52 protein-coding genes and 2 riboswitches (1 of these 54 running past the window's edge) are annotated in these 57,671 nt (G+C 32.0%); of the genes, 38 read left to right on the forward strand and 14 right to left on the reverse strand.

The genetic code is table 11. From position 1 onward, the window contains the following. The first annotated feature begins 104 nt into the window (after window positions 1-104). The 4 genes from P8V03_RS11120 (at window position 105) to P8V03_RS11135 (ending at window position 2,669) form a co-directional block, all read left to right on the forward strand. Window positions 105-473 (forward strand): GntR family transcriptional regulator, encoded by a 369-nt coding sequence (locus P8V03_RS11120; protein ID WP_261671809.1) that lies wholly within the window; start codon window positions 105-107, stop codon window positions 471-473. Then, complete coding sequence (locus P8V03_RS11125) at window positions 474-1,169, forward strand: ABC transporter ATP-binding protein (protein ID WP_318798163.1); 696 nt, start codon at window positions 474-476, stop codon at window positions 1,167-1,169. After that, window positions 1,169-1,939 carry a hypothetical protein gene (locus tag P8V03_RS11130; protein WP_318798165.1) on the forward strand — a complete coding sequence of 257 codons (771 nt, stop codon included), beginning with the start codon at window positions 1,169-1,171 and terminating at the stop codon, window positions 1,937-1,939. Before P8V03_RS11125 ends, P8V03_RS11130 begins: the two co-directional genes overlap by 1 nt. 274 nt (window positions 1,940-2,213) lie before the next feature. Beyond that, on the forward strand, window positions 2,214-2,669 hold the full coding sequence (locus tag P8V03_RS11135; protein ID WP_318798166.1) for a CBS domain-containing protein: 456 nt from the start codon (window positions 2,214-2,216) through the stop codon (window positions 2,667-2,669). Window positions 2,670-2,732: 63 nt separating this feature from the next. On the opposite strand, the gene P8V03_RS11140 is transcribed toward P8V03_RS11135, so the two are convergent. Then, on the reverse strand, window positions 2,733-4,166 hold the full coding sequence (locus tag P8V03_RS11140) for an NCS2 family permease (protein WP_318798167.1): 1,434 nt from the start codon (window positions 4,164-4,166) through the stop codon (window positions 2,733-2,735). A gap of 63 nt (window positions 4,167-4,229) precedes the next feature. Continuing rightward, window positions 4,230-4,329, reverse strand: a riboswitch (purine riboswitch). A gap of 232 nt (window positions 4,330-4,561) precedes the next feature. On the opposite strand from P8V03_RS11140, the gene P8V03_RS11145 reads away from it, so the two are divergent. Then, complete coding sequence (locus P8V03_RS11145) at window positions 4,562-5,413, forward strand: DegV family protein (protein ID WP_318798168.1); 852 nt, start codon at window positions 4,562-4,564, stop codon at window positions 5,411-5,413. Window positions 5,414-5,419: 6 nt separating this feature from the next. Continuing rightward, on the forward strand, window positions 5,420-5,869 hold the full coding sequence (locus tag P8V03_RS11150; RefSeq protein WP_261671803.1) for a PadR family transcriptional regulator: 450 nt from the start codon (window positions 5,420-5,422) through the stop codon (window positions 5,867-5,869). Between the two features lie 95 nt (window positions 5,870-5,964). On the opposite strand, the gene P8V03_RS11155 is transcribed toward P8V03_RS11150, so the two are convergent. Continuing rightward, entirely contained in the window at window positions 5,965-6,669 is a 705-nt protein-coding gene (locus P8V03_RS11155) for a TerC family protein (RefSeq protein ID WP_318798169.1), read from the reverse strand. A gap of 266 nt (window positions 6,670-6,935) precedes the next feature. Here P8V03_RS11155 and P8V03_RS11160 point away from each other — a divergent pair, with 266 nt between their 5' ends. Both P8V03_RS11160 and P8V03_RS11165 read left to right on the forward strand, forming a co-directional pair. Further along, complete coding sequence (locus P8V03_RS11160; RefSeq protein WP_261671801.1) at window positions 6,936-7,445, forward strand: DUF2179 domain-containing protein; 510 nt, start codon at window positions 6,936-6,938, stop codon at window positions 7,443-7,445. A gap of 153 nt (window positions 7,446-7,598) precedes the next feature. Then, window positions 7,599-7,964: a response regulator gene (locus P8V03_RS11165; protein WP_261671800.1), complete on the forward strand. Its 366-nt coding sequence runs from the start codon at window positions 7,599-7,601 to the stop codon at window positions 7,962-7,964. Between the two features lie 49 nt (window positions 7,965-8,013). Here P8V03_RS11165 and P8V03_RS11170 read toward each other — a convergent pair whose 3' ends face one another. Next, entirely contained in the window at window positions 8,014-8,694 is a 681-nt protein-coding gene (locus tag P8V03_RS11170; protein ID WP_318798170.1) for a 5-methyltetrahydrofolate--homocysteine methyltransferase, read from the reverse strand. Window positions 8,695-9,047: 353 nt separating this feature from the next. Between P8V03_RS11170 and P8V03_RS11175 the strand changes: the two genes are divergently transcribed. From P8V03_RS11175 to P8V03_RS11195, 5 genes are all read left to right on the forward strand, one after another. Further along, on the forward strand, window positions 9,048-9,623 hold the full coding sequence (locus tag P8V03_RS11175; RefSeq protein WP_261671798.1) for a ferritin family protein: 576 nt from the start codon (window positions 9,048-9,050) through the stop codon (window positions 9,621-9,623). A gap of 126 nt (window positions 9,624-9,749) precedes the next feature. Beyond that, complete coding sequence (locus P8V03_RS11180) at window positions 9,750-11,057, forward strand: PQQ-dependent sugar dehydrogenase family protein (protein WP_318798171.1); 1,308 nt, start codon at window positions 9,750-9,752, stop codon at window positions 11,055-11,057. Between the two features lie 34 nt (window positions 11,058-11,091). Continuing rightward, complete coding sequence (locus tag P8V03_RS11185) at window positions 11,092-11,808, forward strand: zinc dependent phospholipase C family protein (RefSeq protein WP_261671796.1); 717 nt, start codon at window positions 11,092-11,094, stop codon at window positions 11,806-11,808. Between the two features lie 91 nt (window positions 11,809-11,899). Continuing rightward, window positions 11,900-12,457: a methyltransferase domain-containing protein gene (locus P8V03_RS11190; protein ID WP_318798244.1), complete on the forward strand. Its 558-nt coding sequence runs from the start codon at window positions 11,900-11,902 to the stop codon at window positions 12,455-12,457. Next, window positions 12,432-14,171, forward strand: coding sequence for a B12-binding domain-containing radical SAM protein (locus P8V03_RS11195; protein WP_318798245.1), 1,740 nt, complete (start codon window positions 12,432-12,434; stop codon window positions 14,169-14,171). Before P8V03_RS11190 ends, P8V03_RS11195 begins: the two co-directional genes overlap by 26 nt. Before the next feature lie 350 nt (window positions 14,172-14,521). Further along, window positions 14,522-14,630, reverse strand: a riboswitch (glycine riboswitch). A gap of 263 nt (window positions 14,631-14,893) precedes the next feature. Here P8V03_RS11195 and P8V03_RS11200 read toward each other — a convergent pair. The 3 genes from P8V03_RS11200 to P8V03_RS11210 all read right to left on the reverse strand — a co-directional run bounded on the left by P8V03_RS11200 (window position 14,894) and on the right by P8V03_RS11210 (window position 17,324). Then, complete coding sequence (locus P8V03_RS11200; RefSeq protein ID WP_318798172.1) at window positions 14,894-15,775, reverse strand: Cof-type HAD-IIB family hydrolase; 882 nt, start codon at window positions 15,773-15,775, stop codon at window positions 14,894-14,896. Window positions 15,776-15,789: 14 nt separating this feature from the next. Then, window positions 15,790-16,548, reverse strand: a complete 759-nt coding sequence (locus P8V03_RS11205; RefSeq protein WP_318798173.1) for a DeoR/GlpR family DNA-binding transcription regulator — start codon at window positions 16,546-16,548, stop codon at window positions 15,790-15,792. 191 nt (window positions 16,549-16,739) lie between these two features. After that, window positions 16,740-17,324, reverse strand: coding sequence for a LysE family transporter (locus tag P8V03_RS11210; protein WP_318798174.1), 585 nt, complete (start codon window positions 17,322-17,324; stop codon window positions 16,740-16,742). Between the two features lie 118 nt (window positions 17,325-17,442). Between P8V03_RS11210 and P8V03_RS11215 the strand changes: the two genes are divergently transcribed. Next, window positions 17,443-17,997 carry a helix-turn-helix domain-containing protein gene (locus P8V03_RS11215; RefSeq protein WP_318798175.1) on the forward strand — a complete coding sequence of 185 codons (555 nt, stop codon included), beginning with the start codon at window positions 17,443-17,445 and terminating at the stop codon, window positions 17,995-17,997. A 157-nt stretch (window positions 17,998-18,154) separates the two neighbouring features. Here P8V03_RS11215 and P8V03_RS11220 read toward each other — a convergent pair whose 3' ends face one another. From P8V03_RS11220 to P8V03_RS11230, 3 genes are all read right to left on the reverse strand, one after another. Further along, window positions 18,155-20,059 carry an oxidoreductase gene (locus P8V03_RS11220; RefSeq protein ID WP_318798176.1) on the reverse strand — a complete coding sequence of 635 codons (1,905 nt, stop codon included), beginning with the start codon at window positions 20,057-20,059 and terminating at the stop codon, window positions 18,155-18,157. Window positions 20,060-20,299: 240 nt separating this feature from the next. After that, window positions 20,300-20,803: a MarR family winged helix-turn-helix transcriptional regulator gene (locus tag P8V03_RS11225; protein WP_318798177.1), complete on the reverse strand. Its 504-nt coding sequence runs from the start codon at window positions 20,801-20,803 to the stop codon at window positions 20,300-20,302. 134 nt (window positions 20,804-20,937) lie between these two features. Then, the gene (locus P8V03_RS11230) at window positions 20,938-23,019 is read right to left on the reverse strand and encodes a methyl-accepting chemotaxis protein (RefSeq protein ID WP_318798178.1); all 2,082 of its coding nucleotides are present in this window, start codon (window positions 23,017-23,019) and stop codon (window positions 20,938-20,940) included. Between the two features lie 182 nt (window positions 23,020-23,201). Here P8V03_RS11230 and P8V03_RS11235 point away from each other — a divergent pair, with 182 nt between their 5' ends. From P8V03_RS11235 to P8V03_RS11260, 6 genes are all read left to right on the forward strand, one after another. Beyond that, complete coding sequence (locus tag P8V03_RS11235) at window positions 23,202-24,230, forward strand: threonine aldolase family protein (RefSeq protein ID WP_318798179.1); 1,029 nt, start codon at window positions 23,202-23,204, stop codon at window positions 24,228-24,230. 261 nt (window positions 24,231-24,491) lie between these two features. After that, the gene (locus P8V03_RS11240) at window positions 24,492-25,928 is read left to right on the forward strand and encodes a sigma-54 interaction domain-containing protein (protein WP_318798180.1); all 1,437 of its coding nucleotides are present in this window, start codon (window positions 24,492-24,494) and stop codon (window positions 25,926-25,928) included. 61 nt (window positions 25,929-25,989) lie between these two features. After that, on the forward strand, window positions 25,990-26,484 hold the full coding sequence (locus tag P8V03_RS11245) for a DUF1097 domain-containing protein (RefSeq protein WP_318798181.1): 495 nt from the start codon (window positions 25,990-25,992) through the stop codon (window positions 26,482-26,484). A 279-nt stretch (window positions 26,485-26,763) separates the two neighbouring features. Next, the gene (locus P8V03_RS11250; RefSeq protein WP_318798182.1) at window positions 26,764-27,993 is read left to right on the forward strand and encodes a Zn-dependent hydrolase; all 1,230 of its coding nucleotides are present in this window, start codon (window positions 26,764-26,766) and stop codon (window positions 27,991-27,993) included. A gap of 255 nt (window positions 27,994-28,248) precedes the next feature. Then, a complete protein-coding gene (locus P8V03_RS11255; protein WP_318798183.1) occupies window positions 28,249-28,950 on the forward strand; it encodes a LysE family translocator in 702 nt (233 codons plus the stop codon). Window positions 28,951-29,081: 131 nt separating this feature from the next. Further along, window positions 29,082-30,317, forward strand: coding sequence for an SGNH/GDSL hydrolase family protein (locus P8V03_RS11260; RefSeq protein ID WP_318798184.1), 1,236 nt, complete (start codon window positions 29,082-29,084; stop codon window positions 30,315-30,317). A 74-nt stretch (window positions 30,318-30,391) separates the two neighbouring features. Here the strand turns inward: P8V03_RS11260 and P8V03_RS11265 are convergent, their stop codons facing one another. Then, window positions 30,392-30,955 (reverse strand): spore coat protein, encoded by a 564-nt coding sequence (locus P8V03_RS11265; RefSeq protein ID WP_261671779.1) that lies wholly within the window; start codon window positions 30,953-30,955, stop codon window positions 30,392-30,394. Window positions 30,956-31,274: 319 nt separating this feature from the next. Here P8V03_RS11265 and P8V03_RS11270 point away from each other — a divergent pair, with 319 nt between their 5' ends. The 10 genes from P8V03_RS11270 (at window position 31,275) to P8V03_RS11315 (ending at window position 40,967) form a co-directional block, all read left to right on the forward strand. After that, entirely contained in the window at window positions 31,275-31,544 is a 270-nt protein-coding gene (locus P8V03_RS11270) for a CD3324 family protein (protein WP_261671778.1), read from the forward strand. 60 nt (window positions 31,545-31,604) lie between these two features. Then, the gene (locus P8V03_RS11275; RefSeq protein WP_318798185.1) at window positions 31,605-32,033 is read left to right on the forward strand and encodes an N-acetyltransferase; all 429 of its coding nucleotides are present in this window, start codon (window positions 31,605-31,607) and stop codon (window positions 32,031-32,033) included. 120 nt (window positions 32,034-32,153) lie between these two features. Beyond that, window positions 32,154-32,702: a flavodoxin family protein gene (locus tag P8V03_RS11280; protein WP_261671776.1), complete on the forward strand. Its 549-nt coding sequence runs from the start codon at window positions 32,154-32,156 to the stop codon at window positions 32,700-32,702. Between the two features lie 22 nt (window positions 32,703-32,724). Next, on the forward strand, window positions 32,725-33,336 hold the full coding sequence (locus tag P8V03_RS11285; RefSeq protein WP_318798186.1) for a YitT family protein: 612 nt from the start codon (window positions 32,725-32,727) through the stop codon (window positions 33,334-33,336). A 70-nt stretch (window positions 33,337-33,406) separates the two neighbouring features. Then, window positions 33,407-34,312 (forward strand): amidohydrolase family protein, encoded by a 906-nt coding sequence (locus P8V03_RS11290; RefSeq protein ID WP_318798187.1) that lies wholly within the window; start codon window positions 33,407-33,409, stop codon window positions 34,310-34,312. Window positions 34,313-34,462: 150 nt separating this feature from the next. Then, window positions 34,463-35,485, forward strand: a complete 1,023-nt coding sequence (splB, locus tag P8V03_RS11295; RefSeq protein ID WP_318798188.1) for a spore photoproduct lyase — start codon at window positions 34,463-34,465, stop codon at window positions 35,483-35,485. 254 nt (window positions 35,486-35,739) lie between these two features. Then, on the forward strand, window positions 35,740-36,288 hold the full coding sequence (locus tag P8V03_RS11300; RefSeq protein ID WP_318798189.1) for a biotin transporter BioY: 549 nt from the start codon (window positions 35,740-35,742) through the stop codon (window positions 36,286-36,288). 314 nt (window positions 36,289-36,602) lie between these two features. After that, window positions 36,603-38,501 carry a 3'-5' exonuclease gene (locus P8V03_RS11305; protein WP_318798190.1) on the forward strand — a complete coding sequence of 633 codons (1,899 nt, stop codon included), beginning with the start codon at window positions 36,603-36,605 and terminating at the stop codon, window positions 38,499-38,501. A gap of 313 nt (window positions 38,502-38,814) precedes the next feature. After that, the gene (locus P8V03_RS11310) at window positions 38,815-40,290 is read left to right on the forward strand and encodes a protein adenylyltransferase SelO (protein ID WP_318798191.1); all 1,476 of its coding nucleotides are present in this window, start codon (window positions 38,815-38,817) and stop codon (window positions 40,288-40,290) included. 239 nt (window positions 40,291-40,529) lie between these two features. Next, complete coding sequence (locus P8V03_RS11315) at window positions 40,530-40,967, forward strand: GatB/YqeY domain-containing protein (RefSeq protein ID WP_261671769.1); 438 nt, start codon at window positions 40,530-40,532, stop codon at window positions 40,965-40,967. Window positions 40,968-41,021: 54 nt separating this feature from the next. Here the strand turns inward: P8V03_RS11315 and P8V03_RS11320 are convergent, their stop codons facing one another. The 3 genes from P8V03_RS11320 to P8V03_RS11330 all read right to left on the reverse strand — a co-directional run bounded on the left by P8V03_RS11320 (window position 41,022) and on the right by P8V03_RS11330 (window position 43,686). Next, on the reverse strand, window positions 41,022-41,441 hold the full coding sequence (locus P8V03_RS11320) for a bacteriohemerythrin (protein WP_261671768.1): 420 nt from the start codon (window positions 41,439-41,441) through the stop codon (window positions 41,022-41,024). Window positions 41,442-41,552: 111 nt separating this feature from the next. Continuing rightward, window positions 41,553-42,359 carry a hypothetical protein gene (locus tag P8V03_RS11325; RefSeq protein WP_318798192.1) on the reverse strand — a complete coding sequence of 269 codons (807 nt, stop codon included), beginning with the start codon at window positions 42,357-42,359 and terminating at the stop codon, window positions 41,553-41,555. A 91-nt stretch (window positions 42,360-42,450) separates the two neighbouring features. Beyond that, window positions 42,451-43,686, reverse strand: a complete 1,236-nt coding sequence (locus tag P8V03_RS11330; RefSeq protein ID WP_318798193.1) for an MFS transporter — start codon at window positions 43,684-43,686, stop codon at window positions 42,451-42,453. A 400-nt stretch (window positions 43,687-44,086) separates the two neighbouring features. Between P8V03_RS11330 and P8V03_RS11335 the strand changes: the two genes are divergently transcribed. From P8V03_RS11335 to P8V03_RS11370, 8 genes are all read left to right on the forward strand, one after another. Then, window positions 44,087-44,269: a hypothetical protein gene (locus P8V03_RS11335; RefSeq protein ID WP_318798194.1), complete on the forward strand. Its 183-nt coding sequence runs from the start codon at window positions 44,087-44,089 to the stop codon at window positions 44,267-44,269. Window positions 44,270-44,409: 140 nt separating this feature from the next. Next, the gene (locus tag P8V03_RS11340) at window positions 44,410-45,669 is read left to right on the forward strand and encodes a sensor histidine kinase (RefSeq protein WP_318798195.1); all 1,260 of its coding nucleotides are present in this window, start codon (window positions 44,410-44,412) and stop codon (window positions 45,667-45,669) included. A 5-nt stretch (window positions 45,670-45,674) separates the two neighbouring features. Next, window positions 45,675-46,505, forward strand: a complete 831-nt coding sequence (locus tag P8V03_RS11345) for a DNA-binding domain-containing protein (RefSeq protein ID WP_318798196.1) — start codon at window positions 45,675-45,677, stop codon at window positions 46,503-46,505. A 215-nt stretch (window positions 46,506-46,720) separates the two neighbouring features. After that, entirely contained in the window at window positions 46,721-48,151 is a 1,431-nt protein-coding gene (locus P8V03_RS11350) for an APC family permease (RefSeq protein WP_318798197.1), read from the forward strand. 323 nt (window positions 48,152-48,474) lie between these two features. Further along, a complete protein-coding gene (locus P8V03_RS11355) occupies window positions 48,475-50,310 on the forward strand; it encodes a MutS family DNA mismatch repair protein (protein WP_318798198.1) in 1,836 nt (611 codons plus the stop codon). 32 nt (window positions 50,311-50,342) lie between these two features. Further along, complete coding sequence (locus P8V03_RS11360; protein ID WP_318798199.1) at window positions 50,343-53,585, forward strand: DEAD/DEAH box helicase; 3,243 nt, start codon at window positions 50,343-50,345, stop codon at window positions 53,583-53,585. A gap of 176 nt (window positions 53,586-53,761) precedes the next feature. Continuing rightward, complete coding sequence (locus P8V03_RS11365) at window positions 53,762-56,368, forward strand: indoleacetate decarboxylase (RefSeq protein WP_318798200.1); 2,607 nt, start codon at window positions 53,762-53,764, stop codon at window positions 56,366-56,368. An 18-nt stretch (window positions 56,369-56,386) separates the two neighbouring features. Continuing rightward, window positions 56,387-57,313: an indoleacetate decarboxylase activase gene (locus tag P8V03_RS11370; RefSeq protein ID WP_318798201.1), complete on the forward strand. Its 927-nt coding sequence runs from the start codon at window positions 56,387-56,389 to the stop codon at window positions 57,311-57,313. A 103-nt stretch (window positions 57,314-57,416) separates the two neighbouring features. On the opposite strand, the gene P8V03_RS11375 is transcribed toward P8V03_RS11370, so the two are convergent. Continuing rightward, window positions 57,417-57,671: the 3' portion of a methyl-accepting chemotaxis protein gene (locus tag P8V03_RS11375; protein WP_318798246.1), read on the reverse strand. 576 nt of this gene lie beyond the right edge of the window; 255 of the gene's 831 nt are visible here — the last part of the coding sequence; the start codon falls outside the window, past its right edge — the gene reads right to left on this strand; its stop codon occupies window positions 57,417-57,419.

The following is a 57,671-nucleotide window of genomic DNA, read 5'->3' on the forward strand; positions in this document are numbered from 1 at the left end:
TTAAAATTTTCACAAATATATTGACAGTATCTATGTAGTGGTGTACTATGTAATTAGGTCACTAAAACAACAGATACCTATTGTAAGAACAAGGAGGTGGCATAGTGGGTGTAGATTTTAATACTAAAATACCTATATATATGCAGATAATGAATTTAATAAAAAGAGACATTGTTACTGGTAAGCTAAAACCCGGTGATAAGATACCTTCTGTTAGAGAAATGGCAACAGAGCTTCAGGTAAATCCAAATACACTGCAGAGAGCTTATCAAGAGTTAGAGAGGTTAGGCATAACCTATACACAAAGGGGAATGGGAACTTTTGTAAGGGAGGATATGAATATGATAGATGGGTTAAAAAAGGAAATGGCTAGGGAGATTATAAATAGTTTTATAGAAGGAATGAAGAATCTTGGGTTCAATAAAGAAGAGATTGTAAAAATTGTTGAAGACAAAGTTAAGGAGGAGTTTTAAATGGATACTGTGCTGAAAGCTTCCAATTTAGAAAAAGGATATTTTAATAAAAAAGCTTTAGCTGGGCTGGATTTAGAAGTGAAAAAGGGAAGAATTGTTGGGTTACTAGGACCTAATGGAAGTGGAAAAACAACCTTTTTAAAAATAGCTGCAGGGCTTTTAACTCAGAGTAACGGAGAAATGCTTATAGATGGTCACAAACCGGGGGTATATACAAAAGCTATAGTATCCTATTTACCAGATAAGGATTACTTATACAGGTGGATGAAGATAAAGGATGCTATAGAATTCTTTAAAGATTTCTATAGAGATTTTGATGAAAACAAAAGTAAAGAGCTTTTAGACTTTATGAATTTAGATATTAACAGTAAGGTTAATGCTCTTTCCAAGGGAATGGCAGAAAAGTTATATCTTACTTTAGTGCTTTCAAGAAAAGCAAAGTTATATATACTAGATGAACCTTTAGGAGGGGTAGATCCTACTACCAGAGAAAAGATATTAGATGCTATATTAAAGAACTATAGTGAAGATAGTTCCATGATTATTACAACTCACTTAGTCGCTGATGTTGAAAGATTATTTGATGACGTTGCTTTTATTTCTCAAGGTAAGATAGTGCTCAGCGGCAATGCTGAAGAATTGAGAAATGAAAGGGGAATGTCTATAGATGGAATATACAGGGAGGTTTTTAAGTAATGTTTAATCTGGTTAAATATGAGTTAAAGGGATATTATAAAGACTTTATTATTATATTAAGTGCAATAACCCTTGCTAATTTATTTCTTTTTACTGTAGCCCAGTGGCCGCCACAGGGTAAATTCTTTTTTTCAACATTGATAACTTTTGCTGCTATGATAGTAGTTTTTGTGTGGAATATAAAATTGTTTAGCAGAGATATGTATGAAGACAGTGGTTATTTACTATTTACTTTGCCTCAAAGTGGGTACTCTATACTAGGAGCAAAGCTTGTTACCACAATTATTCAAGTTGCAATAGTAGGTTTAGTAGCTGGGGTTTTTAATTTAATACATCTTAGAAATATTGTTAATTTTAAAGAACTTTTTAGTAGTCTACCCAACTTGATGAATAACGTAAATATAGGTTTCCTTATATTTTTAGCTATAATTAGTATACTAGAGTATGTTTATTTTCTATTAAGTATATATTTTTCAATATCTTTAAGCAAAGTTGCAATAAAAAATAAGAAAATGGGTAAATTAGGTGGGTTTGTAATATTCATAGTGCTGTCTTTAGTAGTAGGAAAAATAACTCAATTGTTAACTGTTACTTTCCCAGAAGTCTTTAATATAAATATACTTACAGCACAGGGAGAGCTTAACTTAGGGGTTGGACTGGGTATCATGGTGGTACCAGTAAATATAGCTGCTGCAGCTTTTAATATTTTATTCTTTATGGTTATGTATATAGCAACTGCTTTTATTTTAGAAAAGAAGGTAGACTTTTAGTAAGTCTAAAGTATGGAGGGACACATTTTAGCGGAAATGTCTAAAATGTGTCTTTTATTTTATAGGTTAGTTATAAATTATTATGTTTAGTAATTATTTTAGATTATATTTTATTGATTAAACTTTTTTATTGAAAAGTATTCACAATAAGTTGTATAATTAAAACATATAGTTATATAATAATAATTACTAATTAAGGGTATATAAATGAAGTTATTAAGTTTAAGAATAACAAAGTTAGCTGATTTAATTTATTTATGGTAGGAGGGTTATTATGAAAGCTCATGAAATTATGATTACGGAAGTATATAAAGTTACAGAGAAGGATACTGTCCGTTCTGTTATCAAGAAATTTATTGAATATCGTATCAGTGGTGTTCCTATAGTAAATGATAGAAATGAAATCGTAGCTTATGTAAGTGATGGAGATATCATGAGATATATTGGAAAACATGAAAATCTGGTCTTTGATTTTTTTTACTATGTTGCCGTTATTAGAGGTGATGATGAAGAATTTGAGGATAGGGTTAAAAAGATATTAGATTTAAATATTCTTGATATTGCTCAGAAGAAGGTTGTAAAGGTTTCTAGAAACGAGAAAATAGAAAATGTTGCCGCCATTTTAGCAAAAAAGAATATTAAAAAACTGCCTGTAGAACATGATGGAGTGTTAGTGGGAATCATTAGTCGAGGAGATGTTATTAGACATTGTTTCAAGTCTATAATTTAGGTTATAAAGTAAAAAAGAAGAGAACTTAGATAGGCGTTATCTAAGTTCTCTTCTTTTAATCTGCTATTGTGGCAATAATACAAATCTAATTATAAATAATGCTGCAAGTATATAAATAATAGGATGAACTTCCTTATGCTTTCCTGTGAAAACCTTCATTATAGGATAGAATATTATTCCTGCTGCTATACCATTTGCTATACTATAGCTAAAAGGCATAATTGCTATTGTAAAGAAAGCAGGTACTGCTTCTGTAAAATCATCGAAGTTGATATCTTTAACTGCTCCAAGCATTAGAACTCCCACAATTACTAAAGCAGGGGCAGTTGCTTCTGCAGGAACTATTCCAACAACTCCGCCTAAAAATAATGCTAATACAAATAAAATTCCAGTAACTAGTGAAGTAAGGCCCGTTCTTCCACCTTCGGCTATACCAGCAGTAGACTCAATATAAGTTGCAGTAGTTGTAGTACCGAATAAAGAACTTATGGTAGTAGCTAAAGCATCGGATAAAAGAGCTTTTTTCATGTTTTTTATCTTACCATCTGGCAAAATCATGTCCGCTTTTTGAGCCGTTCCAACCAAAGTTCCTATAGTATCAAATAAATCTACAAGACTAAAGGTTAAAACTACCATTACTATACTAGTCAAGGCTCCTATAAAACCGGCACCATTATGAGATAACAAACCATTAAAATCAAAGGCCATGAAAGTTGGTGCTATTGATGCTGGAGCACTTAATAATTTTAAACCGGAGATATTTGTTATACCCATAGGTATACCAATTAAAGTAGTTACACATATAGAGATAAGCATTGCACCTTTAACGGCTCTAGCCATTAAAATACCCATAATTATAATACCTATTAAGGTAAGTATAGTGTGTGGGTCTGAAAAGTTGCCAAAAGCAACTAGTGTAGATGGATTAGAAACTATAATACTTCCACTTTTTAGACCTATTAAAGCTATGAAAAGACCTATACCTCCAGTTATAGCAATTTTTAAGTTCTCTGGTAGGCTGTCCACTATTTTTTCACGGATAGAGGTAACTGTTATAAGTATAAATAAAATACCTGAAAGAAACACTGCTGCTAAAGCTTGTTGCCATGTGTAGCCTAAAGTTAAACATACGCTGTAGGAAAAGAAAGCTGTAAGGCCAATTCCTGGTGCAACTGCAAAAGGCAGGTTACCGTAGAGTGCCATAACTATAGTACCAATAGCTGAGGTTAGACACATACCTACATAAGCTGAAGCAATAACAGGATCATTTATAGCAGTAAGACTAGCAGCTGCATCTCCTTTTGCACCGAGAGCATTCATACCTGAAAATTTTAAAACATTTGGTATTACAAGAAGGGCATAAGCCATAGTTACGAAAGTAGTAAAACCTGCTAAAATCTCAGTCTTAACATTAGTTTTATTAGCTGACAATTGAAAAAATGACTCAAATATTGATTTTTTTTCTTTCTTAGTTTCTTTTGAAAATGATGTATCCATTTTTATCCTCCATAAAACAAAAAGTTCTGCCATCGAATTATGAGTAAACCCGATAACAGAATTATTTTATGCGGATTCACCCATAGTGAGAAATTTACGGCTTCTCGTAGAAACTTCTGAACCATATTATCAGAAATATATGGATGGCTTGTTTTAAATATATTAATAAGTATGTTATCATCGTGAATAATGAAAGTCAATAAACAATTAAAAAGATGTAATTGTGTGAAAATTGCACTTATTAAAGCTTCATATGATATAAAGGTATAACTAAGATGTTTTGATAGATAATTATCAATAGTGATAGGTATCAATGTTGATAATTAAACATATGGTGTTATAATTAATAGTAGAGTAAAAATTTTACTTTTAGGTTATTGTTAGGAGGAGTAGAAGTGAGTAAAATTGCTTTAATTACTGATACTACAAGTAATTTATCAAAGGAGAAAATAGAGAAGTATAATGTGAAGATACTTCCTTTTAGAATTATATATAAGGATAGAGAATATAGAGATCAAATTGATATTTCACCGGAAGAAGTATATGATAATTTAGAAAAAGAGATACCTACATCTTCAATGCCCTCTATGGAGGATATGGAAAGCTTGTATAATTCTTTAGAAGAGCAGGGATACACTCATGCTATAGCGGTGGTGCTGTCTACAGGTTTATCTGGAATATACAATGGTTTAAAGGTAGTAAGTGAAAATCATTCAAAGATAAAAACATTTATATTCGACTCTAAATCAATTGCTATTGGAGAAGGGGTAATAATAGAGGAATGTGCAAAGCTTATACAACAGGGGGAAAGTTTTGAGGAAATAGTTTCTAGGATTCCTTCTATTAGAGAAAGAATTAACTTATTTTTTGTAGTAGGTACATTGGAATACTTAAAAAGGGGCGGAAGAATAGGAAAAGTTTCAGGCACTATAGGAGAACTACTAAATATAAAGCCTATTGTTTCTGTTGATATTAAGGATGGAAAGTATTATACTTATGATAAGGTTAGGGGACGAAAACAATCCTTGAATAGAATCGTTGAGATTTGTAATGGAATTGCAGATAAAAAGAAATGTAGGCTTTATGCTATGCATGGTAATTCGCTGGAGGATTCTAAAAAAGTTTTCAAAGATATAGCTAATCACCCAAATGTTACAGAAGCTGAATTTATTGGGTGCATCAGCCCAGTAGCAGGGGTACATAGTGGCCCAGGTCTGGTAGGCGTGGTATTATTTGAGGAAGAATAGGGGTTTATGAGTAAGATAGATATGGGTAGGGATACAAGGGAAGAAGAAAAACGATTATACGAAGAATATAAAAGAAAATTAGCAGAATTAAAAAAGGTTCAGAAGGAAAAGGAGGCAGTAGGTCAGGTTTTTACTAAAGGACTGCTTCCTCTTTATGTATTATATATATTAAGCAATGGAGCTACAAATGGAAATGATATAGCCCATAAGATAGGTGAAAGAACTAAAGGAAGATGGATACCTAGTACAGGAGGAATATATCCACTTTTAAAAAAATTAGAAAAGGAAAAAATGGTTGTAGGTAAATGGGATGATTCTAGCAAAAAGATGCAGAAGATATATACCATTACAGAAATAGGACTTAAAGAATTAGAAGAAAGAAAAGAGCTTTTAAAAGGAAAGATACAAGAGGCGTTAGAGGTTTTTAAAATAGTATATAAGGACTTATATGATTAGGGAGTTGAATTTATAGAATTGGACTTCCTTTTTAGTTTAAGAAAATAAGCTCTACTTTTGCAATGGATTCAAGTAGAGCTTAAAGCTTGGTAGTTTTAAAGCTTTTGTTGCCTATAATCTTTAAAACTAATTTTTTTTGGTTTATTTATTATATAGATGCCATAAATAAGTGTAAGTAACGCAGCTGCATAAGGCACTACTAAGCTGAAAATGTGAGGAACATAGTTCGCTAGCAGCTTGTCTTCTAGTAGCATTTTAAAAGAAGTATGTGCAAGCACTGCACCACCTATATAGATTACTAGCGGATGCTTGTTCATTAGTTTTGCAACATACTGACTTCCGAAAAATATTATAGGAATGTTTAAAAGCAATCCAAATACAATAAGTCCAATGCTTCCCTGAGCGGCTCCAGCAATGGCTAACACATTGTCTAAGCTCATAGTTATGTCAGCTATTATAATACTCCAAACAGCTCCCATAAATTTATTTGACACCTTTACATGATGATCCTCTTCTGCCTTTTCCGGTCTAATAAAATTCCAAGTTATCTTTACTAAGAGTATACCGCCTACCAGCCTTATTGGCAGCCACTCAATCATTAAAATATATGTAATAAGGGATGCGAAAATAATTCTTAGTGACACCGCACCAAAGACCCCTATAGCAGAAGCTCGTTTAGCGTACTTTTCTGGAAGGTTTCTTGTAGCTAATGCAATTACACCTATGTTATCACCACTTAATACTATGTCTAAAAGGGTTATTTGAGCTGCACCTATTAAAAATGTTATAAAGTTATCCATATATCTACTCCTTTTTTTAGTGTTAGTAAAATTTAATGTCTCCATATTATTTTAACATAGAAAAAGAATAATTCAAAATAACTAAAAGGAAATGATTTTAAAATATATTAATGTAATTTTACTAGATTTATTAAATTATATTAATTTAACTTAATTTGTATAACTATGATTTTTAAGTAGACATAATTAAAATTTAATGGGAAATGTGTACATATGGTCAACCTATGTAATATAATATATAGGATATAGGGAATGGAGGAGAGAGGATGGGAACTTATTTATTTATTTTTTTTGCTAAAATTGTAGAAGTAGCTTTAATGACAGTTAGGACAGTAATGATAACAAGAGGTGAAAAACTATATGGCTCAATAATTGGGTTTATTGAAGTTTCTATATGGTTATACGTAGTTAGTAAAGTACTTGTAGGTATAGATCAAGACCCAATAAAGATGGTTGTCTACGCTTTTGGCTTTACCTGTGGAAATTATATTGGTTGTATTTTAGAGGAAAAGCTTGCTATAGGAGTTTTAACTATAAATGTTATAACTTCAGAACAGGATGGAGAAGAATTAGCTCAAATATTAAGAGAGCAGAAAATTGGTGTTACCATAATAGATGCTGAAGGATTAAAAGATGAGAAGAAAATTTTAGTTATACATGCAAAAAGAAAGAGAAGAAAAGAAATAATAGATTTAATACACAGTTCTGACATAAAGGCTGTAGTTTCTATAACAGATACTAAAACAGTATATGGGGGATATGGAATTAGAAAATAAATACCAGAAAATACTATTCCATATAGCTTTAAAGATTATTACTAAAATTTATAGGTGTTATTTGAAAAAATAATTAGAATAGTAGGTAGGTTTATATAGTATAATATTTATGTTATATAATTCAAATTATAACAAAGGAGAACTAGTTTAATTATGGGAGTACTAATAGTAGATGATTCTAAATTTATGAGAAATATCATAATAGAAATATTAGAAAAGAATAATATTAAGGTATCTGGAGAAGCCTCAAATGGAAGGGAAGCTGTAACAAAATACAAGGAACTAAAACCTACTGTAGTTACTATGGACTTAACTATGAGAGAAATGACAGGGTTGGAAGCCGTTAAGGAAATCATAAAGATAGATTCAAAGGCCTACGTAATTGTATGCTCAGCTATGGGGCAGCAGCAAATAATAAGAGAAGCTATAGAAGAAGGTGCCAAAGGATTTGTAATAAAGCCCTTTGATGAGGATGAGTTATTAAAGGAAATAAACAAAGCCTTCAAATTGAAAGGCTAGGAATAGCGTTGAAAAGGTATTATAAAGAAATTCTAGAATAGGCTGCATTTTATGCGCAGCCTATTTTTTTTATGCAAGAATCTTCATTGGACTCAGAAGTATTTCTCATGCTGCAGGTAGTATTGAAACAAGTATCGCAGCTATGATCTTTTTGTTGGTTTAAAATCAGACTTTCATCGGCGCCATATACATAAGACATGGACTTTGATGGAGACAATAAACAGCCATTAGAAATACTAAGATTAAGTACATTCTTACACTGTAACTTATTTACTATTTCCTTTTGATATTCAAGACCAATTTCCCCATCTCCAGGAGCTATTTTTCTAGTGAGACCTAGACCTATATCATGTGCTTTCTCACAAATTTCTCTAAAAAGTTGTGAGCTTACATCGAAAAGGTAAGAACTGGTCATAGAATCGAATAATATTGCTTCAAAAAACTTTCCTTGGTTAAAAAGGTCATCTATCTTTTCTGAGGAACTTTTTCCAAGAGTAACGGCACAATATAGTATAAATTTGCAGTTTTCTAACAAATCTAAATTTAAGTCTTCGGTTTTTTTATCTAATTTAAATATACCCATAGGTTTAGAATATTCTCTTACTAAAGGAAGTAGGTTATCGTACATTTCGCTTAGCGTCTTAAAGGGAGGTGTCTCGCAATAAGATTGTACTGAGGTAATGATCTTATTTTTATTTAATTCAAATTTAAAATCTGATACTATATTCATGAGCTAAACCTCCTGCTTTTAATAATCTTATAGGTATATTATATCGGAATAAAAATTAAAATGCAAGTAAAAGCTTATTGTTATTCATAATTTTATATTAAATATTGGATTGAAGGTCAATTTAAGTGCCAATTTGGTTTGTAATGGACTTAAACTTGCATCTGTTTAAGATTTAATTATATTTAGTATTGCGAAACATATTGGTTTTGGTTCATATTAATGTATAACCTATGTATATATATAATAGAATTTTCTGCTAATGTCCATTAGATAGAATAAATTTAAGTTGCTGTTTTAAGGAATGTTCATGTTATACTTAAGATAGTAGAACATTAATAGAAAGGAAGAGTGTTATGAATAAGTTGATATGTGTAGTATGTGGAATGGAGATAAACGATAAAAACTATGATTTTAACAAAGAGGGTTTTATAACCTCAAATCACATTGATAATATAGATACATGTCCATTCTGTGGTGCCAATAAGGAGTATTTAGTGCAAGGGGGAAAAGCTATTGAATTTGGAGATAGTGGAAAATTAGACAGCACTACATTAAAAATAATAGACCATGCGGTAAAGTTAGAAATTTTTAATGGAGACTTTTATAAAAAGGCATCAAAGATTGCAAAGGATGAAAAGGTAAAAAAAGTTTTTGAAGCTCTATCTAGAATAGAGTATATGCATGCTAGAATACATAAGAAGATAGGTGGATTTACAGAAGACCCTGTACTTAGGGAGATGGATTATTCCAAGTATAATTCTGATGAGATCTTATTAGAAATGGCTTGCAAGAGGGAAAAACATGCTGTTGAATATTATGAGAAGTATAGTAGTGTGGTAGAAGATAAAAATATAAAAAGTATATTTAAGGCACTATCTATGGTTGAGGAAGAGCATATTCAACTTACAGATAAAGGACAAACTCTATAGGATAAATAATAACTGAAAGCAAGCTTATTTATTAAAAAATATTAAATACAATGACTGCTATATACATATACAGTAGAATTTTAAAATATATATATTTTAAAGAAATATAATGAGGAGATTATAACTATGAAGAAATTTATAAAGATTCTACTGTTTTGTGTTTTTATATTTATAGCAGTCTTTTTAATTACCAGTCATTATACTAAGGATAAGGAAATTGGAAATATAGACATAAAAAACAATAGCTTAAACTATAGTGTAATATATAAGGGATTGATAGGTGCACAGGATTTTGCAATAGACAATGTTGGTAATCATTACATAGCTTATAAAAATAGAATTCAAATTATTGAAAGCGATGGAAAGAGTTATGATATATTAAAGGACCAAAACCTAGATATCTTCAGTATAGATTACTTTGATAGTAAACTTTACTATTCTTCTGGTACTAAGGTTTATTGTTATGATTTAAAGAGTAAGAAAAACGCTGTAATAATTAAGGACATGCCAAACTACGGTGATTACAAGAATAGTATGATAAAAATAAGGGGAGATTATCTCTATATAGCAATAGGTTCGGCAACTAACTCTGGGGTGGTAGGCGATGATAACAAATGGACTAAGGAGAACTTTTATGCTCATGATATAACTCCTAAAGATATAACTTTAAAAGGAATAAACTTTGGAGTGGATAAAACAGGAGCTTTTCAAAGCTATAGAACAAAAAGTATAAAGGGACAAATTATTCCTGAACACTTTCCAGGCAACTCATCTATTATTATTTATAATTTAAAAACCGGTAACAGTGAAACCTTCGCATGGGGTATAAGAAACATTACTGGAATGGACTTTAATAGTGAAAGTAAGTTAATATCCTCTGTAGGAGGAATGGAAAATAGAGGTATTAGGCCTATTATAGGAGATACAGACTATATATATGAAATAAAAAAAGGAGTCTGGTACGGATGGCCTGACTATAGCGGAGGGGACCCGGTAAATTCGCCTAAATTTAAAAGTAATAAAGGAATTTCTACCCAGTTTATATTAGAAAATCATCCAACTACAAATCCACCGGCACCATTATATCAACATAAGGCTGTTAGTAGTATAGAGGCTTTAGCGGTGGATAGCAGCAGTATTTTAGGTGAAAAAAATTGTATATATTTCTACGATAAATCAGATAATGTAGTATATGGATTTAGTGGAGCAGGAGCAGTTAAAGAGTATGTTAAGTTTAATAGCAATAGTTTAGTTTCTAATATTAAGTTTGGAAAAAGTTCATTATTAATACTAGATGGAAAGAATGGTTTATTATATAGCATAGAGAAGAATAATATAAGTAATAATCTGAGAATAGATAAGAATCTTTATTTTTATCTTCTTGCTACTACTATCTTTGCAATACTTGTTCTTCTAAAAATTCAGAAAGAATAGCCTAATATTTAAAGAAGAGGAGATAGATTAACAAATGAGAGGCAGATTAGAGAAAACCTATGGCAATACACTAAGAGGAATATTTACCGCAGTTAATCCTGTTAAAAAGAAAATTTTAAAAACACACTGTACTGTTCATAAATTCATAATGATACAGGCCATTGAAATACTAAAAAATGATGGGTATGAAAAAGAATATGATTTTTTCAGAAGGTATATAAGCGCTTTAAATGCTGGTGTAGCTTGGGCTGATCAAGATTTTAAAAGTTCAAATCATTTCTACCATATTACTAAAGGAAGAGGATTATACGGTTTTTCAGATGCCTTAACTGAATGTAAAACCTATTATAATAAATCTATGGAATATCTAAACAAGAAGGATATAGAAAAGGCTTTGTTTTATTTTGGATCAGCCTGTCACTTAGTACATGACGTAACAGTGCCACACCATGTAAACAATAAACTTCTAAAAAATCATAGAAAATTTGAACTGTGGATTATAGGAAGGCTTATGACTGACTACTCCTTTGAAGCCAAAAGTGGAACAGTATTATATGATACTTTAGAAGACTATATAAAGAATAATTCTATAATGGCAAACAGCACCTATATAAAGTATTTAAATATACCTTCTAGAGATGAAAGGTATGGCAAGGTAGCAAGAACTATCTTAAAGGAAGCTCAACGTACTACCGCAGGTTTGATGGTTAAATACTACGACGAAATGAAAAAATTAAAAATTCTTCCATAATATGGAGGAATTTTTTTTTATATGCAGAAAGTATATATTAAAGTACTTTACAAAGGAAGGTGGTAATTTGAAAAAACAAGTGTTCATTAATATGGAAAAAGAGATATTTAGGGGGAACGTGCTGGATATAGGTTTAGAGAATTATGGCATAGTGTATAATATATATAAAGAGTATAATGACAAAGTTAATGTAGAATACATAAATGGAAAAGAAGAGCAGGAGAAAATAAAAGAGAATTTTTATGACAGCTGTATAATGCTATTTTCCTTTAGCAACCTGTGGTTTAAGAAGGATAAGAAAAAATTTATTAGGGATATATATAGATATTTAGCTAAAGATGGTCTATTATATATTTGGGATATAGATAAAGGATATAGAAAAATATTTAATTCAGTAATTAAAATCCTAGCCCCTGGAAGAAAACTTAAGAAAATAAAGATAAAAGATTTAAATATTTTTAAGGATAGTTCTAGGGAGAATTCAGTTAAGTTATTGGAAGAATACTTTGAAATATTAGATTTAAAGGCTTCTGATGGAATATATTATATTAAGGCTAAAAAAAAGTCCTTAGTACAGCAGTGTACCGAGGATAAAAGGAATGAGAAAGGAATTGAAGAAAAAGATGAAAGTTGTGTTAACAGCGCTTAATTCACAGTTTATTCATAGTAATTTAGCAGTAAGATACATAAAAGCTTACACTAAGGATTTAGACTATCACTGCATAGTAAAAGAATTTTCAATTAATGACAGAAGAGAAAAGGTGTTAGAGGAGCTTATGAGAGAGAAGCCAGATATACTGGCTTTTTCTTGTTACATATGGAATATAGAACTTGTACAGTCTATTGCTAAATTAGTAAAGCTTGTAGATCCAAAGATAGAGATTGTATATGGAGGGCCTGAAGTTTCCTATGACAGCAAAAGCTTCTTAGAAGAAAATCCAGGAGAATATGTAATATTCGGAGAAGGAGAAGAAAGTTTTTATCAGTTCCTATCCTGGAGATTAGAATATGAAAAATTTAAAAAGGAGTCCATAGCTAGCGAAGAGCGCCTAGAATTGGAAAAACAGTTTTTGAAAAGACGTAGGAATATTGCAGGACTATGTTTTAAAGAAAAGGGAGAAGTGGTTCTTAATTTACATAGAGAGCTATTGGATATGAATAGGTTAGTATTTCCATACCAGGAAGATGATAACCTAGAAAATAAAATAGTATATTATGAAGCTTCAAGGGGATGTCCTTTTAACTGTAAATACTGTATATCTTCTACTATTCATGGAGTTAGATTTTTAGAGCTAGAGAGAGTTAAGAAGGAACTGAAGTTTTTGGTGGATAAAAAGGTAAAATTATTAAAATTCGTAGATAGAACCTTTAACTGCAGCAGTAAATTTGCTAGAGCAATTTGGGAATATTTGATGACATTAGATACAGAAACTACCTTTCATTTTGAGATTTCAGCAGATATATTAGATGATGAACAACTAGAGCTATTGTCTAGAGCGCCTAAGGGAAGATTTCAGTTTGAGGTAGGAGTACAGACAACTAATAATCAGGTGTTAAAGAATATAAATAGATTTGTGTCCTTTGAAGATATTAAAAAGCAAGTTGTGGAATTAAATAAGTATAAAAATATAAATCAACATTTAGATTTAATTGCAGGACTTCCAGGAGAAGATTTTCAATCCTTTAAGAAATCCTTCAATGATTTATATAGTATCCAGCCTGATGAGATACAGCTTGGCTTTCTAAAAGTACTGAAGGGATCGCCAATGGAAGCAGAAGCTAAGCAGTGGGGGATAGTTCATTCTCCTTATAGTCCCTACGAAGTACTTAAAACTAAAGATATTAGTTATGAAGAGCTTCTCATACTAAAGAAGGTAGAAGAGGTTGTAGATAAATACTATAATTCAGGTAAGTTTAAAAATATATTAAAGTATTTTTTACCAGAGTTTAAAACTCCTTTTGATTTTTACTATGAATTAGGGATGTTCTTCTATAATAAAGGTTATTTAAGCAGAAATATATCTTCCGCAGATTACTATAAGGTTTTTATAGAATTTAATGAAGAAAAGTTGGAAAAGAGTAGTGAAATGTTAAAAGAGATAATTAAATATGATTATCTTAAATTTAATAAAAAGAAATGGCTTCCAGAGTTTCTAAATAGGGAAAGAATTAAGGAAGAAGAGAGAAAGGTTAAAGACATTATAGAGGCAGGTAAAATTAAAGTGTCAGATAAGTATCATATAGAAAAGTTTTTTATGGATATGGAAAGTTATGTGTTAAGTGGTAAATTAATAGAAAAACAACTTTATGTAATATTTGATGAGAAGGAACATAATGAGTTTTTTGTAGAAGATTTAGTATAAAGATGATACTGAATGGAATGCTTGCTCAAAGGGATTTTGAGCAAGCATCTTTAATAAGCTGAAAATATTAATTATATTATATTTAAAGATAGATATATTATTATAGTTTTAGAATTGATGTTTACAAATTACTACTAATAAACAAATTATACTCATCATCCTTCCCCCTTGTTCTAGTATTGATATGTATAATCATTATGAAAGTATATATAATAACAAAAGAAAAAGAGGATATGCAGCAATGCAAAATTATGCTATTGCCACATATCCTCTGTTTTTTTACCTGAGAGTATCGATAAAAGTTATCTTCCACCTTTGGTTCTGTTTTAAAAACAGTATTTTCAGAGCTCCGTCCAATATCGTTAATGGTACCTGAGAGTTTCTTATACAGACGTGGAGATGTATAATTGCTCCTTCGGTTAACAACTTTTAAGAGTTGTTATCTCACGATATTTTCATCCGAAAAATATTTAATTTTCTTTCTAATATAATCATATCATTTCATGACGATGTTATCAATTGTATAAAGTGTTAAATTTATTAGTTATTTATTAATATTTGGTAAATATTAAAATGTCCATTGAGTAACTAAATATCCTAGTATGATTTGAGTTTCAAGTGTTGGAAAAAACCAGAATCTAAGAGTAAGATTCTGGTTTTCCAGTTTCGAAAAGCATTTAGCAATTTTCGTTTATATAATCCTACCGTCACGCCCAAAGTGGTTACGCCGGAGTGGATTTAGCTTTTAAGTTGCTTATAAAGTCCCCTATAAAATGTGCTACTCCGTTAAGATTATTAGACAGGGAAACGTATTTGCAGATCTTTTTTATATCATCATCAGCATTTCCCATAGCAACACTTATACCAACCTTTTTAAACATTGACACATCATTGTAGTTGTCTCCAAAGGCTGCAACACTTTCCAAAGGAATTTCTAGGTGTTTACTTAGATATTCCAAGGAATTGCCTTTAGAGGCATCTTTATTTACTAACTCAAAGTTATATTCATTGGATATAACCATAGATAATTCTTTGAATTTTCTGTAGTGATCTCTACTATGATTAAGTTTATTTTTATCAAAGGACACAGCAGTTATACTACAAAAATCTAAATTTGATTTAAGAATATCATCTTTGCATTTCACAGGTTTAATGCCTTTCTGGGAAAATATTAAGGTTATAATATTATTAATAAGTTCTTCTTTAAGAGAAGAATTATTAGTTTTTGCTATATCGAAGTCCTTTCTTAACAAACCTTCTGCGTTATGAGGTATAAATAAATTCTCAGCTGTAGATATTTCATAAAGATATTCATTTTCATTAAGCCAATTAAGTACATATTCAAGAGAATCCTTATCTATAGTCCATGATTTAAGCTTTTTACCTTCTTTAGAAAATATCAAAGAACCGTTATTTGATATTATATGGGCATTAATATCAGCTTTTTTACACAGGTGCCTTGCATCGGAATAAGTTCTACCTGTAGCTATAGCTATTTCTATTCCTTTTTCCTTTGCTAATCTTAGAGCCTCTGAGTTTTCTTGACTTATTTCATGATTTGAATTTAAAAGAGTTCCATCTAAATCTGTAGCAATAAGTTTCATTATAATCCTCCTAACTATTCAGCTATAATTAAATTTACATTGTTTTTATGTAAGATCTCCATAAACTCTTCATCTGGGCATTTATCAGTGATTACTAAATCTATTTTTGAGAGATCGCATACCTTAAAACTAGCAGTTTTATTAAATTTTGTGTGATCTGCTAAAACTATAGCTTCTCTAGACTGTTCAACCATTTTTCGCATAACTGCAGCATCTTCAGCATCCGCTACGGAGATTCCCCTTGATGATATAGCTAATGCACCTAGAAAGGATTTATCTGCATAATAGTAGGAAAGCATATCAATTGTAGTATTTCCATATAAAAATCTATGTTGATTATTTAGCCTTCCTCCGAGAAGAAAGGTTTTCACTTTATCTTTTTTAGAAAGAATATCTGCTACATTTATTGAATTAGTGATTACATTACATTCCTTGTCCTCTAAGAATTCTGCAGAGGCTTGAACTGTTGTTGAGGTATCAAAAATTATAGTTTCTCTTTTCTTAATAAGGGAAGCGCTGAGTCTAGCAATTTTATGCTTCTCTTTCACATCAAATAACAGTCTTTCAGAATAGCTTTTTATCTCTTCCTTTGGCAATGGAAGTATTGCACCACCATGGGTTCTAATAATAGTACCTTGCTTTTCTAAGTTAACTAAGTCCCTGCGGGCAGTATCTCGTGAAACATCGTATAACTTACATATTTCCTCTACGCTTATTCTCTTATTTTCATTTAAATAATCTAATATTAGCTGCATTCTTTCTTCCTGATACATATAAATCACCTCTGTAACAAAATACTATATAAGTAGATTATAATTAAGTATAAGTGATTTGTCAATGAACTACAAGTAATTATAAGTGTATGTAAGTAAAAATGCCAGATAAATTGATTATCTAGCACTTTTTACTATACCTAGGAGAGACAGCAGCTTGGAGATTAACTAAAGTAAGTATTTAGCTTTAATTAAAGAAATAATGAAACTGCGCAATAAACAAGAAGTAGAGACATAACAGTATTGACTACTTTACTATTTTTAGAAAGAAATTTTTGGAATAAGGAACCAAATAGAGTCCAGCAGCTGGTTGCTATAAAACCAGCAGAGGCAAGGATTAAACAAAAGATTGCAAGCATGGATATAGAGTTATAGTGAGGTATTACAAATGTTGAGATTGTTGTAACGCTATAAAGAATGACATTTGGATTTATAAATTGTAAAAGCAAACCGAATAAAAATGTATTCGTAGCTTTTTCAGGTTTGTCTTCACTTAAAGGTTTGCTAGTGAAGGTTTTCCATGAAAGCCATAACATATAAGCTGCTCCAATACAGGCCATAATTGGCTTAATTGAAGGAATAAAAGTGTAAAGAGCCATGCTGAAAATGCTAGACAGAGCCGTTACAATAAGTACACCAAAAAATATACCTACATTAAATATTAAACTCTTCTTAAATCCGTATCGACTGGCATTTGACATTGAAATGATACTATTTGGTCCCGGTGAAAAGTTTGCAATAAGAACATAGGACAAAAATGCTGGAAAATTCATCATAAATATTTACCCCCCTTATAAGTGTATGATATAATACATGAAAAGTATAATATATCATACGTATACTATAATGGTACTATTTGTGCATTATACTGTCAATAGTTGGAGGTGGAATTTTTTGAATAATCTAAACTTTATTATTGCTGAGAACTTAAAAGAGCTTCGTGAGAAGAAGAAACTTAGCCTTGAAAGTGTCTCAAAATTGACCGGTGTAAGTAAAAGTATGCTTGGACAAATTGAGAGATGTGAAGTTAATCCCACTGTGTCAACGGTATGGAAGATTGCAAATGGATTAAAAATATCCTGCACTCAACTTATGAGCAAGCCAGAGGCTGACTTTGAACTTGTATATAAGTCTAAAGTTCAACCACTTATTGAGGATAGCGGTAGAGTAAGGATATTTCCTGTATTCGCCTTTGATAGTGAGAGGCGGTTTGAAATGTATTCTCTTGAGGTTGACGGTGAAGGCTATCTATCTACAGAAGCTCATCAACAGGGGACACAGGAATTTATTACTGTATTCTCAGGAGAACTTACTGTCAATGTAAATGGTGAAGATTTTATGGTAGAAAAGGGGAATTCTATACGGTTTAAGGCAGACAGCTCTCACTATTACAAAAACACAGGCTCTGATCTTTGTTCATTAACTATGGTTATTTACTATCCGTTATAAAACTATGTGCTGAATAATTCGGTTTATTAGAAATTGTATAAGGACTCTGTTATAATGCACACTTTTGCATTATAACAGAGTCCTTTTTCTTAAAAATAGGGATGAATTTATACAAACCTAATCTATCTAAGACCAGTCTATATGAAATCCTCCAATACTATATCTGGCAAGCAACCTTAAAGCCTTCTTCTACAGCGTCCATAATTCTTCTTGCTCTATTTACATCACCAGCAGTATAAACCTCTTTGAAGTTTTTCTTTATATCCTCAACAACACTGTCATTAGCCTTATAGCCAGCAGCAATAACTATGTTGTCAACCTTTATTTCTCCATCTTCAAGAACAATAGCGTTTTCAGTTATTTGGAGAACCTTAGCCTTAAGATGCTGCTCCACACCTTTTTCCTTTAGAACTTTAAATAGGTGGCCTACGAAAGTAGCTCCAATATCCTTTGCTATAGCATCCATCATTTCAACAATATGAACTTTTACACCTTTAGCAGCAAGGAATTTTGAAGTTTCCGTTCCTACAAGTCCGCCTCCTATGATAGCAACTGTTGAACCTACTTCTATATTTCCATTTAATACATCCTCAGCCATTACAACATTTTTAGAATCAATTCCTTTAATAGGTGGAACTGTTTGAGAAGCACCAGTAGCTATAACAACCGCATCTGGGTTTAATTCTTTTATATCTTCAGCTGATTTAACATCCTTTTGTATAAAGTTTATACCAAGTCTAACAAACTGGTTATACAGATAATCTCTAAAGAATAGGAAAGTATCTTTTTCAGGTGGTGCAGCTAGGGTTTCCATTTTACCACCTATTCTATCTACTTTATCCACTATAGTTACTTCGTGGCCTCTTAGCCTGGAAACTCTTGCAGCTTCAAGACCAGCAGGGCCAGCTCCTATAATTACAACATTCTTAGCTTCAGCTGCCTTTTCTATTTTTCTTTCACTGTCAAAACCAGCTCTAGCGTTTACTAAACAGTTAATGCCTTGTCCTAAAAATACCTTATCTATACAGCCCTGGTTACAAGCTACACAGTAACGTATGTCTTCATAATTATTATCTTGCATTTTTATGATAAGGTCTTCATCTGCTATAAGACCTCTGCCGATAGCAACCATGTCTGCTTTATTCTCTTCAAGTATATTATTTATAAGCTCTGCACTATTCAATCTTCCTGCTACTATGACAGGAACTTCTACTTCTTTCTTTAGTTCTTCGCTAAATGGTATCAAGAAGCCTTGCTTTATAAACATTGGTTGAATTGTATATTCAACGGCATCGTAGCTTCCGGCAGTTAAGCTTATAGCCTCTACACCAGCCTTCTCTGCTTCCTTACAAATAGTCTTAACTTCTTCAAACTTTAATCCATCCTGAAGGTATTCATCTGCACTTATTCTTATTATAACAGGAGCCTTTCCCTTGCAGACTTCTATAACTTCTCTTAAAACTTCCATTGGAAAACGCATTCTATTTTCTAAAGAACCACCATATTCATCAGTTCTTTTATTGCTGTGAGGAGATAAAAAGCTGTGTAATAAGTACCCATGAGCAAAGTGAACTTCTATAAGGTCAAAGCCAGCTTTTAGTGATCTTTCTGCAGCTTTCTTGAATTTTTCTTTTGTTTCCAATATATCATCTTTAGTCATTTCTCTAGGATTATTTCCTACTATTTCACAAGGCATAGCGGTAGGAGCTATTGGTTGAAGACCAGTTACTGCTTCACTAGCTTGTCTACCTGCGTGATATATTTGCGCTCCAACCTTTGCACCAGCTTCATGGATGGCATCAGTCATTCTTCTTAAACCAGGAATAAATTTATCGTCATATATACTTAATTGTGTAGGAAGACCTCTTCCTTCAGGGGATATTCCCACAGAGCCTGTAATTATAATTGAAACTTCCTTTTTAGCTCTTTCAACAAAAAAATCAATAATTCTTTGACTTACCTCGCCTCCTAAAGCTGCTAAACCATTCTCCATAGGTGCCATCATAAATCTGTTTTTTAATTCTAATTGACCAATTTTAATAGGGGAAAAAAGTTTTGACATAATAATTACCTCCTAAGTTTGTTAAGTTACTGACGTTCGTTAACGAATTTTAATTGTAAAAAATAAGATTTATTCAAATGTAATTTATCAAGGGATACTGTTGAGTTCTCAGGGGCTAGATAAAGTACATTTCTCACATAAGGATAAATTTTATTAAAGGGGTTAATAAAATGTGTGAACGAATTTTATTTTTATACTAATATTATACCTTTACATAAGAAAAAATCAAGTGTGAATTTGTTATTTTTTCGACAAATTTTCTGAAGAGGTTTTTAGAAATTTTTGAAAGTCTGATAAATCCCAGGTTCCTACCATGCCAGAAATTTTATGAAGAATATCTAAAAATGTCTCAATTTCTTCTAGTTTAAAATGCTCAAAGAGGCTCATAAACTCAAAAGCTGATTTTGTGCCAACGCTTTTTTCTAAAATTTCTTTTCCTTCATAGGTTATATAAATTTTAATTGTTCTGCTATTATTTAAATACTTATCCTTTTTTACATAACCTTTTTTTTCTAATCTGCTTATAAGAGCGGAAGTTGTAGATTTGTTCCAAAGAGCAATATTACCAAGTTCTTCTAAGGTAAGACCGTTATCTAGATGCAATATCCATAATGCATGTTGTTGGGCATGGGTGAGACCTGCTTCCTTTGCTACATTCTCCCAATCCTTTTCTAGATTCATATATGTGGCTCTTATTAGGTTTAAAAACAAGTTAAAGTAGTAATCCTTTTGTCTTTTATCCATAATTTCTCTCCCTATATTAGATTATTGGTTTAATTAGGAATCCTAAACCAATAATATTATAACAGATTTATAAATAAAATAACTACCATATCAGCTGTATCACATTCATTTGCAATTGATACGGTAGTTGTTTTTTAGTTTATTTTAAAGGTTTTTAATGACACTTCAAGCCTTTCAGCCATGGAACTCAGTTCTTTAGCCAAGTTGCTTATAGTTTGTACAGAGGCAGTTTCTTCTTCAGTTATAGCAGAAACCTGTTGAGAAGACATAGCCATATCTTTAGAAGCTTTTGATACTACATCAATTGAAGACAGAAGCTGATTTCTGCTAAGAATAACAGTATCAAGACTTTCAGCAGTGGTATTAATTTTGTTTACAACTTCTTGAATATTAGAAGATATTTCAGTAAATGTATCTTTAGTATAGCTTACTGCATCATTATGTTTGGCTACAATACTTTCAGCACTTTGTATAGTATTTTGGGCGGTTATAATATCTTTTTGTATATTGGAAATAAGCTCTTTTACACTACTACTTGAAAGAGCAGTACTTTCTGATAGTTTTCTAACTTCATCAGCTACTACAGCAAAACCTTTTCCAGAGTCGCCGGCACGTGCCGCTTCTATAGCAGCATTTAGTGCAAGAAGATTTGTTTCTTCAGAAATAGAAGTTATTGTATCTGCTATAGTTCCAATTGTATTGGTCTTTTCATTTAAAGAATTAATAACTTCTACTATGTGGTTGATGACTTTGTTATTTTCTTCAGTAACTTCTTCTAAAGAAAATATAACCTTAGCACCTTTGCTGCTGACTCTATATATGGTATCCGCAGAATTCTTTCCTTCATCCATATAGGAGGTCATAACGGTAATTTCCTCAGACAGCTTTGCAGTTGTTTCTAGTCCTAGTACAGCACTAGCGGCTTGATCCTCAGCGCTTAGGGCAACCTGTGATATATTAATTGATATTTCCTCTATACATTTAGCAGTCTCCTCATAGGTACTAACTAAAGAATTAGATGAACTGGCTACAAGGCTTGAGGTCTCCTGTATACTAGCAATAAATTCACGAATCTTAGCTATCATAAGATTGAAATTTGCACTCAAACTTCCTAGTTCGCTTTTACTATTATAATGGGATTGAACAGTCAAATCGCCATTAGAAGCTTTCTGCATTAAATTTGTCAAGTTAAATATAGGTTTTGTAAATTTACCTGCCAGGATATATACTAGAATACTAACTATAACTAACAATAATAGAGCAATACTTATAATTTTAACTTGAGTAGCCTTTACTACTGACATTGCTAAAGCCTTATTTTCCACTGTTATTACAGCCCAACCTTTTGAATCTCCTGAAAGGCTTACAGGGGCATAGGCACTTAATACTTCTACATTATTAGAGTCTAAATACTCAGCGGTTCCGGATTCACCTTTAAGAGCTTTTTCAGCAATAGTCTTAAGCTCCACTGGAACCCTTATCTCTTCAAGCTGAGTTTTTTGATTACCCTTTTCATCCTTTATTGCATTCCCTGAAGTGTCTTTAAGCAAAACTGTTTTCCTCAAGGTTTTATAATTATATAACTGGGAAACTTGGACTTTGTCTGGATGGGCTATAACAACCCCTTCGCTATCAATTATAAATGCATATTTATCTTTGCCGTTACCAAAGTTTTCAATAAGTTTTTGTAATGAATCTAGTTTAATATCAGCACCAAATATTCCTATTATATTAGATTCGCTATCTAAAACAGGATGAAATATAGATGTTACTGCAGTGTTACCATTTACTGAGTAGTAGGATTTACTGACAAAGGATTTTTTATCATTCATCACCTGGGTAAACCACCATCTGTTAGCTCTGTTACCTAGCTCTCCTGATGAACGAGCAGTCTGACTACCGTCAGTTTTTTGTATGTAAAGTAAATCAAAATAAGAGTTGTTAGTTAAGCACTTCTTAAGCATTTGCTGTTGATATTCTGGATTAAAATCAACGGTGGTTTTGTCTTGAGCCATTTGTTGTGTAAGAGTATATGATTTATTTATGAAATCCTTTACACTGCGAGCTATAGTAGAAGAAAGCTGCTTATTATTATCAATAATATTTTTCTTGATATTATTGGAGAAGTAATAGGAATATATTAAGTTAGTAATTAAAGTAGGAATTATTATTAGTAAAATTGCTGAAAAAATTAACTGGTTTTTTATAGATTTCATTGCTTGTCCCCCCTAAATGTATGTGCAAATAATATATAATTATAACATATTTTGATGATTATGAATATTTTTTATATATACTTATGTATATACTATAAAAGAAAATAGAGCTCAATGTAAAGGAATTTTGGTGAAAATGTAGAATAATTAATAAATACATAAATAAAGGAGGAGTATCATAAATGTACAGTTTCAAAAATGACTACAGTGAAGGGGTACACCCAGAAATATTAAAGGCTTTAACTGAATCCAACCTTGAACAAAGTGAAGGTTACGGAGAAGATAGTTATACAAAAAAGGCTATTGAACTTTTGAAGGAAAAAATTAAGAGAAGTGACGTTGATATACATCTCTTTGTTGGAGGAACACAGACAAACTTAACAGCTCTTTCAGCTTTTTTAAGACCACACGAAGCAGCTATTGCAGCTAATACAGGACATATATTAGTTCATGAGACTGGAGCTATAGAAGCTACAGGACACAAAGTTATATCTATAGATGTAAGTGATGGGAAATTACGTCCTGAGGATATAAAGCCTGCTCTAGAAACCCACACAGATGAGCATATGGTTAAACCTAAGCTTGTTTACATCTCAAATTCTACAGAAATTGGAACCATTTACAGCAAATCTGAATTAGAAAACTTAAGTAAGTTCTGTAAGGAAAATAAACTTTACTTATATTTAGATGGTGCAAGATTAGGCTCAGCACTATGCTCAGAAGAAAATGATATGGACCTTTCAGATTTGGCAAACTTAGTAGACGCCTTTTACATAGGAGGAACTAAGAATGGTGCATTAATGGGGGAAGCCCTTGTAATATGCAAAGATAGCCTTAAGGAAGATTTTAGATTTCACATTAAACAAAAGGGAGGGCTCCTTGCTAAAGGAAGACTTCTTGGTATACAATTTTTTCAGCTTTTCAAAAATGACTTATTTTTTGATATGGCAAAACATGCTAATGCCATGGCTAATTTATTAAAGAAGGGAATAAGTGAAGAAGGATATAAATTTTTAACTCATTCACCTTCCAATCAAATATTCCCAATACTACCAGAGAAAGTGATAAAAGAGCTTCAGGATAAATATTTATTCACTATATGGGAAAAGGTTGATGAAAATAATTCAGTTATCCGTCTTGTAACCTCTTGGGCTACAAAGGAAGATAAGGTTTTAGCTTTTATTGAAGATTTAAAAAATGCTGCAGTTTAGAAAAGTGGCTTTTATTTAGTGATATTTGATGGGCATACATAAGTAAGGTTTATGTATGCCTTTTCTGCGTCTATTATCTTTTATAGTTCTACAGAAGTATTGCTGCCTGTTATATTGTAATAGGGTGATACTTTAACGTAAAATAATAGAGGCTAATTTATTGAAAACTAAACAATATAATAATATAATAATAGGATAGTAATTAGGGCTTGTATAATAAAATGAAAAACTTTATATTAATCAACAAAGGTGGGAGAACTATTGAAAGAAAAACCTGAAGAGATACCATATAATAAACTTTTACAGGAGTTAAGTTATTATAAACAGACCTACGAGGAACTTAAGTTAATAATGGATATAACCTTTGATCAGATAACTGTTGCTGATGAAAAAGGAGTATTGCTAAGGATTAGCAAATCCTGTGAAGAAACCTTTGGTATATCTGAAAGTGAGATGATTGGTAAGGATGTTTATGAGCTTTCCAAAAAAGGAGTATTCAATCCATCTATTACAATTGAAGTTTTGAAAAAAAAGAAGGAGTTGTCATTAATTCAGGAAACTGCATCGGGGAAGAGATTATTGGTAACTGGTATACCAATGCTTAATGACAAAGGAAAACTTATAAGAGTTGTAAATATATCAAAGGATATTACGGAATCTGAGATGTTGAAAAAACAATTGGAGGAAACTGAACATCTCTTAGATTGGTATAGGGATGAAATAAGAAGAAACCAAATAAAAAGTAAGGAATATATAGTTGGAAATTCTACTGCGATGAAAAAAATCATCGAATTAGTTGAACATATTGCTAATATTGAAACTACAATAATACTCCTTGGTGAAACCGGGGTTGGAAAAAGTTTTATAGCAAAAACAATTCATAAAATGAGTCAGAGAAGAGAGCAGCCTTTCGTGCAAATTAACTGTGGAGCTATACCTGAAAATCTTATTGAGTCAGAGCTTTTTGGCTATGAAGAAGGAGCTTTTACAGGGGCCATTAGAAAGGGGAAAAAAGGCCTATTGGAAGTTGCTGGTGAGGGTACTGTTTTTTTAGATGAAATCGGAGAGTTGCCTATGCAGCTACAAGTAAAGCTGCTTCATGTTTTACAGGAAAAAGAAGCTTATAAAATAGGGAGTACAGAGCCTTTCGACATAAAAGCTAGAATTATTTCAGCAACTAACAAAGACCTGAAAAAAATGGTTAAGGAAGGCAAATTTAGGGAAGATCTTTATTATAGATTAAACATTGTGCCAATACATATTCCTGCTTTAAGAGAACGTATTGAAGATATTCCTTTGTTTATAAATTATTTTTTATCAAAGTGTAATGAAAAGTATAGTTTGTCAAAGCAAATATCATCAAATGCATATAAAGTATTATCTTCATATAATTGGCCAGGCAATATAAGAGAGTTAGAAAACATAGTTGAGAGATTAGTTGTCACATCTAATAAAAATATCATTGAAGAGAATGATATTTTTGATATATTTACACATATTCCAAAGTATGTTAATGAAGTTAAGGAGTTTGTACCTTTAAAAATAGCTACTGAGGAATTTGAGAAACAAATTCTACTTAAGGCAATGGAAAAGTATAAAACAACACGGAAAGTGGCGGAGGTACTTAAAATTGATCAGTCAACAGTAGTTAAAAAATTAAAGAAGATTAAAGAAGGAAGTTTAAATAGTCAAATTTAAGTTGCAGCAGAACTAGAAATATAAGTAGTTTTTTTATAATAATAGATAAAGGAGATAATTTATGAACGGTTTATTAGCAAATGCAATAAGTATGGGAATACTGGCATGGGGGTGGGCTAATTTTAGCACAGCTCTTGGTGTATCTACCTGGGCAGGTTTTATGGGAACAACAACATATTATGCATCAGGAGAGCGTTTTATTAAAGGTTGGATAAAAGGAATAATAGCAAATATGGTTGGAGTACTATGGGCTATAATTTGTGTAGAAGCTTCAAAAGTACTTAATGTTCCCAATATAGCAGCAATTATGACAGGAGTCGTCTCCTTTGGAATAGTTGCACAGGCTAGATGGAAGCGTTTATCATTTATACCTGGTGTGTATATCGGATGTTCAACAACCTTTGGTATGCTTGCTTTAAATGGCACCTACTTTTCAACTGTAACAGCACTTTTAATGGGTTCCGTTGTAGGTATTCTTTCAGATGCCGGTGGAGAGCTAATAGTGAAGTTGACTAAGAAGAAGGAACTAGAAACAGCTTTAAAAGCAGAAGAATAAATTAAGTGATTATATTAATCATAGGTTTTGATGAAAAAAATCATCAAAACCTATATTTTTTTCAAGTATTTTCGACTAATTTGTATAAAGGAATTTGAAAATTAACTAAATTAAAATAAAAAAAGTGATGAAAATATCAGTAAATTCAATAGGTTGTGATATATTAGAGAATTTTAGTGGATTTTATTGGCACAGGTCTTGCTAGATATTATTTGTGTATGAAGTTAAAAAATTGAAAAATAAATAAATATAATAAAGCAAAAGGGAGTGCATATTAAAATGAACAAGATATTAACTTGTAACAAAGACAGATTAGAAGACAAAATCGTTACATTCAGTAAATTTGGTGATGCTGGACATGGCGGAATAACAAGATTTTCTTTATCAAAAGAAGCGCTTCAAGCAAGAGCAGAATTCATTAAAAGAATGGAAGCTGTAGGAGCAGAGATCAAAACAGACGATATGGCAAATTTATATGCAACATTAAAAGGTTCAGAGGATCTTCCAGGAATCATAATGGCATCACACGTAGACTCAGTTAGAAACGGTGGAAATTATGACGGAGTTTTAGGTGTACTTACAGCAATGGAAGTAGTGGAAGCAATAGCTACTCAAAAAATTCCACACCGTCGTCCTGTTACAGCTATGATTTGGACAAATGAAGAAGGTTCACTTTACCCACCAGCTATGATGTCATCAGGAGTTGTTTGTGGTAAATTTGATAAAGCTACTATGTTAGCTTCAAAAAGTGTTGAAGGAAAAACTTTTGGAGAAGCTTTAAAAGAAAGCGGATACGAAGGAGATATAGCAAACAGATTAAACCCTAAGGATTATATAGCTATGCTTGAACTACATATTGAGCAAGGACCTGTACTTGAAGCTGAGAAGAAGGACATCGGAGTAGTAGAGGGTGTTCTTGGAATGGTTAACTACAGAATAAGAACTTATGGACAATCTGACCATGCAGGAACTACACCAATGAAATATAGACAAGATGCTCTTTTAGCAGCAACTAGTGCTATAAGATACCTACATGATGAATTAGACAAGCTTGACAGCAACCTTGTTTACACTACAGGTGAAATAGTTTGTCATCCATGTGTACATACAGTTATTCCTGATTACGTTGATTTCTCACTAGATGCAAGACATCAAGATCCAGAAGTTATTAAGCAAGTTGTTAAAGTTATTGAAAATATTCCTAAAGAACTTGACAAGTGCAGAGTTGAATATGAATTACAATGGGCACGTAATACAATCCAATTTGATAAAGAACTAGTTGGTTTTGTTAGAAAGAATGCAGAAGCATATGGATATTCAAATATGGATATATACAGTGGTGCAGGTCACGATGCTCAGTTTGTAGCTGATATGATGCCTACAACTATGATATTTGTTCCAAGTGTTGATGGACACAGCCATTGTGAAAAAGAGCATACACCAGTAGAAGCTTGCTGGAAAGGTGCTAACGTATTACTACAAACAGTTTTAGATGTAGATCAAAAATAATAGCCAGTAAATTGATAATTAATAGGTGATTTTTAACCACGACTTTAAAAAAGGTCGTGGTTATTTTTTATAAGTGGAGTAAGAGGGGAATTTGATAAAATAATTGGTTTGAAATTATTTTTTATATATTAAGATTTTAAAATAATGTAAAAAGCAATAGTTTAAAGCTGAAAAGGCATAATATATTAGGACTGACTTAATTTTTACTACTTAAATTCTTTAAGTATATAGATAGCCTAATAAGGAGTGAAACTAATGCTGCACATTTTTTTAAAGGGAATTATTATTGGATTGCTAACTGGTATGCCACTAGGTCCAATAGGTGCTTTATGTCTGAGAACTACACTTACAAATGGAGCTGTTTTTGGATTTGCAGCAGGCTTAGGCTCCTGTGTAGCTGACTCTATTTATGCAATCATTGCTGCTCTAGGAATAAGCTTTATTGCTAGGTTCCTTGCTATGTATCAACATTATTTTCGTTTAATTGGTGGTATAATACTATTAATAGTAGGTGCGCATATTATTTTATCTAAAAAAGAAAATACAAAGGAAGTTGCAGATGGAAAAACTCTTGCAAAATCCTTTATCACTACATTTATACTTGCACTAGCAAATCCAGCAACAATATTTTCATTTCTTTTTGTATTTGCTAGCTATGGCTCTAAAAATATTGGTCATGGTATAGCAGCAAGAACTGTTTTAATTGCTGGTGTATTTTCCGGAAGTTTTTTATGGTGGATTATACTTATATTAGCTGCTGAGAGATTTCATAAGCATTTAAATCCTAAAAAAGTTTCTGTTATAAATAAGACTATAGGTGTTATAATAGTTTTTTCTGGTATTATTTTCATAGCTGGTGCAGGTAACTATAAAAATTATATAAGACCTTCTTATATGCATTCAAAGCTTTTTAAAACAATACTTCGTCTTAAACCTCGGTATCTCCACAAGTTATAAGGATTTGAAAAGAAAAAGTTAGAAGGTAAAAATTAAATTAAAACTATAAATTCGAAAAGGAAATTGATATCAAAACAGAAAGGTTAGTGAAAAATACAGCTAAGCCTAAGGAATAAAGATAGGAGAATAAAATGAGAAAGGAATTTAGGCTGCCGTTTTGGGGGACATTAGTCATCATTCTGATCTTAAGCCTCTTCAATATGTATAGTAGGTTAAGCACATATTGGATTGGTGCATGGAACGGAACTGCGGTGGATTTAACTTTTTTTAGGTTAGGTTACAAAAATCAAAGCCTCCGTACGATAGTAACTTCTACCTTTGGAGGGTCAAAGGAAAGAATAAAAATCTCAAATGAGTTTGGGAGGGAGCCTATACACATTGGAGAGGCATCCTTTGCCTTAGTTAACCCACAGGGTATACTATATAAAAACTCACAAAAAGAACTTACCTTTAATGGTAAGTCAACGATAACTATTGAAAAAGGGGCTTTTGTATGGAGTGACCCAGTGGAAGTTCCTATAAAAGCCTTAGATAGAGTAGCTGTAACTATTTATTTTCCAGATGAAGTTAAGAATGTAACTGGTGCTTGGGGTGGTGGAGAATCTTATTTTTCACAGAAGGGGAACTTCACAAAGTCAATGGATACAAAAAGAGATTTTAAACCTGTTAGTACCAATGGAATTCCTAAGATAGCTCCCTTCCTTACATCTATAGAGGTAAGGACATCTAGAGAAAATAGATCAATTGTTGCCTTTGGTGATTCAATAACTACTCTTTCATGGCCAGATTATCTTGTAAAGAAATTGAAAAATCGAAATGTAGAAAATTTATCTGTAGTTAGGGAAGCTATTGGCGGCAACAGAATATTACATGATACGGAAAATCAGCTTCAAGGAGTCTTCGGACCGTCAGGAATTTCAAGATTTGAAAAAGCTATTACAGACCATAAAGGGGTAAAATATGTAATTGTTTTACAAGGGGTTAATGACATAATGCATCCGGCACCAGGAGGACCAGCGCCAGCTTCTGAAATTGTAAGTAAGGATGAAATAGTTTCAGCCCTAGAAAAGTATATTGAACTGGCACACAAATATAATTTGAAGATATATGGCGGCACAATAATGCCCTTTGAAGAATATGAAGTATATACTGACGACCTTGATGTTAAGCGAAGAGAAGTTAATGAATGGATTAGAACTAGCGGAAAGTTTGATGGAATAATTGATTTTGATAAAACAACGGCAGATCCTAACAACCCCTCAAGACTATTGCCTAAGTATGACAGCGGAGATCACCTTCATCCAAGCGATGCTGGAGGAGAAGCTATGGCAGAGGCTATTGATTTCAAGCTATTTTATACAGATTAATACATTGCTGATAGATGTACTTAATAACTAGAAGAGAGTGTCCTAAACTGTTATTTTAAGACACTCCTCTTTTACTAAACTAAGGAAGGCTCACGAACTTCATAATAGATAGATGAAAGTGTGTTTAATGTATTCTGGGATGCTGGTTCTAGAGGATAATATCCCTTTTGTACCATCCACTGCCAAACATCATAGGCATGATTGCAGCTCATTGTAAATGCATCCTTTAAGAACTCTCTAACGGTAGGATTACCTGCTTCCATAGCGGCCCAAGCATATTCTCTTCCTGCTCTTTTTAAAGTTAAAAGATATGCAGTAGCTATTTCCCTATCATCCATCTGTTGTATACTAGTTCTTGGAGTAATTGGAGGAAAATTATTAGTTGGTGATTTAGTATAATCTTGTAAAACCGCATTTAAGCTAGGAACATTAAGTTTTTGAGTAGAGCCATTGGCCTTGCTGACAAACTCTACCTTCATATTATAGTCCTGAACATGAGCAGGAAAATGCCTTTCTATCATAGCCTTTAACTCTGGGTCCTTTGCCATGTTTTTAAACATAGCCATATTTGATATAGAGTTTACACAGCTTACTATTAATTCATGTAAGTCGTACACTTCATGAGCAGCTAATTGCATAAGATTACCTCCTAAATTATTAGTTTATATTACTACAAAAACTAATTTCCCACCGTAAAGATTATTTATACCTATTTTAAAAACCATAATACCAAGATTTATTATATTTATTCTTTCTATTTAAATTTAGCCCATATGCTAGTAAAATTAAGTTAAGAAAAGAAATTCTATTCCATGTAGCTGGAGGTGAACTTTATGTTGAATATACAACACTTTAATGCTGTATTAGCAACTCTTTAAGGGGGACTTTTACATTACTAAGGTGTAATAATCCTCTTTAAGGAGTCTTTAGGATTCTTTAATTTTGGAGGATAAAGTAGTGCAATATTTAAATGGAGCTGAGGTTTTGCCAGAAGAACTGTTAAAAGAAATACAGAAATATGTAGATGGAGAAACTATATATATTCCAAAGGTGAAAAAAAGAACATCCTGGGGATGCAAAAGTGGAACTAGAAATTTAATAGATAGCAGAAACAACGAGATTTTTTCACTGTATAATCAAGGAAATAATATAGAAATCTTGGCTGAAAGATTTTTTTTATCAGAATACACAATTAAGAAAATAATTACTAAATGCAGTAAATACTAATAGACTTACTATCATTGACTATTTGGAAATTTTATATGTTGAAGAAGGAGAAAAAACTTAATGATTAGAGAATTAGAAGTAAAGGATATAAATAAAGTTATGGAAGTATGGAAGGATGCTACTATAGAAGCACATGATTTTATAGATAGGGAATATTGGTTAAGAAAATATAATGAAGTTAAGGATGTATATATTCCGGCATCTAAAACATTTGTCTATGAAGAGAATAGCCATATCAAGGGATTTATAAGTATTTTAAACAATGAGTTTATAGGGGCATTATTTGTAGACATATCTTCCCAAGGGAAGGGTATTGGCGGTCAGTTAATTGATTTTGCAAAGAAAAGATATAGTAAATTAGGTTTAGCAGTATATAAAAATAATAAGAAAGCAGCAGAGTTCTATAAACATAAGGGCTTTGTTTTGTGTGAAGAAAAAGTAGATGAAGATACCAACGAAAAAGAATTAATTATGAAATTTCAAATGTAGTAGAGATAATTAAGTCCAACCTTAGGCCAAGAGCTGTTTAATTCAGCTGTTGGCCTAAAACTGATGATTAGGCCACCTTGAGTGATCTTAATAGAACTAAAATTTCAGGAGGGTGAAACAATGAAAATATTTTCAGTCTTAGGAAGTCCAAATAAGAACGGCAATACAGCTGTATTGCTAAAGGAATTTTTACGAGGAGTTAAAGAGAGTCACAGCGGAGTAGAATATTCTGATGTATTCCTTCAGGAGAAAAAAATTAGCTTTTGCAGTGCATGTAATAGCTGTAGAAAATCACTTAATACCTGCGTTATTAAGGATGATATGCAGCTCTTATATGAAGAAGTAAAAAGTTCAGATATAGTAGTTTTAGCTACACCAGTATACTGGTGGAATATGACGGCTCAACTAAAAACTTTCATAGACAGACTATATGCTCTTAAATCAGATGATTTCAAGGGTAAGGAAATAGTATTATTAATGACTCATGAAGGAACAGAGGAAGACTCTGGTGCTAAGGTTGTTGAAAGCAGTTTAGAGCAGATTTGTGAGTATTTAGGATTAAAGTTTACTGTAAAATATGGGGTGTCTACAGGAGAAATACCTGTATCTGAGAATCAAGAAGCTTTAGGCAAGGCTTATGACATGGGAAAGAGTTTAATAGGAAAATAAGTTAAAAAGAAGGTAGTATATTGTGAAGGACATAGCAAAAATAATTTTAGGCAATATATTAATTACTTTTTCTTATGCTTTTTTTACTGTTCCAAGAAAAATAATTAACGGAGGTGTAACAAGTTCAGCGTTGGTAGTACATTGTTTAGCAGGAACAAATGTCACAACAGTAGCTAATATACTTACAATTATACTGTTAGTTAGCTGCCTTTTATTCCTAGGGAAAGAGTATTTTATTAAATCCATATTGAGTAGTATATGTTATATGTCCTTTTTTAATTTATTCTATCTATTAGGGTTTACAATTAATATAAATATAGTACTAGCAATAATTATTTCAGCTATTTTAGTAGCAGTAGGATATTATTTATGCATATCTTCAAATGCATCTACAGTAGGATTTGATGTTATAGCTTTAATAATTAATAATAAAAATCCTAGAATAGAAATAGCCTCAGCATTGAGATTTATAAATATAATAGTATTGCTTTTTGGATTATTAGCATTAGGATATGAATCGATAATTAAAGGAATAGTTTTCACTATAATATACTCAAGTATACTAAAAACATTATTAAAGAATGGATTTAAGATTATTTTAAACCCATTGTCACTAAAAAAGATGCCACATTAGGTAAAATAAATTGCCAGCCATAAGGATGGTGCAAGACTTAAATAAAAGGAACTTTGATAGGGTGATAACTGTGAATGAGAGAAATAGAATAGAGTTAAGGAACTCAAGTATAATCGATACACATATACACATTGCTCAGAATACTTTGTTTAATAAAAAGGAATGGAACAATGCTACTATGGAGTCCAAGATAAATTGGCTTAGTAAAATCCTAAAAGAATATAAGAGAAATAATATAACTGCTTTAAGGGATGGCGGTGACGGAATATTTGCTTCCTGTCTGACAAGGGAAGTTGCAAGAAAAGAAGGGATAACATACAGAACCCCCATATTTGCAATTTGTAAAAAAGAGCATTATGGGTCTTTTTTAGGAAGAGCCATTTATGGAATAGAAGATTTTAAAAGAGAGTTTACTATTTTAAAAGAAAATAAACTAGATCATCTTAAAATTATACTAACAGGAATAGTGAATTTTAATCAATTCGGAGATGTAGGAGAGGTAGCATTTACATATGATGAACTAGAATACATGGTAAAAAGTGCAAAGGAATATGGAGTACCAATAATGGTACATGCCAATGGACGGGAAGGAGTGTCTGCTGCAATAAAGGCAGGAGTAGATACTATAGAACATGGTTTTCTTATTTCTGATAAAGAGCTATATGGAATGGCAGAAAAAGGAATATATTGGACGCCTACCCTTTCCCCTCTTGGAAATATTCTCGATGCAAAGGATTCCAACTTTAAGCAACAATTGGACATAATAAGAGAAGTATATACTATACAGGTTAACAACATAGTAAAGGCTTATGAACTAGAGCTGAAAGTTACTCTTGGAAGTGATGCCGGAGCATATAGAGTAAGCCATTCTGCTGGAATTTTTGATGAAATTAATCATTTTATTAATATTGGATTCAGTAAGGATACAGTTTTAAAAATCTGTTTTGAAAATGGTTCTTCAGTGCTTAAGATATGAGAGCAAAAATAAATTCTATAAGTATAAAAGAGGGTACATTAAAATTGTAGCCTCTTTTTACGTACATAATTTTATTTAAAATCGTAGAAAGTATAGGTGATAATACTATAAAAGGAGGATTAGAGTTTAGTAAAACTCTAGAATAAAGACATGTTCATTCCTAAAAGAATAATATTTGAAAAGAACTCTTTAAACTATGAAATAGGTGAAAATATATATAATAAATTCAAAGATGATTCCAAGGTAGAAATAATAAAGCTAACATCAAATAAAGTTAAAGAAAATATTCCCGGTGAAGGTCTATTTGATTTTTATAGAGAAGGTAAAAATACATTAGTTGTTGGCATAAAGAAGGGATTTAAGTTCCAGACTTGTAAGCCATCAGCACACTATCAATTGCCAATAGTCTCTGGTTGTATTGGTCAGTGTCAATACTGCTATTTAAATACTAACTTAGGTGACAAACCTTATATAAAGATCAATGTTAACTTAGATGATATTTTAAATGAAGCACAAAAATATATAGAGGAAAGGCTGCCGGAAGAAACGATATTTGAAGGTTCCGCCACATCAGATCCTATACCAATAGAACCCTACACTGATGCTTTAAAAAGGACCATTGAATTTTTTGCTGAAAGTGAAAAAGGACGATTTAGATTTGTTACTAAATACAGTGATATAGATACACTACTTGATGCAAATCATAAGGGACATACAGAAATAAGATTTACACTAAATACAGATAAGGTAATCAAGGAATATGAAAACAGGACTGCATCAGCAGCTAAAAGAATAGAAGCCTCTGTAAAGGCAGCAAAGGCAGGATATCCTATCGGATTTATAATAGCACCGGTATTTTTATATGACAGCTGGAAAGAGGATTATAGAGCGTTATTGTCAACTCTCAATAAAGAATTACCAGATAACTTAGGCTATCCTTTAACCTTCGAGGTAATATCACATAGGTATACTACAAGAGCTAAAAATATAATCTTAGAGGTTTTTCCTGATACTACCCTGCCAATGACCGATGAAGATAGAAAATATAAGCATGGGCAGTTTGGATATGGCAAGTTTGTATATACAAAGGAGCAGCTGCAGGAGATGAAGGAGTTCTTTAAAAAAGAGATAGAATCAATATTTAAGGATAGTGTAATAAAATACATAATATAAATTACAGGTATATATATTTACATAAAACTAAAATACATTTGTTAACCATATTGTCAACCTAAGATAACATTAATGTTGACAATGTGGTTTTTCAAGAATATAATAGATTATAGATATAAGATATTAATATTGCTTACAGGTTGAAGAACTGAAGATAGAAGAGAGTTTTTTAAAACTATAACAAAGAGTGGTATAGATAAATTTAATCACATAAGCAAAGATGCAAATCATGTACATAAATAGGAGGAGTCAATATGTCGAAAAAGTTAAATGTAAAAGATATGGTCTATTCAGCTCTATTTGCAACGCTGACAGCAGTATTAAGTTATGTTACAATCCCATTACCCTTTAGTCCAATTCCTATAACAGCTCAGTCTTTAGCAGTAATGCTAGCAGGATGTGTGTTAACACCCCTTCAAGCTGCACTTAGTATGATAACCTTCTTACTCATGGGTGCTATAGGATTGCCTGTTTTCTCAGGAGGTTCAGCAGGATTTGGTATTATTGTGGGGAAAACAGGAGGATATCTAATTGGATACCTAATTGGAGCAGTAGTAATAAGTCTTTTAGTAAGCAAAACTAAATCAAAAGTAGTTATGCTTTTAGCTTGTTTATTTGGCGGAATAGTTGTAGTTCATGCACTAGGGTCAGCTTGGTTAGGTTATGTTACCGGAATGGGAATAGAAAAAGCTATTATGGTAGGATCAGTTCCATTTTTACCAGGAGATTTATTAAAATCCTTTGCAGCAGTGGTAATTGCAGTTAGACTAAATAAGGGAATAGTAAAATATGTACAAGCATAAAAGGTATATAATTGGAGGCTTAAGAACACCCATAGGTAAAACTAATGGGTGTTTAAAAATTTTATGCCAGAAAAGTTAACAGATCATTTAGTTGGAGAGCTTACCTATAAATACAATATGCCAAAGAAAAAGTTAATATATTTGGTGGAGTTTTAGTCTATGGGAGAACTTGTAAGGAATGTCAGTGAGTGAGATTAATAAATAAAGTTATAAGCTTTTGATAAAAAAGTAAAAATATGCTATAATATGTACATATTTCAGGAAATTGGCATTAATGTTATTAATATATTGTGACAGATTAAAGGGGTGACACTATGGCGGTGATGATTCCAGAGAGTATAAGTACTTTAGACAGCGCCACTTCAGGGGAAAAAAGACTATTTAAAATACTAAAGTATAATTTACCAAAGGATTATATAGTATGGTATGATTTAAGGGTTAAGGGCAGATATCCAGATTTTATAATTTTAGGTCCAGATTTAGGTATTGTAGTTTTAGAGGTAAAGGATTGGTCGTTAAGTTCCATAGAAAGTGCAAATCCTAATACATATTACCTAAGCACATTAGGTACAAAGACTAATCCACTAAAACAGGCAAGAGAGTATATGTTTAATATGATTGATGAATTGAAAAAGGACAAAGGTTTACTACAAAACAAAGGGGACTATAAAAGCAACTTATGCTTTACCTTTGGATATGGAGTTGTATTTAGTAAAATAAATAGAATAGCTTTTCTATCTAGTGAATTTTCAGGTACTATAGATGAGAATTGTGTCATATTCGCTGATGATCTAAAGGAACTGGAAGATAACTTTATTAAAGAAAAGCTTCAATTAATGTTAAAAAATATGATTCCAGTTAAATTTCAGCCTGGAAAAATATCACAAAGTATAATAGATAGGATCAGAGGTAATTTATTTAAAGAAGTAAAGTTGTCTAATAATAATGAGGCTGTTTTTAAGACTATGAACTTAAATCAAGAAAGACTTGCTAAAGGATTAGGCTATGGACATAGAGTTGTCAGAGGAGTAGCTGGAAGTGGAAAAACAGTTATACTAATATGCAGAGCAAAGTATCTAGCAGAGGTTCATAAAGATTGGCGCATATTAGTACTATGCTACAATAAAACACTTACAAACTTTTTGAAAAATTCTATAATGGATCATGATATGGTTAACGTTGAGGTTATACATTTTCATGGATGGATAAATAAAATTTTTAGCTTACTAGAGTTAAATAGTGGACTATTTAGAGAGACGGAAATCAGTGAGAATATAGAAAAAATATCACAGGATATGTTAAACAGCATAGAAAAATACGATGCAATATTAATTGATGAAGGTCAGGATTTAGAAAAAGAATGGCTTCAGTTTATCGTTAAAATGCTGAGAGATCCAGAGCATAGCCACCTCATGTTAGCTTCCGATGGTGCACAAAACCTGTATAACAGAAGATATACTCTTAAGTCTGTGGGAATAAAAGCAGCAGGGAGAACAACCATTATGAGGGAAAACTATAGAAACACAAAACAAATACTAAATTTTGCACATGATTTCCTCTCTGATGGATTACCAAGAGAAAATATAAATGAAGAAGACAATAACTTTATAATTACACCGGAAAACAGTTTAAGAGAAGGTGTACAACCTGATTTAATATACTGTAGGGATTTTTATGAAGAAATAAATAAAATTGCAATGGATATTACAAAGCTAAAACAAGCAGGGATTAATTATGGAGATATCTGTGTAGCCTATATTCATAGCAATTATAAGAATATAAACTACTTAAAAATACTAGAAGAAGTTTTAAAAAACAAAGGCATACCTTATTTTGTCATTAGCAAGAGCGGAAGCACTAAGTCTAAATTTAAGCTGCATAGTGATACAGTGAATATATCTACAATTCACAGTATAAAAGGCTTGGACTTTAAGTATGTATTTATTTGTGGTATTAATGATAGATTGCTAGATAGTATAGATGAATCTAAAAAGCTTCTTTATGTGGGAATGACCAGAGCTAGAGATGTATTAAAGATTACCTATAGTGTAGATAATGCTATTGTAGATGACTTGATAAAAGCAAAAATAAGTATAAATGAATTAACTAGTGAGGAAATAAGGGAATTAGTAGCTGCCACAACGGAAGAAAGTGTCAAGGAAAAAAGCAAGGGTGGATTGTTTTCTAAAATAAAGAGGTTCTTTGGGAAATAGCTATAAAAATAAAATATATTTTTAATTTACCGGTTAAGAAAAATTTTATCTTAACCGGATTTTATTTTAAGGATATTTCCTTAAGGTAACAGGAGAAAAACTTATTTACTAAAGTATTAAGTTAATTTGCTAAGTATGCCTAAGGAACAAAGAACCAGTAGATAAAAGAGTATAATAAGCTTGTAGAAGCAGAAACTAGTAATGCTTGTATTTATATAAGATCACATAACTTAAAATATCATAGAATGCCTATATATTTTATGTAAAACAAAAAACTAAAATATAAAAATATAGAGGAAGGAAAGGAGATAGAATGACAGAGATAAAATCAAAAATTGAAATAGGATGGAATTTCGATAATAGTTATACTCGTCTGCCGGAATTGTTTTTTACCAGTGTTAATCCTACCCCTGTATCTTCACCGAAGTTGGTCATTCTCAACTATCCTTTGGCAACATCCTTAGGATTGAATGATAAGGTACTGGAAAAGGAGGATGGTGTAGCAATATTTGCTGGGAACCAGATTCCATTAGGTGCTTTACCTATTGCCCAAGCTTATGCAGGACATCAATTTGGCCATTTCACTATGTTAGGAGACGGTCGAGCTGTACTACTTGGTGAACAGATTACTCCGAAAGGTCAGCGGGTTGATATTCAGCTTAAAGGTTCAGGAAAAACCCCATACTCACGAGGAGGCGATGGTAGAGCGGCACTGGGACCAATGCTTCGGGAATATATCATCAGTGAAGCAATGCATAGCCTTGGTATTCCTACTACTCGCAGTTTAGCGGTAGTGACAACTGGCCAGAGAGTAATTCGTGAAACTGAGCAGATTGGTGCAGTTCTTACTCGTGTGGCTGCCAGCCATATCCGGGTAGGCACCTTTCAATATGCTTCAAGGTGGGGCAGTACTAAGGAGCTTAAGGCTCTGGCTGATTACACATTGGAAAGACATTTTTCACACATTGACGAAGATGGGAATCCTTATCTTGCTTTGCTTAGAGAAGTAATAAAAGGTCAAGCGGCGCTAATTGCCAAATGGCAATTGGTTGGTTTTATTCACGGAGTTATGAATACTGACAATATGACTATTAGCGGAGAAACTATTGATTACGGACCTTGTGCTTTTATGGACACCTATGATCCGGCAACAGTATTCAGCTCCATTGACATTAATGGCCGCTATGCCTATGGCAACCAGCCAAAGATTGCTGCATGGAACTTGGCCAGATTTGCTGAAACCCTATTACCACTGCTTCATGATAACGAGGATAAAGCTGTGAGCCTAGCGCAAGATACCATTTCAGATTTTCCACAGTTGTATCATAATAATTGGATTGCAGGAATGAGGGCAAAACTAGGAATCTTTAATGAAGAGCCTGAGGATGAATCCCTTATTGAAGAACTCCTTAGTATAATGGAAAAGCATGGTGCAGACTATACCAATACTTTCCGTGCATTAACCTTTGACAGCAGGTCCGATATGATGTTATTTGACACCACGGAATTTGCTAAATGGCATGAGCAGTGGCAGCAGAGATTAGACAGGCAGAAGGAGTCGAAGGCTTCTTCCCATCAGTTGATGAGAGACAGTAATCCAGCCATAATCCCTCGAAATCATCGAGTGGAAGAGGCGTTAGAAGCAGCGGTAAAATATGGAGACTATAGTGTAATGGAAAAACTTCTGAAGGCTCTTTCCTGTCCTTATGCACACTCTCCAGAGCAGGCTGACTACTCAACACTGCCTACTAAATCAGACCAGCCTTATCGAACTTTTTGTGGTACTTGATATAATAGCAGTTGTTAGCTAACGGATATGAAGTAGAAATTAAAAATAGTTGTCATGGGAAAAAGGGCTTAACTAAAGGCCCTTTTTCTATAGGGAAATAATAAAAAATTTGTTATAATATTAAAGTTATTAAAAATGCATTTTGATTTTGCTTAGAATAATAGTATAATTTAAATATGCAAATTATACTAAAGGAAAGAGGTGACTGGTTAGTAGGTAAGGCTTACTAACAAAAGATTATGTTAAAAGAATTAATAAAAAAAGATGAAATAGCAGCAATGAAGGCAAAGGATAAGGCAAGGGTAAGTGTTTTAAGATTAATAAATGCTGACATTAAAGGATTTGAAGTTAACCAAAGAGAAGATATTTCTGATGAAGGGGTTATAAAAATAGTAGAAAAGAATATAAAACAAATAAAAGAGACATTAGAATATGCAAAACAATCAAATAACGAAGAAAAAATAGCAGAAGGAAATTTTGCCCTTGAAGTCTTAACTCCATATCTTCCAAAACAATTAGCAGAAGAGGAAGTAGAGGCTATGTTAAAAGAAATTATAGCTAACGGAAATTATACTGCAGCAGATATGGGAAAAATAATGAAAGAAATTATGCCAAAGGTTAGTGGTAAATTTGATAGGTCAAAAATTAACCCTATGGTAAAAAAAATACTAGGATAGAGTAATTGTTAGCTAGGTGATAACTTATAACTAAACACCTAGCTTATTTAAGTTTTAGATTACTTCCTTTTCCTTTAGGAAACTAGCGTATTTTCCATCAGACAACATGATGTGATTACTAATCCATTGTGATAAGAAGTCAAGAATTTCTAAAATAGTTTTTTTCTGATTATCGTCGATATCCTCTTTTGAGGCTATAGATTTTATCTTATAAACATAATAATAATGTTCTTCTTCCTGATTATGGATTTCCTTATAGCCGTAGTTTTTTAACATATTTTCTTCGTAATTGAAATGATATTCTGTATACTCTAAAAGTTCGTCTAATATGTTCATGATTTCATCATAATGATCATATCCATCATTAAGAAGGGCAATTTCGTAAGCCTTTTGACCTATTTCTAATAATCTTTTATGTTGAATATCAATTTCATTTATACCTAAGTTATATCTTTCCTTCCATTGAAATGACATTTAAATCCCCCCTAAAATTAATATTAAGTAATGATTAATTAATATTAATTATTACTAATTAACTTAAATTCTACCAAAAAAAGCACCTAAATTCAAGATAAAATACAATATTTATATATTTCTGTTTATCATATTAAGAATTAAACTCACTAAAAATGTTACTATAGAAAGTAATACAGATATAATTAAAAAACCTGTTATTAAAATATTGTACTTAATCAAATTAAAGGATAATATGTATTTTGATAAGTTTAAGGCGTTAAGTATAAGCAGCAGTAGAAATAAAACCCCCAGTCCTTTAGAAGCTCCCTTTATGTCTGCAGAGCTTAAGGATATATGGGATGATATACATAAGGCTGCAAATAAAAATAAATAATAATATGGGTTTTGAAAATTTTCAAGTGAAAAAATAACCTTTATTAACCCTCTGTAGGAAGTAATTATTCCTTCAACTGTATTTTTATCTAGTACTGTAACCTGTAAACTTTTGAATAATATCTTAATGAACTCATTATAAGCCTGTGGTATTACAAATTTCATTAAAGCTATTATTGAAAAAACTCCTCCAAATATAGGTGCTATACCTATAAAGAAGTTTCCTATCTGCTGATAGATACTACTTTGATTATAGCTATGTTGCACATATCCCATTATGCCGTCCTTATCTGGTTTTTGAAGCAGTTTAATATTAGTAATCTTATGTCCAAATAATAGAGCAAAAGTGGCATGGCTTAATTCGTGTATAGGCACCCCAATAACTCCTGTTACCATAAGTGCTTTACTACCAAAGCTTCTTTGAAAATTTCTTATAGAATTATTCCTTAATACTCCAAGCAGCATTCCAACTAAAATAATCACGCCAGTAAGATAGGCTGTTTCTATAAAGGTTTTAATTATTAAATTCATTATAAATGTCATATTATGCTTTCACCCTTTATTGCTATTTTTCTAGTTTCCTTTTGTTATATCCTTATTAATATATAACAAAAGGAAATAAACTATTAAAAATTTAATCTACTTTTATTCTTAAAGTAAGGAATAGATTCATAAAGGCTATTATGGCTGCAGCAATAAAAACGTATTTATAGCCCATGGTTGCCCACAATATTCCACCAAAGAATGGTATAGTCATTGCAATTAAATGGTCAAAGCTTGTACCTGCTGATAAAGTAGGTGTTACATCCTCAGGACATAGGGCTATCTTTTTAATATAGGTTGATCTAGCCATTTCCACAACACTCATAGAGTTGTCAAGTATATAACAGGCTGCAATGATTATAACTGCAATTGCTGCTGGAAATACGTCTGCAGCAAAGGCATAGCCTATGCAAATTACTATAAGAACTATTGCTTCTAGCGAAAGAACAAATCTCTCACCTTTTATATCAATGGCATTACCTACTATGGTTCTAGTAAGGATACTCAACCCAGAAACTATAAAACCTAGTATGGCAAAGGTAGGCGGATCAACATGGTAAACTTGAATAAGTACCCATGGAGCAAAGGTTAAAAAAATCTGCTTTCTAGCGCCGTTAACTACACTAAGCACATAGTACAAGGTATATTTTCTTCTAAAAACAAATTTTATTTTCTTTACCTTTGGTTTTTTCGGAGTCATTAACCCGAGAAAAATTAAGGCAAAAATATAGGAAATAGCGGCAATTATAAAGACAACCCTATAGGTCAGTCCTAGATATTTAAATCCAAGCCATACTATTAAATAACCTAGTATAGTTGCCATAAGGTTATAAGCATTAAATTTGCCAAGACGGGCACCATAGCTATCTCTTTCCGATAAAGACATGCCAATGCTGGCAGATAAAGGCATAAAGATATGAGTTCCTAAACTCAAAATCATCATCCATATTAACATAGCGGAAAAGGTTGGTGAAAAAAGACCTAATCCTATCATACCTAAAGATGCAAACAACATTCCTATCATGGATGCTCTTACATCTCCAAGAAAGGCAAGTAGTCCTAAAACTATCATTATAAGTGCCCCAGGAAGTTCACGGGGAAATTCCACAACACCTCTTGCCGATGCTGAAAGCTTGTACACATCACTTAAAAAATTATTAAAAACTGTTGAGTTTATACCACTGGCTATACCAGTAAATAGACCAACAATGAGAAATAGAGTAAAATCTTTATCATTTTTTAGGCTACCTATTAGATTTACAACTCTTTCTTTGTAACTTTTTTTATTCTTCAGTTCATAATCTTTAACTTGGGTATCAGAATCCATAAATTATGCATCTCCTTTCATGCCAATAGATTAAGTATATAACATAAAAAAATGTAAATCAATTATGTTACCTGTCAGAAAATAGTTATATAGAGTATAAACAGCTATAGAATTTATTACTGCAAAAAGAAGAAGCAGAATCACTATAGTAAACATACTATAGGATTCCGCTTCTCTTTCCTTAAAATGAAACCTATTCCTAGATCCCAAGTTTAAGTATAAAGAATATAACGTTATAAGTCACCCAGTTATAGTAACTGGAACTTTTATTATTGATTATATTCTTTATGATATTAGTATAACTACCTTTCTTAAAAAAATACATAATATTAATGAGAACTGTAGAAAATGTAAATAGTAGTCGGAAGGAAATAATATAATACAAAAGGGGTGGTGTCTTATGGAAGAATATAGAGGATATGAAATAACAGTTATTGAAAATGATGAAAAGAATTACCCATTTAAAGCCATTGCCAGAAAAAGTAATAAGGAAGTTAAGCATAAAGGACAGAGTGTAACGCAGGCAGTAGATTTTGTAAAAGAAAGTATAAATGTCATTGTAGACAAAATAGAAGCAAAATAGACAAAAGTTATCAAAAAGGTGTGATCAATAGGACAAATGATTACACCTTTTATTTTTGGGCCTTTTATGTTAGATGAATTCAGTGGGAATTTATAGTATACTATTATTTGGATTTAAAAAATGAAAGGAAAGTGTACTATATGAAAAAATTAAAGAATATTTTCATAATTATAATCTGTGTAAGTGTAGCATCTCAGATTCATTTTAATGTTTTAATCCAAGGTTTTACTATAGCTTTTTCAGTGGTTGTATTTTCTATATTTCTTTATAATTATGTTGATTTAAATCCAATAAAAATAGCAATAATTACAGGAATAACTACGTCACTTTACAAATCATTTTGGCTTTATTGGAATATCATGAGTTTTAGCAAGGTTATTAAAATGACTGCACCAGAGATAGTGTTTTATGTAACTTATGGAATAATATTTTATTTTTCCTATTACAAAAGCAGGAAAAAGGAGCTAACCAAATTTATGATTTTAGTATTTTGCTGTGATTTTCTCTCAAACCTTGTTGAAATTAGTGTTAGAACCAAGCTAATTGGGATAAACAGCAATATAATTAAAGACCTCCTTATAGTGGCCTGTGTTAGAACTTTAATAACTTTGATTATATTAATAGCAATGAAGTACTACAAATCCTTTCTTATAAGAGAAGAACATGAGGAACGCTACAGAAGACTGATATTACTAACTTCTGCATTTAAAAGTGAAGTGTATTTCATGAATAAGAATGCTGCTGAAATAGAAGATGTAATGAAAAAATCCTTTTCAGCTTATCAGATTGTTTCCAAGAATCATTATCCCGATGAATTAAAGAATCTTACCCTTGATATTTCAAAAGATGTTCACGAGATTAAAAAGGATTATATTAGGGTTATGAGAGGTCTGGAAGAGATAACTAATGATAAAATTGACACTGAACCAATGAATATAAGAGATATAATAAATATCTTAGAAATAGATACAAAAGATTATATAGTCACCAAAAATTTAGATATAGAACTTAAATTTAAAGTTGATTGTGAATTCTATGTTCTTAAACACTTTTATTTGATGTCAATCATAAGAAACCTTATTTTTAACAGTATAGAAGCTATAGATAACAAAAAGAAGGGATTAGTTAAACTGAAAATTGAGAAAGTGGAAGATGAATATGTCTTTTCTGTATCGGATAATGGGACAGGCATAAACAGCAGCAATTTGAATTTTATATTTAATCCCGGGTTTTCTACCAAATATAATAAGGAAACTGGAAGCATATGCAGAGGTATAGGTCTTACTTTAGTAAGAGACCTAGCACAGGACATTTTTAAAGGAAATATATTTGTACAATCTATAGAAAATAAAAATACAATATTTACAGTAAAAATACCGATAACTTCATTTAGGAGGTAGATATGATGAGATATTATATTATTGACGATGACGTTAATATTGTTAAGATATTAACTAACTTGATTGAAGAAAGTAAGTCAGGTGAGGTAATAGGCAGCTCCAATGACGGAGAAACAGCTCTCAGTGAAATATTAATTTATAATCCAGATATTGTATTAGTTGATTTGCTTTTGCCTAAATTAGATGGTAATAGCTTGGTAAGAGAAGTAAAGTTGTTGAAACCAGGAATTAAATTCATAATGATTTCTCAGGTATCAGATGTAAAGTTGGTGGAGGATTCTTATAATTCAGGAATAGAGTTTTTTATTAGTAAGCCTATTAATAAGATCGAAGTAGAAAAAGTTACAAGTAAGGTTGCTGAAAAAATTGAAATCGAAAACATGCTTAATAATATAAAGAAAGTATTTAAAGATATAAATCCTCATAAAAAACCTCAAGACAATAATATAAAAATAATAAAGCATACTTTAAGCAATTTTGGAATGTTAGGTGAAAAGGGGACAAATGATATTATAAAAATCTGTATGCACCTGTTAGAAACAAAGAAATCCTTTGAAGAATGTAATTTTAATGAGTTATGTTGCATTATTGGGGATAGCCCTAAAACAGTACAACAAAGGATGAGAAGAGCAATTAAGAGTGGGCTAACTAATTTAGCATACATAGGAATTGAAGACTATTATAATGAAAGTTTTCAGGAGTATTCTAAGGGAATGTTTGATTTTGCAAGCGTTAAAGCTGAGATGGATTATATCAAAGGAAAAAATAAAACTGGTGGAAAGGTAATAATAAGCAAGTTTTTTGAGGGGGTGCTGCTACAATGTGAAGACTATTAAGTTATGATCTTTATTACAAATTGAACTTCATATGACTGAAAATAGACTACAAGGAAGGTTTTTCCAAATTATTCGGCATTAAATGGAATGATTCAAAGATTGAGAATTTTAAAATCATTCCATTTTTTTATGAAGCCTTGTGAAGCATTGAGAAGTATTTTGTAGTCAAGCCAGTATAATCAGTACATAAATATATTTTATAGGGGGCTTAGCATATGAAGTCATTTTTTAGAAAAAAAGACGTAAATTCTATTTTAGACAGTAATAAAAACAGCTCTTCAGAACGATCTTTAGGTGCATTTGATGTAACATTAATGAGTATTGGTGCAACAATTGGAACTGGTGTAATGGTTTTAACCGGTGTTGTTGCCGCAAGAGACGCAGGTCCTGCCGTTGTCCTTTCATTTATAGGCTCTGCTATAGCATGTATACTTGTAGCTCTATGTTATGCTGAGTTTGCATCATCAATTCCAACCTCTGGTAGTGCTTATGCTTACATTTACGCATCCTTAGGTGAATTCATTGCTCATTTAGTTGGATGGTCACTTTTTATAGGGTATGTGGTATGTACTGCAACTGTAGCTGGTGGCTGGTCAGCATACTTTAATAGTTTACTAAGGGAATGTGGATTTAATTTACCTAGTATATTTATTAATATTCCAGGTGAAGGGGGCATAGTTAATGCTCCAGCAGTTATTGTAGTATTGCTTATTACAATTCTTCTATCAAAGGGAACAAAGGAAAGTAAAAAGGTAAATAATATTATGGTATTTGTAAAACTTGGCGTTATAGTTTTATTCGTTGCTGTAGGTGCATTTTTTATAAAACCAGTAAATTGGAAGCCTTTTATGCCATTTGGTTTTAAAGGAGTATTTGCTGGTGCAGCATCTGTATTTCTTGCCTATGCAGGTTTTGACGCAGTTTCAACCTCTGCTGAAGAGGTAAAAGACCCTCAAAAGAATCTGCCTAGAGGCATTATTGCTTCAATGATAGGCTGCACACTTATATATATTATAGTTTGCTTAGTTTTAACAGGTGTTACTCATTACAGCAAGTTAAATGTTGGTGATGCTATGGCTTACGCATTAAGTTCTGTTGGACAGGGATGGGCAGCTTCTATACTTTCAATTGGAGCAGTTGTAGGTATTTTGGCAGTTATTCTTGCTTATCTTTACGGTTCATCACGTATATTATTTTCAATGAGTCGTGATGGTCTACTTCCTAAAGTCTGTTCTAATGCAAACCCAAAAACAAATGTACCTGTGTTTTCAACTTGGGTAGTAGGATGTTTAGCTGCTTTACTTGCAGGGGTTATAGATTTAAAACAGTTAGCTGATCTTGCTAATATGACTCTTTTAGCAACATTCTCTCTTGTAGCACTATCTGTAATCGTTCTTAGAAAAACTCATCCGAATTTAGAAAGAGGCTTTAAGGTGCCTTTAGTGCCAGTGCTTCCTTTAATGGCAATAGCATGTTGTTTGTTCCTTATGTTTAGTTTGTCAAAGACAACATGGCTATATTTTGGCACATGGCTTGCAATTGGAGTAATTGTTTATTTTGCATATTCACATAAGCACAGTTCATTACAGAGCGAAGATATCTCTCAGTCTATCTCTGAAAATATATTAGAGGAAAAAGGTGCTTAATTCACCCTTTATCATATAAATAAAATTTCATGCAGTATTGGAATTATATTAGTGCTTTAAGCATAAAAAATCCAACAAATTATGCAGAACCTTTAGGTAAATCCGCACATTCCTAGAGACTAATATAACCAGTACTGCTATCCATTCTTTTTCTATTGAAGGAAGCTTCAATAGATTTTTATATTTTTTGATGTTATAGTCATTTTAAAATCTAATGTTTAATCATAGGCATTATCATAAACTAGACATAAAGATTATAAGTGTGTTACATTATGGATATAAAATTAAATGTAATTTTTCCAGGAAAGGAGAGTTAGTTAACTTTGAAGACTATAGAATCCCCATATTTAAAGAGAAAAGTTATATATGAAAAGCTGGTGAAAAAACAGACAGAATCAATTAATTTTATATCAGCCTTAAGACTCATAGTTTTTATTGCTGCTATTGGTTGTGGATTTTTTTCCTATACACTAAAAAAATATTATTTTTTTGCCTTGGCAATAATCTTATTTGCCATATTATTTATAATTTTGCTTAATAAGCACAGTAGACTTAAATATAATAGAAAATGTTCAACATTGATAGGTGAGATAAATGGAAACTCCTTGAAGCGTTTAAAAGGAGAATGGAAATCCTTTGAAGATACCGGATCAGACTTTCTAGAGGAGGATCACAGTTATTCAAAGGATTTAGATATTTTTGGAAAAGGGTCGCTTTTTCAATATATTAATACTGCTAGTACTTATTTAGGAAGGGAAAAGTTAAAGCATATATTAACAGCTTCAAACTATACTATAGGAGAAATATATGATAGACAGAAAGCTGTAGAGGAACTTTCAGATAACCTGGGGTGGAGACAAAGATTTATGGCTGAGGGACAGATAGCTGTAGAAAAAAAGAAAAATCCAGAATACCTATTTAAATGGGCTAAAGAGAAGAATAGCCTATTTTCTAGTTCAGCCTTTATCATTATGGCACATGTTCTTCCTATTATTACAGTGACAATTATTTTGCTGTATTTTTTATTAGAGGGTATACCATATTATTTACCGCTTATGGCTATAGGAGTGCAGGTAATTATACTGAAGATTAACTCTAAAAAAAGTAATAAAATATTAGATGGAATTTACAAATACAAAAAAGATATAGAAGCATATGATAGAATGCTAAGACTTATAGAGAAAAAAAGATTTAAATCTAGCTACTTAATAAAATTAAAAGAAAACCTCGTTAATGAGAATAAAATAACTGCAACAAAACAGATTAATAAGTTATCTAAACTGGTAAATTTAATTTCCGACAGAGCTAATTTTTTTTACCATATGATAAATAGTATAACTTTGTGGGAGTATCACTGCTTAATCAGACTGGAAGCTTGGAAAAAGGAATCAGGCCTATTTATAGAACAATGGCTAGATGTTATTGCAGAGATTGAAGGATTATCCAGCTTAGCTGTAATTAATCATGACTATCCACATTGGGTAATGCCGGAACTAAAGAACTCTTCTCTAATAATAGAAGGGAAGAATATAGGTCACCCGCTAATAACTAAAAATCGGGTATGTAATGATTTAAAAATAGATAACACTGAAAGCATTCTACTGATAACCGGTTCTAATATGTCTGGTAAAAGCACACTGCTTAGAACTATAGGAATTAACTTAGTTTTAGCATATGCAGGTGCACCGGTTTGTGCTGAGGCTTTTTGTTGCTCTATAATGAATATCTATACCTGCATGAGAATAAGTGATAACCTGGAGGAAAATATATCATCTTTCTATGCAGAACTTTTAAGAATAAGAAAGCTTATAGATGCTACAAAGGAAAAGGAACCAGTATTTTTCTTACTAGATGAGATTTTTAGAGGAACCAATTCTAAGGATAGACATACCGGTGCTAGAGTTTTAATAGAAAAATTAAGTAGGGAAAATGCTTTAGGGATGGTATCAACTCATGACCTTGAACTGGCTGATATAGAAGAAAAAAATAGGAAAGTTAGAAATTATCACTTTAGAGAGTATTATAAAAATAATGAAATTTATTTTGACTATAAATTAAGATTAGGGGTTTCTACAACTAGAAATGCAATATACCTAATGAGAATGGCTGGTATTGACATAGATAATAATATGGCTGATAGAGATTATGAAAAATATTAAATAAGAATCAAATTATACAAGGAGAAGGAACGTTGAAGGAAGATATACTATTACAAATATTTAATGAAGAAACTAGTGGTAAAAACTATGCTAATGGGCAAAGGGTTTTTAACAATGATTTAGTATCTTCTATAGATATAACTAACGAAGATAAATTAATTTGTATAGATGGCAATGTAATTTCAGAAAATCTCTTTAATGAATATAACACAAAAATTGAGATGGATGGAGAAAAGAAAAAAATTTTTTCTACATACTGCAGTTGTTTAGACTATGAAAAAAATGAGTTTAAAAAAATAAATTATTGCTGTAAGCATCTAGTAGCAACCTTTTATAAAGCCCTGGAAAAGCTAGTTGATCATCCTCTTTTAGCTGAAGAGACTACCTATAATGAAAGTATATTTAAAAATAAAAGCAACTTATTAAATGTGTTATTAGGGGATGAATACGACAAAGAGGAAATAAAGATTGAAGTTTACATAAATAGAAATGAATGGAGTGGCAACATTACCGCTGAATTTAAGATAGGGTTAAAGTCTATGAGTTCCAGTAATCTATATATCTTAAAAGATATAAACCAGTTTTTTATAGCTATTTACAATAATATACCTATAAATTATGGCAAGAACTTTACCTTAGATATAAAAAATCAAAGATTAAGTGTTAAGGATAAAAGACTTATAGATTATATTGAGACTTTAAAGGAGATAAAGGGAAACAATAAGACTATTTACAGAAGTGAAGATAGTATTATAAACGGAAAATACGTAAATATACCTAAGTTTTTAGTTAGACAATTTTTTGAGAATATAAAAAAGCATAAAGTGTATTTAAATGAAGGCTTTTTCTATAGACCTGTAGAAACAGAAATCTTAAATAAAATTCCTCCTATAGATTTTGATTTGAAACTAATAAATGGTGAATATGTTCTTAAGTCTCCAGGAGGAATGCCTCAGGATCTAGGTTGTAATAACAATATTTTCCTGTATGGCATGTCCGTATATATTCCGGATTATGAATTTTGTTATAAAATAAGCCCATATCTTCAAATATTCAATGAAGCTAAGGTAGTAAAGATAGATGCCTCTGAAGAAGAAACTATACTAAGAAAGTTGATTCCTCAAATTAATATGATGGCTTCTACATTTACCTTATCTAAAACAATAAAGGAAAAAGTAGTAATAGATAAATGTAACTTCAACTTTTACTTTGATAGAGAAGAAGAGGATATTACGCTGACAGTAAAAGTTCTTTATGGAAATTTAGAATTTAATATCTTTGAGGATTATAAAGAGAAAATTGTATATAGAGATTCTAAAAAAGAATCCCAGGTTATTGGAATTCTCAGAAGTTTAGGCTTTGAAGAAATAAAGGGAAAGTTTTATTTGTTAATGGAAGAGGACTACATATTTAGGTTTTTTAAAAGAGAAATAAATAAACTTCAAGAGATAGGAGAAGTATATTACTCCGAAAATTTTAAGGGTATAAAAAGTATAGGGTCAAAGGGCATTACAGGAAATATTAAATCCGGAAGATATGATTATTTTGAACTGAATTTTAAAATAGGAGATATTAATCCAGAGGAGACTGCGGAAATATTAAGGGCTTTTAGAGATAATCTAAAATACTATAAATTGAAAAATGGTGAATATATAGATTTAGAGGAATTGGAGCTTAATAAATTTCTAAAGCTTTTGGATATAGCTTCTTCAAAGGACATAGATGATAATTGTATACAAATTCCTAGTAATAAAGGTCTCTTCCTAAATAACTACCTAGAGGAAAATAGTTTAAGGTTTATAAAAGGAAAAAAAGCCTTAAAAGAAATAAAAGATAAATTTAAAAATATAGAAAACTTGAGCTTTAAGGAACCGGAAGATTTAGAGGGTAACCTTAGAGCCTATCAAAAGGTAGGATATAACTGGTTTAAAACCCTGGATTTTTTGGGCTTTGGAGGAATCTTAGGGGATGAAATGGGGCTTGGTAAAACTCTTCAAACTATTACTTTTATATTATCTAATAAGGGAAGCAAATCTTTAATTGTTGCTCCTACATCACTAATATATAACTGGGCAGCTGAGTTTGAAAAATTTGCACCAAAGCTAAAGATAGCAGTTGTTAACGGGTCCAAAGAGGATAGGGAGGAACTAATAAAAAAGGTTGATGATTATGATGTTCTTATAACAACTTATAACCTGTTAAAAAGGGATTTAGAAAGCTATACTAATATTGAATTTGATTATTGTATATTAGATGAAGCTCAAAATATAAAGAATCCAAGTTCTCAGAATGCAGCTGCGGTGAAGGAAATAAAAGCAAAAAGAAGATTTGCATTATCGGGAACACCAATAGAAAACTCCCTTATGGAGTTATGGTCTATATTTGATTTTATAATGCCAGGATATTTATATGATGAAAAGAGGTTCAGCGTAAGATATCATAAAAAGCTTAGGGAAAGCCCAGAAGTTTTAGAGGACTTAAACAGGCTAATAAAGCCATTTATTCTTAGAAGAAAGAAAAAAGATGTTATAAAAGAACTGCCTGATAAGATTGAAAAAAACTTAGTGGTGAATTTAGATGAAGAGCAGAAGAAAGTCTATAGAACTTATGCTAACTATGCAGTGGAACTTATTCAAAAGAAGGTAAAGGATTATGAGTTTCAAAATAGCAAAATAGAAATACTTTCCTATATAACAAAACTAAGGCAGCTTTGTTTAGACCCATCGGTAATCATGAAAGACTATAGTGGAGGCAGTGGAAAAATAGAGGCCTTAGTGGAGCTTATCCAGGAGAGTCTAGAGCAAGGTCACAGGGCCTTGATATTTTCTCAATTTACATCTGTTCTTAAAAATATTGGAAAAAGAATTAATACAGAAGGAATAACTTTTAGTTACTTAGATGGCTCCATACCTTCAGAAAAAAGAATGGACATGGTAAAAGCTTTTAATGATGGAGAAAACTCGGTATTTTTGATAAGCTTAAAGGCTGGTGGAACAGGACTTAACCTAACCTCTGCAGATCTAGTAATTCATTTTGACCCCTGGTGGAATCCTGCTGTAGAGGAACAAGCTACAGATAGGGCTCACAGAATAGGTCAAAGGAATGTGGTAGAGGTTATAAAAATTATAGCTAAAGATACTATTGAAGAAAAGATATTATTGCTACAAGAGGAGAAGAAAAAACTTATATCAGAAATTTTAGGAGAAGAGTTATCTAGTGGAGAAAACTTCTCTTCATTAACTGAGGAAGAAATACTAGGGTTGTTTGAGATATAAGGAGCTGACTAAAAATCAGCTCCTATTTATTATCTACAATTGTCAATAAAAAACAAGGTAATTTATCAAATATCTATGAAAAATTACATAATTGAGAATTATATGGAAAATATTGAATTTATTATGATATAATAGGTTGTATGAGAATTTTAACTACATTGAAGGGGGAATTAAATGTGATAGATTTTGAAAATTTAAAAACATTAAAATGGCCGCCAACTAATGAAGAGCAGAGAGAAGAAGGCTATGTTTCCAGAGAAGTATCAGAAGAGCCTACAACAGAAAGAGGTAGAATAATTAAAAAAAGATTATTAGAAGCCAGGTGCATGCTTGATCCAGAATTTAGTGTTCTTTACACAGAGGAATGGAAAAGGTCAGAAGGAGAGCCGCTTCTCATTCGTAGAGCGAAAGCATATAAGTATGCTATTGAAAATATAACACCAGCAATTCAGCCCTATGAACTTATTACCATGCAGAAAACTAGATATATGAGGGGCGCTCCAGTATATTTACAGTATAGCCAAAAATTCTATTCACATATGGTTGAAAAAGCAGAAAACTCAAATGACGAGGTTTATGATGTTGGAGTAGGAGGTGGCCGCAGCCATAAAGAAGCCAGAGGTATAATTGAAATGGGCACCTTTGCAATGAAAGAAGAAGATGCTGCACCTTTAATAGATTCCTGTAAGTTTTGGGAGGGAAAATGTGTAGAGGACGAATCGGACAAGTTCCTAAAAGAAACCATGCCAGAATATGATGACTTAGATAATGCCTTCAAAACTGTAATATTTCCTCCAAGCGTTATATCTATTATGGAAGGAAGATGGATACCAGCCTATGATATGGTTGTAGAGAGAGGCTTAGAGGATATTATAAAGGAATGTAAGGAAAAAATAAAAAATACTGTTCCTACTACCAGAGAAGTAGCTGAAAAGATTTTATTTTGGAGAGCAACTATATTAGCCTGTGAAGGTGTTATAAATTGGGCTAAGAATTATGCAGATAAGGCAGAGGAAATGGCAGCAGGGGAAGAGGATAAGCAGAGAAAAAATGAATTGTTAAAGATGGTTGAAACCTTGAGATGGGTTCCAGCAAAACCAGCAAGAACATTCTATGAAGGACTGCAGTCAGCTTGGATAGCACACATAGCTATTGCATTAGATGGTCCAATTGTTGGACTTTCTCCTGGACGTTGGGGACAACTTCTATATCCACTATATAAAAAGGATATAGAAGAAGGAAGATTAACTAGAGATGAAGCTCTAGAGCTTATGGAGCTTATGAGAGTAAAGTTTTCCAGTGAAGAATATGTATCTCCAAGAAGTTGGGAAGCTTTAGCTTCAGGAAACCTATTTCAACATATGATAGTTGGTGGAGTAACTAAGGAGGGAAAAGCGGCTGATAACGAACTAGAAGAGATAATACTTGAAGCTGGAATCAGTATGCAGACTATACAGCCTACCTTAGGTGTAATGGTAAACTCCAGGACGAGCGACAGGTTACTCATAAAGGCTGCAGAAACTACAAAAACTGGTGCAGGATATCCAGCTTGGTTTAATAATGAAGCTTGTATTCAGCATTTACTGCAAAATCATAGAGAAGAGAATATAACCATTGAAGATGCCAGAGATGTAGGAATGGGTGGTTGTGTTGAGGTGCAGATGCAGGGTACATGTCATGGTATCTGCCATCCGGGATTCTTTAATGAAGTTAAGTGCCTAGAGATAGTTTTAAATGACGGAGTAGATCCAAGAACAGGAATACGCTGCACTGAACCTTTAGGAGATATCAATAGCTATGAAGATTTGTGGAATGCATGGTGCAAGGTAGAGGAAAGATTTTTAAGAGTGTACATGCGCTATTGGAATTATGTTATGGCAGTGCACAGGGAGATAAATCCTCTTGTTATGGGATCTGTACTGGTGAAGGACTGTGTTAAGAATGGAAAACCCTTAGATTCTAATGGAGCTCGTTATAATAAATCAGTAACACTATTAAATTCAGGTATGGTAAATGTGGCAAATAGCCTAGCTGCTATTAAAAAACTGATTTTTGAGGATGAAAAGTACACACTGAAAGATGTAAGACATGCATTAAAAGAAAACTTTGGGTTTGAAAGAGCAGATAAGGTTGGAAACTTCTCAATGCTTGAGCAAAAACGTATTAGCGGTGGATTTGAAAGAATACATAGGGACTTACTAAACTCTCCTAAATACGGAAATGATGATGACTATGTAGATTCAATATTTGTTCAATGCTGGAAGCACTACAACGAAGTATGTCTATCTGAGACAACATACTTAGGACTTCAATGGATACCTGCTGGTCTATCAATATCAGCACATGGACCTTTCGGACGGGTGTGTGGTGCTACACCGGATGGAAGAGTAGCCGGTGTTAGTTTAACGGACGGTGTACTATCAGCTACACCAGGCACCGATGTAAATGGTCCTATAGCTCTATTCCAATCTGGAATCAAGCTTGATTCCGTAGCAATGAGAAGTGTTCAGCTTAATATGAAAATACACCCAAATGCTGTGAAGGGTATAGAAGGTTCTCAGAATCTGGTGGATTTAGTTAAGTCTTACTTCCAGCAAGGAGGTTACCACATACAGTTTAATATAGTTGACTCTGATATGCTTCGGGACGCACAATTACATCCTGAGAAATATCGTGACCTAATTGTTAGAGTAGCAGGCTTTAGTGCTTATTGGGTAGAACTTTCAAAACCAATACAGGATGAAATCATAGCAAGAACAGAATATAATGCTACAAGCATATAACAAGAGAGAGTATAAATTATGAAGAATTTAAGGAGCTCAGGAATAATATTTGATATACAAAGCTTATCCTTTCATGATGGACCTGGTATAAGAACTCTTGTGTTTTTAAAAGGATGTCCACTAAAATGTCTATGGTGTGCTAATCCAGAAGGTCAAAAGTTACTGCCGGAGCTTCGATATCATAAGGTCAATTGTGCAGGTTGTATGGAATGTTCAAAGGCTTGTGTAGAGAATGCTATTACTTTAAAAAACCATGAAGATGCTAAAGTTACTATAAGCATAAATAAGGAAAAATGTATTAAATGTAGTGATTTAAAATGTACAGATATGTGCTTAAATGATGCATTAAAGCTCAGTGGAAAGACTATGACTGTAGATGAGGTTATGAAGGTTATAAAAAGAGATAGTGCTTATTATAAGAGAAAGGGTGGAGTAACACTTTCAGGAGGAGATCCTACCTACCAGCCAGAATTTGCAGTTAGTCTCTTAAAAGCATGCAAGGAAGAATATATAAATACTGCTGTTGAAAGTGCAATGTTTACCACTGTGGATACAGTTAATAAGTTTATACCTGTTACAGACTTATTCTTAACAGATATAAAGCATATGAATGAAGATAAGCATAAGAAGCTTACAGGGGTTAGTAACCAGCCCATTTTAAATAATATTTCCATAATATCCAAGCAAAAGCCTGTAGTAATCAGAGTTCCCATAATACCAGGTTTAAATGACGATAAGGAAAATATAATAAGTATAAGCAGATTTTGTGCTGAAAATAACATAGATAGAATAAATCTTTTGCCTTATCACAAGCTAGGTGTAGCAAAATACGAACAATTAGGACTAACATATGATATTTTAGATGTAAACTCACCAAATAAGGAGAAAATGGAACTTTTAAAGGAAGCTGTAGAGTCTTCAGGAGTGAAATGTATTATTGGATAGCTTTGCATGGCTATTAGGGAAACAATAGCTATATTATTAACTTAAATAGCAGTACGATGTTGTTATGACTAAAAGAAGCCTTTTTAAAAGAGGCTTCTTTTAGTCATTTAATTTCTAACTGTTTAGTAACCTTTAATAAGACCTCTGATAGACTTCTTAGATCGTAAATAGAAGCACTTATTTCCTCAGATGCAGCAGCCTGGGACTGGGTTGTTGAGGCGTTTTTTTCAATTGTGTCCATAATAAGATTTATAGAATGCTGCATATCTTTAAGGCCTTGCTCTATTTGGTTTACGGCATTTTTGCTATTTACTGCAAGCTTTCGTATTTCTCCAGCTACTACTTGAAAGCCTCTTCC

Origin of the sequence: Clostridium tanneri (assembly GCF_033659955.1) — a bacterium.
GTDB lineage: Bacteria > Bacillota > Clostridia > Clostridiales > Clostridiaceae > Clostridium_AM > Clostridium_AM tanneri.

Coding starts and splice junctions, on each gene's coding strand:
- P8V03_RS11125 (WP_318798163.1), top strand. CDS start 474: ATGGATACTGTGCTGAAAGCTTCCAATTTAGAAAAAGGATATTTTAAT.
- P8V03_RS11130 (WP_318798165.1), top strand. CDS start 1,169: ATGTTTAATCTGGTTAAATATGAGTTAAAGGGATATTATAAAGACTTT.
- P8V03_RS11135 (WP_318798166.1), top strand. CDS start 2,214: ATGAAAGCTCATGAAATTATGATTACGGAAGTATATAAAGTTACAGAG.
- P8V03_RS11140 (WP_318798167.1), bottom strand. CDS start 4,166: ATGGATACATCATTTTCAAAAGAAACTAAGAAAGAAAAAAAATCAATA.
- P8V03_RS11150 (WP_261671803.1), top strand. CDS start 5,420: ATGAGTAAGATAGATATGGGTAGGGATACAAGGGAAGAAGAAAAACGA.
- P8V03_RS11155 (WP_318798169.1), bottom strand. CDS start 6,669: ATGGATAACTTTATAACATTTTTAATAGGTGCAGCTCAAATAACCCTT.
- P8V03_RS11160 (WP_261671801.1), top strand. CDS start 6,936: ATGGGAACTTATTTATTTATTTTTTTTGCTAAAATTGTAGAAGTAGCT.
- P8V03_RS11165 (WP_261671800.1), top strand. CDS start 7,599: ATGGGAGTACTAATAGTAGATGATTCTAAATTTATGAGAAATATCATA.
- P8V03_RS11170 (WP_318798170.1), bottom strand. CDS start 8,694: ATGAATATAGTATCAGATTTTAAATTTGAATTAAATAAAAATAAGATC.
- P8V03_RS11175 (WP_261671798.1), top strand. CDS start 9,048: ATGAATAAGTTGATATGTGTAGTATGTGGAATGGAGATAAACGATAAA.
- P8V03_RS11180 (WP_318798171.1), top strand. CDS start 9,750: ATGAAGAAATTTATAAAGATTCTACTGTTTTGTGTTTTTATATTTATA.
- P8V03_RS11185 (WP_261671796.1), top strand. CDS start 11,092: ATGAGAGGCAGATTAGAGAAAACCTATGGCAATACACTAAGAGGAATA.
- P8V03_RS11190 (WP_318798244.1), top strand. CDS start 11,900: ATGGAAAAAGAGATATTTAGGGGGAACGTGCTGGATATAGGTTTAGAG.
- P8V03_RS11195 (WP_318798245.1), top strand. CDS start 12,432: ATGAAAGTTGTGTTAACAGCGCTTAATTCACAGTTTATTCATAGTAAT.
- P8V03_RS11200 (WP_318798172.1), bottom strand. CDS start 15,775: ATGAAACTTATTGCTACAGATTTAGATGGAACTCTTTTAAATTCAAAT.
- P8V03_RS11205 (WP_318798173.1), bottom strand. CDS start 16,548: ATGTATCAGGAAGAAAGAATGCAGCTAATATTAGATTATTTAAATGAA.
- P8V03_RS11210 (WP_318798174.1), bottom strand. CDS start 17,324: ATGATGAATTTTCCAGCATTTTTGTCCTATGTTCTTATTGCAAACTTT.
- P8V03_RS11220 (WP_318798176.1), bottom strand. CDS start 20,059: ATGTCAAAACTTTTTTCCCCTATTAAAATTGGTCAATTAGAATTAAAA.
- P8V03_RS11225 (WP_318798177.1), bottom strand. CDS start 20,803: ATGGATAAAAGACAAAAGGATTACTACTTTAACTTGTTTTTAAACCTA.
- P8V03_RS11230 (WP_318798178.1), bottom strand. CDS start 23,019: ATGAAATCTATAAAAAACCAGTTAATTTTTTCAGCAATTTTACTAATA.
- P8V03_RS11235 (WP_318798179.1), top strand. CDS start 23,202: ATGTACAGTTTCAAAAATGACTACAGTGAAGGGGTACACCCAGAAATA.
- P8V03_RS11245 (WP_318798181.1), top strand. CDS start 25,990: ATGAACGGTTTATTAGCAAATGCAATAAGTATGGGAATACTGGCATGG.
- P8V03_RS11250 (WP_318798182.1), top strand. CDS start 26,764: ATGAACAAGATATTAACTTGTAACAAAGACAGATTAGAAGACAAAATC.
- P8V03_RS11255 (WP_318798183.1), top strand. CDS start 28,249: ATGCTGCACATTTTTTTAAAGGGAATTATTATTGGATTGCTAACTGGT.
- P8V03_RS11260 (WP_318798184.1), top strand. CDS start 29,082: ATGAGAAAGGAATTTAGGCTGCCGTTTTGGGGGACATTAGTCATCATT.
- P8V03_RS11265 (WP_261671779.1), bottom strand. CDS start 30,955: ATGCAATTAGCTGCTCATGAAGTGTACGACTTACATGAATTAATAGTA.
- P8V03_RS11275 (WP_318798185.1), top strand. CDS start 31,605: ATGATTAGAGAATTAGAAGTAAAGGATATAAATAAAGTTATGGAAGTA.
- P8V03_RS11280 (WP_261671776.1), top strand. CDS start 32,154: ATGAAAATATTTTCAGTCTTAGGAAGTCCAAATAAGAACGGCAATACA.
- splB (WP_318798188.1), top strand. CDS start 34,463: ATGTTCATTCCTAAAAGAATAATATTTGAAAAGAACTCTTTAAACTAT.
- P8V03_RS11300 (WP_318798189.1), top strand. CDS start 35,740: ATGTCGAAAAAGTTAAATGTAAAAGATATGGTCTATTCAGCTCTATTT.
- P8V03_RS11305 (WP_318798190.1), top strand. CDS start 36,603: ATGGCGGTGATGATTCCAGAGAGTATAAGTACTTTAGACAGCGCCACT.
- P8V03_RS11310 (WP_318798191.1), top strand. CDS start 38,815: ATGACAGAGATAAAATCAAAAATTGAAATAGGATGGAATTTCGATAAT.
- P8V03_RS11315 (WP_261671769.1), top strand. CDS start 40,530: ATGTTAAAAGAATTAATAAAAAAAGATGAAATAGCAGCAATGAAGGCA.
- P8V03_RS11320 (WP_261671768.1), bottom strand. CDS start 41,441: ATGTCATTTCAATGGAAGGAAAGATATAACTTAGGTATAAATGAAATT.
- P8V03_RS11325 (WP_318798192.1), bottom strand. CDS start 42,359: ATGACATTTATAATGAATTTAATAATTAAAACCTTTATAGAAACAGCC.
- P8V03_RS11330 (WP_318798193.1), bottom strand. CDS start 43,686: ATGGATTCTGATACCCAAGTTAAAGATTATGAACTGAAGAATAAAAAA.
- P8V03_RS11335 (WP_318798194.1), top strand. CDS start 44,087: ATGGAAGAATATAGAGGATATGAAATAACAGTTATTGAAAATGATGAA.
- P8V03_RS11340 (WP_318798195.1), top strand. CDS start 44,410: ATGAAAAAATTAAAGAATATTTTCATAATTATAATCTGTGTAAGTGTA.
- P8V03_RS11345 (WP_318798196.1), top strand. CDS start 45,675: ATGAGATATTATATTATTGACGATGACGTTAATATTGTTAAGATATTA.
- P8V03_RS11350 (WP_318798197.1), top strand. CDS start 46,721: ATGAAGTCATTTTTTAGAAAAAAAGACGTAAATTCTATTTTAGACAGT.
- P8V03_RS11370 (WP_318798201.1), top strand. CDS start 56,387: ATGAAGAATTTAAGGAGCTCAGGAATAATATTTGATATACAAAGCTTA.